The sequence below is a fragment of the Porphyromonas catoniae ATCC 51270 genome (assembly GCF_000565015.1).
Classification (GTDB): Bacteria; Bacteroidota; Bacteroidia; order Bacteroidales; family Porphyromonadaceae; genus Porphyromonas; species Porphyromonas catoniae.
Genome location: NZ_JDFF01000012.1, coordinates 57,672 through 115,342, shown reverse-complemented (window position 1 = coordinate 115,342; position 57,671 = coordinate 57,672). Strand labels below are relative to the sequence as shown.

Here is a 57,671-nt window from a genome sequence, read left to right as displayed (position 1 = left end):
GAGGTGTCTGCCCCTTCACTCCGAGCTCTAGGTACTCACGGAGCAGAGGCTTGTAATCGGGGTGTACGCACTTCTCGATGATTTCCTCAGCTCTCTGGCGTGGACTCTTACCACGAAGGTCAGCGATACCATACTCCGTGATGATAATCTTCACTGAGTGCTCACTGTGGTCGAGGTGAGAAACCATCGGTACAAAGGCAGAAATCTTTCCATCCTTAGCAGTCGAAGGTGTGGTGAAGATCGAGAGGTAGCCGTTACGTGCAAAGTCTCCTGAGCCACCAATCCCATTCATCATACGTGTGCCATTGACGTGCGTGGAGTTGATATTACCGAAGATATCGGCCTCTAGGGCAGTATTGATTGTAATGATACCGAGACGGCGGACAATCTCTGGGTTGTTGGAGTACTCCTGTGGACGGAGAAGGAGCTTATCCTTGAAGAAGTCAAGGTTGGCATAGATGTCTTGGATCACGGGGCGAGAGACAGAGAGTGAGCAGCCACTGGCGAACTTAACACGCCCCTTCTTCATCAGCGCAATCACAGCGTCTTGGATGACCTCAGTGTAGACATTAAAGGCTGGAATCTTCTCATTATCTCCTAGCGCACCAAGTACAGCATTCGCTACATTACCCACACCACTCTGTAGAGGGAGGAATTCCTTAGGCAGGCGACCAGCCTCCATCTCAGAGACGAGGAACTGAGCAACGTTATTCCCAATAGCCTGTGTCACCTCATCTAGAGGAGCGAAGCCACCCTCGTCATTAGGCTCACTGGTACGTACTACACCGACGATCTTAGCAGGATCGACCTTGATGCAAGTATCACCGACACGGTCACTAGGGCTGTAGATAGCTATATCTCTGCGGTGAGGAGGGTCGAGCGGCTCTGCAAGGTCATGCATACCTCGTATTTCCTTAGGATGCTTATCATTCAGCTCGACTATAATCTTGTCTGCTAGACGGCAGATGGTAGGTAGGATACCCACACCACAGGTAGGCACGATTTCTCCATCTTCGGTCACGTCAGCAGCCTCTACAATAGCTACGTTCACCTTCCCAAGGAAGCCGTAGCGGAGCTCCTGAGCTACCATCGAGAGGTGCATGTCGAAATAGGGGTTGCTCGCAGCATTGATCCCCGCACGCATGTCCTTGTTGGATTGATACGGAGTACGGAACTTCACTGCCTCGGCACGTGCCAGAGCACCATCGAGACGGTCGCCCGTGCTTGCACCCGTAAACATCCCAATCTTGAATGGACGACCAGCGGCATGCTCCGCCTCTGCTCTACGAGCGATAGCCCCTGGGACTACCTTCGGACAGCCAGCAGGCGTAAAGCCACTGAAACCAACATTGTCGTTGTGCTGCACCAGCGCAGCAGCCTCATCTGCTGTGATAAACTTCAAAGCCATGATTCGTTATTTATATGGATATTTTATGTTCCTTGTTTGTTCTCTCCGTATAAAAGACTTACTGAGAAGCAAAAGTAACAAATACCTTGCTATTTCCCTGCATTCTTATGTCGCTCCCAGAGGTCAGGTCTCAGACGCTTGGTACGCTCTGTGGCCTGATTCATCTTCCACTCCTCTATCTTCGCAGCATGGCCACTGAGTAGAATCTCTGGCACACACCATCCTTTGTACTCAGCTGGACGTGTGTAAATCGGTGGAGCAAGGAGATCGTCTTGGAAGGTATCTGAGAGCGCACTCTCAGCATCACCGATTACCCCGGGCAGCAGACGCACGATAGCGTCCGTCATAATCGCAGCTGGCAGCTCTCCCCCCGTCAAGACATAGTCCCCCACGGAGATCTCTCGTGTGATGAGGTGCTCACGGATGCGGTGGTCGATGCCCTTGTAGTGTCCACAGAGGATAATAAGGTTCTCTCTTAGGCTCAGCTCATTGGCTATCCCTTGGCTGAAGGTCTCCCCATCGGGAGAGGTATAAATCACTTCGTCATACGCACGCTGCGATTTCAGATCACTGATAGCTCTGTCAATGGGTTCAATCTGTAAGATCATACCTGCTTCGCCCCCAAAGGGATAGTCATCTACCCGTCGCCATTTATTCGTCGAATAGTCTCGGATGTTATGCACCTCCAGCTCCAGGTATCCAGCTTGCTGTGCTCGCCCGATGATGGAGTGCTTCAGCGGGCTCTCCAGTAGCTCGGGAACGACGGTCAGTATATCTATGCGCACGTATTTTGTCTGTATCCAAATATTATTTCCTAGGGCAAAGGTACTCACTCTTGGGCAGTCCCTCCCCATGCTGTATAAATTCAGACCAGGTCAAGGGTACAGATCGGGTGAGAACACCTGTGCAGAGTTAAAAATCATACCCGCCTAAGGCTCGGAACTGCCCCCTCGAAACTCCTCTATCTAGGGACGCTTGCAGTGCCTACCAACAAGTTACCATAACTCGTCGCAACGAGTTACGGTAACTCGTCTAAACGACTTATGGTAACTCTTAATCGAGAGTTATGGTAAGTCGTTCGAGCGACTTACCATAACTCATTAGAGGCTAATTTTGGAGGAAGTATAGCACACTGATAATCTGCGCCTTACTAAGAATATAGAGCTAGACTTATCTCGAAGGCTAGAAACCCCGGTTCCCCTTCCACAAAGAGTGTTTACGTTTTCTCCATCGCCCCCGAAAGAAAATCCCTAGCCTATTTACCCAAGCACATAAAAAGGACGGTCGTGCGCTATACATAACACACGACCGTCCTAAACGATGGCTTCTAGCCAGAGGCTAGTGTAAGGGCCTAGAGTCGCTCAATATCCTTGAAGTAATTATACGTACCCACCTTGAGTTCGATACATGCCGCTTCATCACAAACGATGATGCCCTTGGGATGAAGTTGCAGTGCCGTAATCGTCCACATCTGGTTCACAGCACCCTCGACAGCCTGTTGTAGAGCTCTGGCCTTGCCATGTCCATTGGCTAGGATGAGCACTTCACGTGCAGCCATCACCGTACCTACCCCTACGGTAAGCGCAGTCTTAGGCACCTTATTGACGTCGCCCTCGAAGAAACGGCTATTGGCAATAATCGTATCGGTCGTAAGCGTCTTGATACGAGTACGAGAGGAGAGGGATGAGCCTGGCTCGTTGAAGGCAATATGACCATCTGGGCCGATACCACCGAGGAAGAGGTCGATACCTCCCACAGCCTCAATTTTAGCTTCGTAGGCAGCACACTCCGCCTCGAGGTCAGAGGCATTACCATTGAGGATATGCACGTTCTCCTTCTTGATATCTATATGGCTGAAGAAGTTCGTCCACATGAAGCTATGATAGCTCTGTGGGTGATCCTCTGGGATGCCTACGTACTCGTCCATGTTGAAGGTAACGACGTGCTCGAAAGAGACACGCCCTGCCTTGTGAGCCTCCACTAGGGCTTTGTACATCCCTAGAGGCGAAGAGCCTGTAGGAAGACCTAGCACAAAGGGTTTCTCTGCCGTAGGGCGAGCTGTTTGGATACGAGCAATGACGTAGTCAGCAGCCCAGCGAGCGATGCCTGAGGAGTCGGGTTGGATAATAAGACGCATGAGGTTAGTTGATGATTAGTTATGCTTATTCGTAAACTTTATGAGGAGTAGCTAAGCCTTCAGCCGCTCAGCCATTGCTTGTCCGAGTGCCCACCCAGCATCTAGGACAGAGGGTAGATCCGACATCTTCATCTCGACCGATTCGCCAATGAGCTCCCACTTCATTTCGTCAGCAAAGGGAACAAGTCGCTTCACCGCACCAGGAGCCCACGTATAGGAGCCAAAAACCGAGTAGAGGCGATTTTTCACATCTCGTATACGGATGAGCTGCAGGAGATTTTGGATGGGTGAGAAGAGTTCGCCACAGTACGTTGGGCAACCAATGATGAGCCCTTGGTAACGGAAGATATCACAGAGGATTTCCGAGGGGTCTGATTTCGTCACATTATGACAAACGATATGCTGCACCCCCGAGGCTGATAGACTCTGCGCGATGACGTCTGCTAGTTGCTCGGTATTGCCATACATAGAGCCGTAGAGGATGACTACGCCAGGAGTCGAGGCAAACTGTGCGAGACGATCATAGATAGCTCGTGCCTCTTCGTATCCCTCTCTTCCCCAAACGACACCATGCGCAGGACAAACAAAGTCTATATCGAGTCCCTGCTTGTCGATGCTGGCAAGTGCCTTTTGGACAAAGCCTCCATACTTGCCAATGACCGTAGCGTAGTATCGTTGCATTTCTCTAAAGTAGGCCGTACGATCTGGCAGCTGGCTATCGAAAAGGTAACCATCAAGCGCCCCAAATGAGCCAAAGGCATCTGCCGTGAAGAGGATCTTGTTGGTCTGCTCATAGGTGAACATGACCTCTGGCCAATGTACCATCGGAGCCATGAGGAATGAGAATTCATGCCTACCGATCCGAAGGGCATCCCCATTCTTCACTTCGTGTAACCCCTCTGTGATGCCATGGAAGCCACTTAGCATATCAAAGGTCTTCTTGTTCCCCACGATCTTCATCTCGGGGTACCGTTGCCTCAGCAGACCAATTGAGCCGCCATGGTCTGGCTCCATATGGTTTATGATGAGGTAGTCTATCGGTCTCCCCTGAAGGACAAGCTCCAGCTTATGCATGAAGATGTCAGAGTAACATATATCCACCGTATCTATGAGGGTCGTTTGTTCATCTACAATCAGGTAGGAGTTATATGCCACACCATTGGGAAGGCTCCACATGTTCTCAAAGAGAGCCTTCATGCGGTCATTCACACCGACGTAGTATATGGAGTCAGTGATTTGAGGTACTTGATACATAGTGCGTAGTATTTCTATTAGAGAAAAGGTGCTGAGGGCATCTCTCCCCAGCACCTTCTGTTATTTCTTCGTGATGGGCTCTGGTTGGAGCGGGTGGCGTAATGAGTAGACAATCAGGAACACCCCTGCGATAACAAAGGGGATACTCAATAGCTGTCCCATATTGATCCCATAGTTAAGCACCATATCGACCTCCCAAGACTCCTGGACATTCTTTATGCTCTCGACAAAGAAACGGAAGCCAAAGACTCCAGTCAAGAACCAGCCAAGTATCAGCCCCGAGTACCTACGAGCAGCATCACGCACCCAATAGAGGTACATGCACCAAGCAAAGACAACGAGGTACGCCAACGCCTCATAAATCTGTGTCGGGTGACAAGCAGGTATCGAGAGACCTCGCTCAGCGAAGCCAGCAAACTCTGAGGCACGAGGGAAGACGAAACCCCAAGGAAGCTCCGTAGGTCTACCGAAGATCTCGCTATTCATCAGATTACCTAGGCGTATGAGTGCTGCCGCAAGACCCGTTGGCACAGCTAGGCGGTCAAGCGTCCAAAGCATCGAACGCTTAGTCACACGCCTAGAGTAAAACCATACAGCGATGATGATACCAATCGTCCCTCCATGGCTCGCCAATCCGCCCTCCCACACTGCGAAAATCTTCGTTGGGTTGGCTAGGTAATAAGCTGGATCGTAAAAGAGCACATGCCCTAGACGAGCTCCCACAACTGTCCCCACCACGACATAGATAAAGAGCGAATTGATCCACTCGGGCTTCAACTTCTCCCTCTTCCACATCCTATCTTCGATCAGTGGGCCAAGGATTAAGAGTCCAAGGGCAAAGAGCAATCCATACCAGCGGATACCTCGCCCAAAAACCTCAAAAATCACGGGATCTACATCCCACACGATAGATGCTAGCGTCATATCTATACTTGTATCTTAGTGTAGTCGTATCAGCAGAGTTTGCGTATCCACTCCTCCCGATCACCAGGCAGCAGGTCGATTACAGGGATTTCCTGCATCGTATAGCAGCCAGGCGCAAGGCGCATCGAGGCTCGTGCCACAGAGACGAGAATCTGTGCTGTCAGAGCAGGGTTATTGATTTTCATATTAAACTCCAAGAGCTGATTCTGCGTCACACCAGAGACGCCCTTACGAGTCATGTGTACGCCATGCCCCATATCAATAAGTGCCTCCACGTCATCGACGATGGAGACATGCGTCTCATCATGAGCAAAGTATTCATCGGACTTGATAGCAGAAATAACGTCTTCTGCACGGAAGCCCTGCTCCAGCTCGATGTACACCATACGGCGGTGGATGCCCGTCCCTGTGGGGATAGTCATCGAGAGTGCCTTCCGTACGCCCTTGATGGCTTTGACGGCAACAGTATGCCCCATGCTCATACCAGGACCAAAGTTCGTGTAGGTAATCCCCTTAGGCACAATAGCCTCCATGAGGGTACGCACCACGGAGTCACTACCCGGATCCCAACCCGAGGCAATCACAGAGACCACGCCATGTTGCCGTGCTACCTCGCCGAGCGAACGACGAAGAGACACTATATCCGTATGAATATCGAAGCTATCAACCGTGCGAATACCCTCGGCTAAAATCTCCCTTGCCGTCTCCTCTACGAGCCGTGTCGGGGTACAAAGTAAGGCCACATCGACCTGCCCCAGCTCACGAATAGAGCTTACCACATGGTAGGGACGAAGTTCGTAGGGAATGTTCGTTGCGTCTCTACGCACGACACCAACCAGCTCAAAGTCTGGCGATGCAAGGAGAGCCTCCACGGCATATCGGCCAATATTCCCATAGCCTACGATAGCAGCTTTGATTTTCTTTGTTGCAGACATTATATATCTCTTTCTTCCGTTAATCTAAGTATTCTTAAATCCTTATTATATGCGCAACAAAGATAAGAAATATCGGTCTAGAGGGGGCACTATAAAACCACCGATATGAAGGAATACCTGACTAGACAATCTTAGATTACCACAAGGCGTATGTCGTAGGCCAAGCAAGTAAGACAGCATCCCCACGCGAAGCATAGAAGACTATGGAAGAGGCACTTACAATCGTATCAAAATAAACCAACAGCGAGTTACCACAACTCGTCCTAACAAGTTATGGTAACTCGTTCAAACGAGTTATGGTAAGTCTCGAAGACGAGTTACCACAACTCTTCTTTGCGACTTACCATAACTCACCTACACCCCATCCGAAACCCTTTAGAATAGGGCTATTGCGAGGCGTATTTTTCCCTCTTCATCCTCCATCCTATTAGGTTGGGAGCGCACATGTCACCCATGTCCCCTCATTAGTTTTGCCTTAGACACCTTGTAATCCTCCCATCATTGCTTGTCCCTACTGACTTCTTTGAGGTGCATCTACAACACGAAAGCCCAAGGCGGTACGCTCACCTACTGAGCATACCACCTTGGGCTTTTCGGAACAGGCTCTTTAGACTATTTCGTCTTCTTTATCCCATCGAGATAGTAGCTCATGAGCTTATTCAGTGCGAGGTGACAGGCTGGACAGAAGTCAGGGTTGGCATTCGACCGCATACGACAGTCGAAGCTCGGGCGATACATCCCCTTCTTGCTGTAGGCTGCACCTTCGTATAGCCCCACAGGGTATTTCTTGGCCTGGGCAGGTGGTGTGGGGACGGGAGTCCCCTTGCGAATCAGGTGTGACCACTTCTTGCCCTCGAAGTCCTTGAGGTTCGTGACGTTCTGCTCCCAGGGCTCAACATCCCTAGAGTAACTCTCCGATACCGCATCATCTTCGTAGAAGTATTCGTCGGTCAAGCCCCCGAAGCTGTGCCCGAACTCATGTACGATCACAGGGAGGTAATACTTGTGGTGTGTCGAGCTGATGAGGTAGGAGTTGTAGATACCGCCACCACCATACACATCGCTATTGACGAGGATAATTAAGTGTTCATAGGGGATGCCTACGAGGGCATCATTGATGGCCTTGACCCGGCGGGTGGTCAGATAGCGATCGCTATAGAAGGTATCGAAGTGGGAGCTAAAGGGCGTGCGGGGCCAGAAGTGCTCACGGGGGACAGCGACACCCGAGTCCTTGGATGTCGAGCGGACGGCAACGACATTGAAGTGCTCTCGATAGCTCTTGAAGGGCTCGTAGGAGAAGATGGCATCCACGGCAGCCCGAGCATCCTTGAGGAAGAGTGGCATCTCGGCCTCGGTGTAGCCTTCGGCAAGGATGGCTAGGTCGATGCAGTCCTTCGCCGTACCCGACTTGATGAGGTACTCGTGGGGCAGAGCGGGCTCCTTTGTACGGTCGTGGATCAAGATGTCTGTAGGGTCAATGCGCTGCACCTGTGTGGCAATGACCTCTGCATGCGCACCGCTTAGCTCCATCGTCACCGTGATAGGTGCCTTAGGGTAAGGGATGAGGAAGACATTCTCGTAGGCACGCTGTACCCGCTTGGCCTCATCGGTCAGTCGCCACTCTTGGTAAAGGGAGTTGAAGGACGTGCAGTAGATGACCTTCCCCGAGGCTTCGTCCCGTACATAGAGACGAGCGTTGCCCCGTAGAGCGAGGGTATCGAGGTGATGCCTGCGACCCGCCCAGCCCGTGAGCAGATGATGCTCCTCTGGGTAGATGGTCGTGTGCTCAGAGTCCCCCGAGAAGATGTAGTCCAGGCGCAGCGTGCTGTCTCTGAAGAAGGTGTCGAAGTGCTGTGCCGCAGCTCGCTCTGCCCATCCCATGAGGAGGCAGAGGGCGACGAGGAGAAGGGAGGTAGTCTTTCTTCGCATGATCATGAAGCGTTAATGAGTTAAAGTAGCAGAGTAGTACGTCACACACGGCTGTGTGGAGGGTAGGGTTCGTCTCTGAGGGCACGGTACATACGATCATAGGTGGGCAGGATGAGCCCATGGTGATGCGCCGTACGTACGACATAGCCCGTGAGGTTCTCCAGCTCCGTCTTTCCCCCAGCGAGGAAGTCCACGTGCATAGAGCTGGTGCTGGTAGGGATCATGAAGGTCTGTCGCTCGATCGTTCGCTCTACCGCATCCTCCCCTAGGTCGTGCCCTAGGGCAGTGTAGAGCTGGCAGAGCTCCTCGATGAGCGCACGCATCCCTCTAGGGTGCTGAGCAAGCGCTTCGCCCACGGTGAGGTTGTAGTAGGAGGTCCCCGTAGCAGTGGCAGAGATCATGAGGTACTTCTTACGGATATGATCCTCTATGTCGTCTGGGTTGATCGCCTTCACACCCACAGAGGTAAGTAGGTCGGCTAGCTCCCGCTCCTCCTCGGTGCGTGTGGTCTCACGGCTACCGAAGATGAAAATCTCACGCTCCGCCTCTAGTAGAATCTCTCCTGCCTCGGGCTTTCGCCCCGAGATATAGACACAGCCATCCCACACCCTATTATTAGGTAGGATGCGCTTCACCTGCTCGGTGATGTCGGCACCATTCAGCAGGGGCAGGATGATGGTCTCAGGGGTGATGATGGGTAGGAGCTGACGAAGATTAGCCTCTAGGTCATAGCTCTTGGTAGCGAGAATGACGAGGTCAGACTTGGGGAGCTCGTGGGGGTCTTCCGCTACGAAGTTAGGCTCGACAGTGAAGTCTCGTTCTGGGGTATGGACATGTAGCCCACGAGAGCGAATAGCCTCGAGGTGCGCACCTCTTGCGAGGAAGGCTATCTGACGTCCCTTACTCTCTCTACGGGCAGCCTGGACGAGCATCGCCCCGTAGTAGCCCCCGACACCGCCTAGGCCCGAGATGGTAATATGATGTAGTAGCATAGAGATTGATTCGTTTGAGTTTGTGCTGACGACTATTATCGATGCTTACGAAGCCGTCCCTTGCGATATTCCCTGCGTCGCCAATAGCGCATGAAGGCCTCGGTGAAATGGAGGAAGAGGAGGTGACGGCGATAGTGCTTCAGCCTCGTAAAGCAGTTTAGGTAGCGACGTTTACGTGCCCTCACGAGGAAAGGCTTATAGAGCCTGGTGTAGAGGTTATAGGCCTCTTCATCATGCAGGTGGAGCATGTAGTAGTTCCAAAGGTAGTTTACAAGCAGGGTATTCCCATAAGCAGTAAAGCTACAGTTATGCTGTCCCTCCAGAATGAGACCCTCGAGGTCTTCGAAGAGCGTCAAGGCATTCTTCTGAGTAATTTTCTCCGTGATCGCCCCAGGTCTCCCTACTCGATAGTGAAGCCCTACAAAGGGTAAGATCCGATAGACAGAGCATCGCCAAAAGACCTGAAACGTATAGCACACATCCTCTAGGCTATGCCCCTCCACGAAGCGCAACCCTTCGATAAGCTCCCTCCTATATACCCGTTGCCATACGGCAGGAGATATACTCACGTTCTCCCCAGAGACATATCGGGTTAATGTTTCCTCCTTCGTATAGCGACCACTATGACTTGGAATGTCTTGTGATGCTACCCGATCAGGGTAAACCTCATCAAAGCCAAAGCCGACCAAGTCAAGATCAGACTCACGCTCTAGGGCATCTACACAACGCTCATACGTATCCAGCTCTAGCCAGTCATCACTATCAAGGTAGGTCACATAGCGGCAGTCCCCAACGTACTCTAGCCCAAGATTACGAGCAGAGCTTAGTCCTCCGTTCTCCTTATGTAGCACGAGGATACGATCATCCTGCCGAGCATACTCCTCACAGATCGCCCCGCAGGAGTCGGGGGAGCCATCATCGACAAGTATGATACGTAGCGCCCTGAAGGTCTGATGCTGGACAGACTCAATGCACTGTCGCAGATAAGGCTCTACCTTGTAGACAGGGATAATGACAGCTAGACGAGGACTGGACGGGGACGTGATCGACATAGAGCTTGGAAGCTAATAGTAGTGAGACAGAGGCAGGCTTGATAATTAGTGGTGAGCAATGCGATAGAGCAAGGATTGAACCCCGAGGAAGGCTCTTGGCATCCGATGGAACAAACGATACTTCCACCACCTAGAGCGTGAACGGAAGGTGTTGAGGTAGGGACGCTGGCTTAGTCGCTGAGCGATCTTGAGGTACTTCCTCCCATGCTCTGCATAGGCTCCGGGGGACTTGACCAAGAGCTTCATGTGTCGCCAAAGGCAATTCACTGCCAAGGTATTGGCAAGAGCTGTGAAGGTCGTGTCGTTATACCGCTGGATAAGCACCTCTAGATCCTCAAAGAGCGTCTCCCGATCAGGTATGGTCACATCCGTGATGGCACCTGGACGCTGGATGCGATAGTTCACCCCCACACGTGGTAGGAGGGCATAGGCTCTACTTCGCCAAAGAACCTCAAGGGTGTAGGGGACATCCTCCCACTTATGTCCCTTAAAGAACGTCAAGCCCTCTACGAGCTCTCTTCGATAGACCTTTGCCCAAACAGGAGGCGCGACGATCGGCGAAGTCATAGAGACATAGTGCTGGAGAGCCTCCTCGTGGCTATAGGTACGAGCCTCTGGGATGACCTCCTCTACCTGCTCTGGAGATACCCTGCGATGCCCATAGCCGACTAAGTCAAGCTCGGGATGACGCTCTAGGGTGGAGATACAAGCCTCATAAATGCCTTCCTCTAACCAGTCATCGCTGTCTACGAAGGTCACGTAGGGGCAGTCCCCTACAAGCGCTAGCCCTGAATTTCGAGCATCGCTAAGCCCACCATTCTCCTTGTGGATGACGTGTACCCGTGGGTCTACTGCTGCGTATTCCTCACAGATAGCACCACAGCTATCGGGGGAGCCGTCATCGACCAAAATAACCCGAAGAGCCCTGTAGCTCTGTGTCAAGATCGACTCAATACATGCCCTAAGGTAGGGCTCGACCTTGTAGACAGCTACAATGACTGCCAGAGTGGCATCTGTGGGGTGAAGGTTAGAGACCAAGAGCAATCCTATTTATGACGATGAAACAGCTCCCGCACCAAGAGCCTTAGCCGAAGTAGGCTAAGGGGATGGCGATAAAGCCAGTAATGACGAAGTCGCTCCCACCGAGAGCTAAAGACGCTAATGTAGGGGCGGGACTGTACCTTCCTTAGGAAGGCTAGATAGTCAGAGCTAAGGGTGTCAAAGAGCACCCTCTCCCTCGTGATGCGCTTGAACTGAAGCCAAAGATAGCTCAGCTCTAGTGTATTGGCATAAGTAAGAAAAACCTGATCCTCTCCCCGACGATCGATGAGACTCTCTAGGGAAAGGAAGAGGTCACGTTGGTCTAGCAGTCTACTCTCGGTAGCTGCACCTGGTCTCTGGACTCGGTAGTTCAACCCAGCGATAGGGAGAAGGGCATAGCTACCCGAGCTTTGCCAGAGCACCTCTAGGGTGTAGCTCACATCCTCCCACAGCCTTCCCTCGGGGAAGCTAAGCCCTACTAAGGCAGAGAGGCGATAGACTCGGCTCCATACCAACGCTCCGACGATAGGCGATTTGCAAGAGAGGAGGAGGCGCAGAGCCTGCTCCCTCGTCAGCGTCTCCTGCGATGGGATCAAGGGGTGGACATGATCGGGGTAGACCATATTGTACCCGTAGCCTACAATGCTCACCTCGGGATGCTCCTCGAGGTGACGAATGCACTGCTCATAGGTATTCCCCTCCAGCCAATCATCCGAATCTAAGAAGGTGACATAGTCACAGCCGTCGATGTGCTTTAGTCCAAGGTTGCGTGCCGAACTCTGGCCTCCATTCTCCTTGTGTAGCACGATCACTCGCTCATCTCGCTGGGCATACTCCTCACAGATCACCCCCGAAGCATCAGGCGAGCCATCATCGACGAGTATGACTCGGAGATCTCGGTAGCTCTGGTTCAGGATAGACTCTATGCACTGACGGAGATAAGGTTCGACCCTATAGACGGGTACGATGACGGCTAGCTTCATCTTCGCTCTAATAGTGTGGTGTAAAGGTCCTGATACCCCCGAGCCATTGCCCGATAGTCAAAGAGAAGGGCACGCTCACGAAGTCTCTGCCCTCGCTCTGCCTCTCGCTCATGGAGCTCCAGCCCCTCTAGGACAAGGCTTGCCATAGCCTCGGGCTCGACGTCTCGGAAGTAATACGCTTCCGCTCCCCCTACCTCCGGCAAGCTAGTCATCGGGCGAAGGAAGAGAGGCTTACCGAGGGACATGGCCTCTACGACTGGGAGCCCAAAGCCCTCCGCCATCGAGGGATGTACGAGTGCACGACAATGGTAGAGGAGCTGAGCCTTCTCCTCATCCCTCACCGCCTTCATCAGGTGTACTCGCCCCTGTAGCCCATAGCGAGCCACGAGCGAGGTAATGCGCTCTAGGTAATCGGCTTTGGCCTCCGAATAGATCAGCACGAGCTGTAGCTCCTCGGGCAGGGCTGCGAGCATGGGGATGAGTAGGTGCTGTTGCTTCTTCTCATGCAGTACCCCTAGGGCTAGTAGATAGGGAGCCTTAGGTATCAGTCTAGGTTTAGGGAGGGACGCTAGATGGGCTTCGTCGGGAAGGAAGATTCCGTTGTGGATCACCCGCACAGGCAGATCCTCCGCCAGTTCAAAGAGCTCTCTATGCCTCATGAGATCCTCCTTCACATAGTGCGATATGCAGGCAATGCCCGTAGCCCGACGGAGGTTAGAGGCGACTAGTCGCAGTAGCTTCTCCCGCTTCTTCGGGGCAAGAGGCTCAGTGAGGAAGTTTAGGTCATGAAGGGTCACGAGACAGGGCTTCCCCCACAGCTGTGGGAAGTAATGCTGTCTCTGATGGGTCAAGTGTATGAGGTCAAAGCCTCGGGGGCTTGGGTTGAAGAAGGCATGAAGCGGCGAGAAAGCCACCCTACCCTCTCCTCCTGCTCCTCGGGGGGCATAGAAGTGGTACTCCAGCCCACTATCCCCTACCTCCCGGAGCCCCATCTCTAGGGCACGACAGTAATAGCCCAAACCAGAGTATGGGTAACGTCTACGCTCTAAGTCGATGAGCAGGCGAGGGCTACTTACGGGCTTCATGAGAGTAAAGATACTCAGAGTTGGTCAAAGATCCCCTGCCAGCGTGGTATGTTTCGCTCGGGGAAGTATTCCTCGACACGTCGCATAGAGGCCTCGGCAAGGCTTTGGCGTAGCTCCTCCCGAAGGCATAGCTCACGTAGCTTCGTCGCGTATTCGTCTAAATCAAAGGGAGTAACGAGGCGTCCATACTGCTCCCCTGTGCCTATGATCTCCTTGACCCCATCGGAGCATCCGAAGGCAATGGGTACGACTCCGTAGCTCTGAGCCTCGGTCAGTACAAGTCCCCAGCCCTCGTAGGTAGAGGTCATAGCTAGGACGGAGGACTGAGGATAAATAAGGCTAGGATCAGGGGCATAGCCTCGGAGGCTGATGCGGGGAAGTTGCTTATCCTCGATCAGTGCCCTTAGGTACTTCTCTTCTTTGCCCTGACCATAGATCTCTACCGACCACTCGGGGAGCTCTCGGTGTATCTGCTCCCAGATGTAGATGAGTCGATCAGCCCGCTTGTCGGCATAGCTTAGCCGCCCCATGAAGATAATCTTCTTCGGACGATCGAGGAGGGTTACCTCGCCCTTTGGGGGGCGCACCATGTTGGGCAGAGAGACAAACTTCTTCTGCTCCTCCTCGCTTAGTCCGAGGGAGTCCGCAAAGATCTTGATGTAACCTGGTGCGAGGGTGATGAAGCAGTCTACCTCGCTCACCAGATGTTGGTACCACTTGATGAGCCGTGCACGATCGGGGACAAGGAGCCTTCGGGTGCGCCGTATAAGTAGGCTGTAGATGTTCTTATGCCAGGGGTGATGAGGCTTATAGCCTGCACGCTCCCTGCGGTCAATCAGCTCCCAGAGTGGCGAGCTATGGCACCAATAGATGAGCCGTAGACCTGCCGAGCGCAGGTAGGCCAGCTGGTCATTAGGCAGTGCTATAGGGATGATCACGACTTGTATCCCTCGTGCCTTGGACTCTCTGAGGATAACGTCTGCACTCTCCCGAGTCCAAAGCCTTACCCCCTCTGGGAAGAGTGTCAGACTGATCTCAGGGCAAGTGGGCAGTACCCATTCCTCGGCACGATGCTCCTCGGCAAAGAAGTGCGTACAGATACCCATCTGGCGAAAGATAAGGCTCGTCTCTCTAGAGACTTCCTCTGCTCCCCCCAGCGCAAGCCGGCGGTGTACAATCGCTACATGCAAACCCTTTGTATCCATTCTAAAACAAGCTAAAAAGAAGCCCCTCATGGGGGCAAAGCTAGAGACCTCAAGAGAGGTATCGGGGGAACCTCGTGGGAAGTACCCTCGGTACCTCTTCGCAGTTTCCCTCGGTACCTCTGGAGGGGTTTCCTCGGTACCTTCGTGAGGTCATAGACTCCCCCCTCAATCTCTCAACGGGAAAAAGGGTGGATCATGTACGAACTAAAGTCCATCGAGTGCCAAGGCGAAGGGCTCTACCTCCTGCCTCAGCAGTCAGATCACATTCTGACTAGAGACGCTGGAAGATCTCCTCCCATGCCTCACGGCTTCGCTCGGGGCTATACTCCAAGCGTTTGCTTAGACACCCCTGCTGTAGCTTCGCTCGATAGTCTGTGTCACGACAGAGCCTAATCAATCGCTGTGCATACTGGCTCAAGCTGAAGGGGCGAACCAGCACCCCAGCACGCTCATCCTCGCCAAGTACGGCACGTACCCCCGAGGAGCAGGCAAAAGCCATCGGAACAACACCATGGTTCTGTGCCTCGGCAAGTACCATCCCCCATCCCTCATGTGTGGAGGTCAGTAGCAGTACAGAGGCTCTTCGGTAGACCTCGCTTGGCTCGGCGGTATAGCCACAGAAACGTATGCGAGGGAGTCCCTTCTGCTCCAGGTATGCCTTCAGTCGCTCCTCATCAGGACCTGTGCCGTGTATCTCGACATGCCAATCTGGCAAAGCCTCGTGAGCCCTTGCCCAGATGTCGATGACACGATCCACCCGCTTGTCCGCATAGCTCAGACGCCCAACGAAGACGATGAGCTTCTCCTTCTCCAGTGTTGGATGTGGCTCTACCTGTAGTGTATTGATGAGGGGAACGAGTTTGGAGGCTTGCTCGGCGGGTAAGTGAAGTCGCTCGGCAAGCTCCCGAGCATACGCAGGGCAAAGTGTGAGGTAGAGATCCGTACCCTCTATGATACGTCGGTAATAGTCCTCCCATTGCCGTCTATAGGCACCCGTCCAGAGCTTGAAGGGGACACGTAGGAAGATCCACTCTAGGCGCCGACTAAGATTCTTCTTTACCAAGAAACGACGATCGTCAATAGCAGCCCGATATTCCCATAGGGGCATCCCGTGGTTCCAAAAGATTAGCTTTACCCCAGTGCTTCTGAGGGCATCTAGGTAAGGGAATGGGGAGATATTGGGGATAAGGAGCACCGAAATCTGATGTAGACGTAGCTCTTGAATAAGAAAGTCTACTGCCTGCTGATTCCATAGCTTTGCCCCCTTAGGAAATAGCGAGAGAGAACAGTATGTAGGGTCAGGTATCTGCCACTCCGCCTCACGCCACTCTACTGTATAGTAATGTAGGTGGACGCCCATAGAGGCAAAGAGCTTGCCCGTATCATGCACAATGACATCCAGCCCTCCACGGAAGAGGATCGGATGAACACTAGCGACATGTAGGCCTTCTATTTTCATCTGTGAAATGGGTTAGCTTTCCTAAGGGCTGTATGGCTCACAGCTATTATCCCTAGGGCGAAGGGGCATTAAAGGCTCGAGGAAGCCTCCCGATGGGGAGCATGGGTGAGACTCTCTTGGAGGCGAACTAAGATTGGTGCCGTCGATGGGGTCAGTCGATCCCCATATCTACGCTCTGCCTCGTGAAGAATCTGGGTGGCCTCACTTACCTGACGCTCCTCTAGTGCGAAGTACATACGGACGCTCGCTTCGTAGAGCGAGAGGGCTAGCTTTAGCTCCTCCTTACTCGCAAACCGTTGCTCGGGTAGGAAGAAACGCTCTAGCTGGAGCACCAGCTCCTCTCCATAAATATCCCGATCGAAGTCCAAGAGATGAGCCTCGATACTGCGAAGCATGGTCCCTTGGTCGATGCTCGGACGTGTACCGATATAGAGCATTGCCTTGTACTCTGCCTCCCTACCCCCTTCTCGGAGGTAGGCACGAACAAGGTAGACGCCATCCTGAGGGAGGACTTGGGTAGCATAGCCGAGGTCGATATTGGCTGTCGGGTAGCCCAGTTTCCGTCCTAGCTGCTGTCCCTGCACGACTTTCCCCTTCAGAGAGTAGCGACGGCCAAGGAGCAGAGCCGCACGAGAGATGTCACCCGACTTGATGCACTCTCGGATACGTGTTGAGCTCACAACCTCGCCATCGACTTGGTAGCTTCGTCCTCGGTGGATAGCAATACCGAGCCTTTGCCCTAGGCGTTCATAGTCTTCGATACTTAGGCTAGCTCCTTTACCAAAGTGGTGGTCATAGCCAATAACAAGATCCGTCACACCGATCTGTCGGCGCAAAACGTCCTCCATGAAGGCTTCTGCGGACATCGCAGCGAGAGCCTCAGTAAAAGACAGGTCATGCACCTCGACGCCACCTAGCTCACGGAGCAACTGATTACGCTCCTCTGGTGCTGTCAAGTGCTCGATCCTAAGATCGGGGCGAAGGACATCGGATGGGTAGGGGGAAAAGGTCACGACATGCAGCTCTGCTTCGTCATAGCCTTGAGCGATGCTATGCATCTGCTCTAAGAGCATCGCATGCCCACGATGTACGCCATCGAAGGAGCCAATGGTGGCGATTACCTTCTTACCCATGAAAGAGGATCTAACTTGGTTCGTTCGTGCCACAGCTGGAAGTGTAGTAGGCGTGAGCCACTTCCATCAGGCGCAGTAGCTATTGCCCCGAGGGCTTGACCTGTCTTCACCCTTGCTCCCTGCCCTACAGAGAGGGAAGCGAGGTTAGCGTAAACAGTGAGGTAGTTCCCATGCCTCAGGATCAATGCCGTACCATACCCAGGGACAACAAAAACACGGCTAACCACTCCAGAGAAGACAGCATAAGCATGACTATCGCCATGCACCCCATAGTCCACCCCACTGCTACTAACCTGTACGCGAGTGTGCTCGCTATGCTGGTGTACACCGAAGGTACGCAGGAGAGAATAAGAGCCTCTGATGGGGGCTGGGAGCTTACCCTTATTCTGAGCAAAGGAGGAAGCAAGAGCTCGCTCGCTGGCATCCATCGCATAGCCACCTGGAGTGGCTGCACGCCGTTCATCAGCAGGCTCCTCGGGGGGAGTTTTGGGTGTAGTAGGGGTAGTAGGAGTAGAGCCTTTGTGACCCTTAGGTGTAGGGGTAGGTTTGGTCTTTGCGCGAGCTGCAAGTTGCTTCTTACGTAGCTCTTCGGCACGTTTTTGGGCAGCAGCTATCTCAGCCTCTACCTGTCTCTGGATTTGCCTATCAAGAGCCTCGGCACGCTGTCTCTGTCGAGAGAGATCTTGGGCTACCTGCTTCTCTTGCCCCTTAAGGCTCTTCACCTCTGTAGCACGTACTGCCTCTTCCTTCTCGAGCTTGCGCTTTTCTTGTTCTCGCAGAGCAAGGAGTTGCTCCTTCTCAGAGTGCGTGCGCCCCACCTCCACCTTTGTGACCTCAATTTCGGATCGGGTATTTCGTAGGGCTTGAGAGGCCTGCTGGACAGCCTTCACGTACTTGCTAAGGAAACGTTGCCGTTCCCGTGCTTGGTTTGGTGAAGAGGAGGAAAGAATAAAGATCAGAGGATCAATGTGGGTATCTACACGCTGGAGCTGAAGGAGGGCAGCCTGATAACGAAGGAGCAAGGCACTCTCCTCTCGCCTAAGACGTCCAATGTGTCCCGAGAGGGTATCAATACGAGCCTGCAAGCCACTGACCTCATTACCTAAGAGCGAAATGACCTCACGGCGCTGAGCAACCTGTTGCTGCACGGCACGCAATGTCTGCTCAGAGCTTTTGGTTGAGACCCGAAGCTGTTGGAGCTTCTTATCTGAGGCTTCTATCTTCTTGAGTAGCTCTTTACGCTCCTGCTCAAGACGGCGAAGGGCCTTCGACTTCTTCGTCTGAGCTTCTCCCACAAGCGGAAACGCAAGAATGGAGCAAAGACCAAGGAATAAACAAAAGAAACGTATGGAGAGGAAGATTCGGGACTTCATCACTTTGCTAAGGTACGAAGTAGGTCACTGACAGCTATACGCTTGTAGCTGTCTTTTATATGAGGTGTAAGGCTCGGCACACTGCCCGTATAGGGCTGTACCCGTGTCCAGTCAATAATGAGCTTGGGGCTAGCGTTGAGATCTTTACCGAGGAAGAACTCCGTGAGAGCAGGTAATACACCCTCTGACTCCGTATTGGGACGATAGCGTAAGGCAAAGATGCGCCCCTTAGCAGCATCCTTATGCCACACATCGAATAGTTCAGGGAAACCCTCCTTGGAGAAGCTCCAGCGAAAGGTGTAGGCTGCCCCATCCCCAGGCGAAGTGGATTGGATATTTCCTGCGAGCTCTGCTCCCCCGCCCTCATGTACTCTATAAACCAGAGCCTTCACACTGCGCTCTCGGGCAGCCTCAGGCAGGAAGGGTTGACCAGTCAATAGAGCCTCAATCTCTGTATAACCGAGGGGAAAGCCTAGATAGTCCGATAGCTCTCTATTGGTTGCTTCAGCATAGCGCCCGTGGATACGATCCACAACAGTAACGCCCGATGGTGTGAACCATACACGCCCAGCCTCCACGAGGGGGAAGGGTACGACCGACCAATAAATACCCTCTCCCTGCACAATCGTGGTATTAACTCTTGAGGAGAAGTTCTCCTTACCAAGCTGTAAGTCCACAGTCATAGCTCCACGTAGAGTCTTCCGCTGCGATGGAGCACTGAGCAGGGAACGTAGTCGAGACTCTGAGTAAGCCTCTGCCCCAAGTTCCCCAGAGGAGCTGGCTCGAGAGCCTCTGTGCGAGACACCACAGCCTGCGAGGGAGAGGCAGAGGAAGATACCTATTATATATATCGCTGTTTGCTTCATCTTTGCTTATTTGGATCTGTCTTTATTGGTTTCGGGGAGTTACTCTCCCTCGTGGAAGACTTACTAAGGTCTCTCACTCGAAGGATCTTCACCTCGACCTTAGCCTTCTCGTCGCTCTTTCCTTGTGACTCGTACCCTATCGCTGCCTTAGCTAGATAGTTTAGAGCTTCCTCTTGATCACCTAGGGCAAGTAGGATGTCCCCCATATGCTCATACATATCCCCCGAAGCCTCTTCACCTGCTTCATCAAGCGCATTCTTTTGATACAACTTGGCAAGCGTATAGTTCCCCCGAAGGTAGAGGATGTAGGCGTATGTATCTAGGATATGTGCGGCCTTAGGGCGGAGCTTGATTGCTTGTCCTGCGTATCGCTCGGCTAAAGCTAGCTCACGTCCTGTCTTGGCAAGACGATAAGCATAATTATTCAGCACATCGGCATCCTGAGGATTAGCCTCAATGGCACGCTGATAGAGGCTATCGGCTTTCGGCTGTTCCTCAGCATTGCCCTTCTCGGCATAGAGATCAGCTAGGAGTCCGTAGAGCTTTGCGGCCCCAATCCCTGTTTGTGGAGAGATAGACTCCACACCCTTCTCTAGGATACGCTTAGCATCGTCATATTGCTCCTTAGCAAAATCACCCGAGGCAAGTGCTATGTAGTAACGCCAATCCTCGGGCACAAAGTGCAAGGCCTCACGAGCGACCTCTACAATAAGATCCTCATCCGATACCCCAATAGCATCCTGAAAGAGTTCATCCCACAACCCTGCGTCCTCTGGGTGAAGTTTGGTCTTTGGACGAAGGAGAGCTATGGCATCCGTGTATTGCTCTCTATAACGAAGCAGGCGTGCATAGCTACGAAGCACCTCTAGCTCGTCAGGGTAAAGATCAACAAGCTCCTTGATGTAGGGCATGTAACGCTCGGAGAGAAGTTTCTCCTCCCCTGAGACAGATTTAGAGAGTAGAGCCCAAAGCACGAACTTCTCTGAGGCACTAATCTGTCGGTCTTTATTTAGGTTAGAGAGCATCTGCTCAGCGCGATCGTATGCCCCCTGTGCTATGAGAGAATGCACACGCAGAGCGACAGCATCCCCCTCTCGGATGTTCTTCTTCCTGAGATCTTCACTCAGTTGTTTCTCCACCTCCTTATACCGCTTGCTCTGGATGAGGTACAGGATAAAGTCATAATACGGCTGACGTTCCTCGGGGAATAGCCTTGCCTGCTCCTTATACTCAGCCTCCACAGCTTTGGTGTCATGCTTCATCTTCAGGAGCTGGATCTTCATCTGGGTAAGGCGTGCGTAGGCTTCGGGGTGAGAGCGGAAACGGAGCTGTAGCTCGGAGGCAAGACGAATAGCCTTATCCAAATTACCCGTACGGGCGTAGAGCTGGACGAGACGATACTTAATGTCCACATCATCTGGACTGACTTTCCCTAGATACTCATTCACATGAAGGGCATCCTGCATACGCTCAAGAGCGACATAGGCAGACGACAACGCTTCGGCATAAGCTATATTGGTGCTATCGGATCGATAGGCCGTTTCTATGAGGGGAAGAGCCTCTGTCTGTCGCTCCATATTCATATAGAGCTGTCCCAAGGCAAAGGCAATAGCAGGGTCCTGTGGTGCCAACGTGTGGGCACGACGAAGTAGGTCCAATGCCTCCTGCGTCTTATCTACTCGCTGTGCAAGCGTTCCTTTGTAGAAAAACTCGGAGGCCTTAGCCCGAGCATCTAGGCTATCGGTAGGTGGAGTACCTGCGGAGATTCTTGGGGTCGCTCCCGCACAGAGAGGGGTGAACCCAAGCACCAAGCCTAGCGTACATAATATATATAGTCTCTGTTTCCTTCTGCTCATTTCTTACGCAATCGTAGCAAGAGTTTCCCTCACACATGCTCCCTACAGAAGCAAAACGCAAGAGAGGCCTAGAGCTACACATCCAACTATCTTTCAAAGATACCTAATTCCCCTCACATACAGCCTACTGCGCTCAGCAATCAGGTAAAAAAGGCTATCAGACATAGGGAGGATAATTCGATTTTTCATCCTCCTTCGTGCCGAAGTTTCTAGAATAAGGACAACGAGACAGCACCTGATCGCAACAAGAAGCTCGTCAGGTATATCTAAAGAAGGATGAGGGTCTCACCCCAAACGACAAGAGGGCAAACCTGAGTGGCTTGCCCTCCTATTGTATCATGTAGTATATGGGACAGCTAATACTACGCTCTCCGTCTAGCCGTCTACGATGTCTCGTTCAGCATACACATACGGATTCCAGCGTACTGCTGTGGATTTTACGTAGACTCTACTAAGGACGTAGCAGCTCTTGGCAGAGCTGATAGCCCTTGATCATCATACGGGGGATATGGAAGGGACCCTTAAATAGATTTCCCTTGGCTGGCTGAGCCACCGTACCATCTCGGTGGAGGTAACCATACCACTCCCCATAGGTTGGATCGGGGAAGTGTGCGTGTGTCCAGTCACTTATCCTCTGATGAAGCTGCAGGTACCGCTCCTCGCCCGTCATCTGGTAGGCATAGAGGGTCGCTATGATAGCCTCTGTCTGAGGCCACCAGAACTTCATATCCTGAGCATAATCCTGTGATGGGAATCCCTTACAGTCACGGAAGTTGATGATGCCTCCATACTGCTCATCCCAGCCCCACGCCCAAGACCAATCCAGGATCTTACAGCCAAGCTCCACTAGGTGCTTGTCACCCCCTCGTGCCTTTGCCTCCTCTAGGAGGAACCAAGCAGTCTCGATGCAGTGACCAGGGTTGATGAGCCTCCCCTGAAGCGTATCTATGAACTCCCCGTTAGGGCCTACCATCTCAAGTAACGCCTTGTACTCGGGATGAATAAAGTGCGTCTCTAGGGTACGTATCGATCGCTCTATCTGCTCATCCAGCAGAGGGTCTTGGATTGCCTCACGGATACGACTAGCGGTATTGATGAGGATCATCACGATGGAGTGCCCCTCAGCCTTTAGGTGCTCCGTATACTTTGCAGGCAGGAAACCTGGGGTGGAGAGGAAGTACTGGATGTCTCGGAAGAGCCCCAGTGCCTTCGCTGCGTATGCCTGATTGCCCGTGGCAAGAGCATACTCACTGAAGGCAATGGCGGCGAAGGTCTCACTGAAGACATAGCGGCGTTTCCTTAGGGGAAGCCCCTCCTCCGTCACCTCGAAGTACATACGCCCATCGCTGTCGAAGCAGTGACGCTCAATGAACTCAATGGTCAGGCGTGCCGCCTCCAACCACTCGGGGCGACGCTCGATCTGGTTGTAGGCAAACGAAGCAATGAAGGCAAAGCGTCCCTGAAACCACACACTCTTCGTCGTGTCCATCAGCTTGCCCTCTCTGTCGAGGCAAGTATAAATACCCCCATGCTTGTGGTCTAACCCATGCTTCAACCAGAAGGGCAGGATGTACTCGGTGAGATCATCCCGATAGCGATCCCGCCAGTAGGCTAGGTAGTTCCCTACGTCCTTCATGCTAAAATGTATTACCCTTAGCGAAGAAGTTGATCGCCTCCAGCTCCTTCTTCATCTGTGCTTCTTCCTCAGCGGTCATGTTGCGGAAGGGGGTGCGGTTCTCACCCAGATCCAGCCCCATGAGCTTCATGATGCGCTTGCCACCTACGATATTACCACGGTAGCGACAGATGACATTGATTACCTCTTGGTTGTAGTTCTGTAGCTCACGAGCCTTGTCGAGGTTGCCCGCACGGAAGGCCTCGATGACCCCCACGAGCACATTACCGCAGTAGTTGGCAGTACCGCTGATGCCTCCCTGCACGTCGCAGGCAGCTAGCCCTGCTAGTAGGGTCTCGTCTTGCCCATGGAGGAGGTCATACTTCCCACCCTTGTAGAGCTTACATTGATTGTATTCGTATAGGCTCTCATAGGTGTACTTGATCCCAGCGAAGTTAGGGATACGTCCATCGACAGCCTCTAGGAACTCGACCATGGAGAGGTAAGCGCCGTTGAAGACGGGGATGTGATAGTAGTAGAAGGGCAGCGAGGGAGCCCCTGCAGCGATCTCCTCGCAGTACTTCACGAGTTCCTCCACACGCCCTACCTTGGGGAAGGGGGAAGCCATAGCACCGATACCCCAAGCCCCAATCTTAGCTGCGTGCTCAGCTAGCTGGCGAGAAGAGCGTACACAGGTACTACCTACATGCACAATAATCTTGAAATCCTTAGGGGCAACCTCCACCCATTTCTCCGCTAGGCGCATGCGCTCTTCGTCGCTGAGCATGTAGCCCTCACCCGAGGAGCCGTTGATGAAGACGCCCTTCAGTCCGTTCTTGTGAAGCATCGCAGCATAGCGAGCAATTGGCTCATAGTTCACCTCGCCGTTCTTGTGGAAGGGGGTGAAAGGGGCCACGAGTAGCCCTTGAATCTTTTCCATCGAGAATTGGTATATCTATATATGTAACATCTCTGTCGTGTACTCGCCCAAGGAAAGGTAAGAATCGAAGCCCCTCAAGCGAGAAGTATAGGGCAAAGATAGAGGATATTTTGGTTTGAAGTCTCGGGACAGAGACTGCCTAGATAAGAAGACGATCAGGAGGTATCCTCAGCTAGGGAAACGTGACTCCCCTAGGGTAGCAAACACTGCCTCTCCCGAGAGCTATCCAGCGATACATCCCGCCCGTCAGCAGATTGCCGTCAGCATGCTTTAGGGAGTGTCTCTACCGCATGACACCATATTCCTCTTTCAGTCTCCTACCCGTCGTCCTCTAGACACCTCCCCGCACGTGACCAATAGGTATCGGGGGAAACTATCTCGAGGTATCGAGGGAAACCCTAAAGAGGTTACGGGGATACCTCTAGAGGGTTTCCCCCGATACCTATTTTCACCCTCTGCATGGCACCTGACAAAAGATGCACTTCCCCCTCTTGAGGAGAAGCCCCACCCCCTCGATTTGCCCGAAATCGTACCTTCTCAAAGCAGAAAACGGCTACCTCGTACTAATATCCAGCGAAAAACAAGGATAACCCTCCCTTTTTTGTCTCATGGGGTATCCTGCCTCTACCTTTGCGACTCCAAAAGAGAAATTTCTCACGATTAAATCAGAGATATATTATAATGAAACAGCATAGTAAGTCGACCCTTCGCCTTACCCTTATTTGGGGCATTACTGCCCTACTCTCCCCTACCCTCGCCTCAGCCGAAGGGCAGGATAGCCTAGCTCAGCACCTGCTGGATGAGGTAGTCATCAGTGGCTATGTCCCCCAGCGTATGACGGCGCCTTCAGGGCAGGCTCCCGTGAGCCTAACCTGGATTAACAGCAAGGAACTTCAGCTCTACCGCATCCAGAGTGTAACGGATTTGACGAGCCGCGTGCCCAGCCTCTTCATCCCCGACTACGGCTCTAAGCGCAGTGCAGCTATATACCTCCGTGGTAGCGGTGCCCGTAGTACCGGACAGACGATAGGACTATACCTAGATGGAGTGCCTGTACTCAATAAGTCGGGCTTCAACCTTGACCTCCCCGGCATCTCCGGTATCGAGGTACTCCGAGGTCCCCAAGGGACGCTCTATGGGCGCAACGCTATGTCGGGGATCATCAACTACTATACCCGCTCAGCCTTTGACCGTGCAGGTGGGGAGGCTAGGCTCTCGGCAGGGACTCATGGTTACCTGCGTGCCTCGGTAGAGCAAGCCCTACGCCTCAGTGAGACCCTCGGGCTAAGCTATGGGCTCTCAGGCTCGATGCGTCAAGGGTACTTCTACAACGAGACAACGAAGGCTAAGCAGGATAGCCTACGTATGGTAGCGGGCTTTGTCAAGCTGGAGCTTCGCCCTAACGATCGCCTCGATATGGCACTAAGTCTCCAGGGTGACTACGTAAATCAGGGAGGCTTCCCTTATAGACTGCTGGACATCCAGACCCGCAAGCCCCTTGCCCTATCCGCCGATTCCCCCGAAACCTACGAACGGCATACTGCTACGGCTCGCTTCCTCATCGGCTACCGACTAAGCGAAGGTATCCAGCTCCAGTCTGCCTCGAGCTATCAGTATCTGTATGACCGTGCCCAGCTCGACATGGACGCCTCTAGTATGCGCCTCTTCATGGCGGATCAGCGACTGAGGGAGCACGGCTTCACACAGGAGTTTATCCTCAAAGGTCTGCCAAGTGAGGAGGCAAAATATCGCTGGAGTGCAGGGATCTTCGGCTACTACGATGCGAAGAAGATCGACGTCCCCGTGACCTATTCCCCCCGAGGAGCGAGCCTGCTGATCACCCAAGGGATCGCCCAGATGAAGCGACAGATCGCAGCCCGTAACCCTCAGGCTGCTGCCCGTATCCCCGCCTACCAGTACGTACCTCGTCCAGGGGGAGCGGATGCGGTGAATCTCAACGCCTTCTCTATGCCTGACTGGGGGCTAGCTCTGTATCACGAGAGCGCACTTGCCCTAGGTAAGGCCTTTACCCTCACGGCGGGTCTTCGCCTAGACTACGAGCGTCACGATCTCGACTATGATGTGCGCGGGCTGGAGGACTTTGCCCTAAAGAACCCTACAGATAATAGCGTCATCGCAGGACAGGCTGTCTCACTACGTGGAGCGCAGAAGAGCGAGTACTGGCACCTCATCCCAAAGCTAGCTCTGCAATGGAAGCCCCTGGACCACCTTGCCCTTCATGCTACTATCACTAGAGGGCACAAGGCAGGAGGCTTCAACGAACAGTCCTTCTCCGACCTCGTGGTACAGGTACAGACTCAGAATACACTCAGTGCTGGAGCCGGATTAGGTCGCCCCTTTGACACGACGACCCTTCCCGAGCGAACTTCCTACCGCCCCGAGCACAGTTGGAGCTACGAGATCGGGGGGCACTACGATGACCCTACACTAGGGCTTCGACTGGAGGGTTCGGTCTACCTCATGCAGGTTCGTGATCTACAGCTTACCCGCTTCGTGAGCACAGGTGCAGGACGTATTGTGGGCAACGCTGGGGGATCACGCTCGCTGGGGGTGGAGTTCTCTGCCAGTAAGCGTCTCCTTGGCTCCCTCTCTGCCCAAGCAACCTATAGCCTGACAGACACTCGGTTTACCGAGGAAACGGGTCGGGCGAAGAAGGGGAATGTCGTCCCCTTCATCCCCCAGCACACCTTCAGCGGTATGCTTTCCTTCAATGAGCATGTCGGGGGGAAGTTCCGTCTCTTTGGCGAGGCAGAGTGCATGGGCTTTGGACGTATCTATTGGACCGAGGACAATAGCACCTCTGAGCCCCTACAAACGAACCTTCGGGCACGTCTCGGGGTGGCCTACGACCGACTAAGCCTAGCCCTCTGGGGTAACAATCTGGCAGACCGCTCCTACATCGTCTTCTCTGCCGCCTCACCGATGCCTGGTGGAGCTATGGTGCAGACCTCTGCCCCCCGTTCACTAGGAATTGACCTCAGTGTACGCTTATAGATAAGGAAAGGTAAAAATAGTTTGCAAGTCAAATAGTTTACTATCTTTGCGGAAGTAGACTCCGATTATCAATAACTAAATAGATGACACCTATGATGAATCAGATTACACGTCGATGGGGCATGGCTCTTGCCACTATCCTCTGCCTCTCGACTAGCCTACCGGTACTAGCACAGCGCTCTACGGCCTCTAGCCATGCTGCATATTCCTCGGGGTCGTCCTATGGGGATTCAAGGCGTTTCGTTATTGGAGGTAACTTCTCCTTCTGGCGTAATGAGGATGCTAAGACTACGGCCTTTGCCCTTTCTCCAGGGGCGATGTATCTTCTTAACGATGATCTGGGCTTCGGTGCTAACCTATCCATACAGAACCAATCACAAGAAGGAGGTAACTCCCAAACCCACTTCCTAATTCGTCCTTTTGCTCGCTACTACCTCGCTAATGTAAATCCGCTACACTTCTACCTCGAAGGAGGGCTAGGAGTCAGTACTGGTGGAGGAACGACAGGCTTTGAGATTGGGGTGCGCCCTGGGATGAGCCTAGAGCTATCTCGCCTTATTCACCTGAATATGTACTGGGGCTTCATTGGCTACCGTACCAAGTTTGCCTTCTCAGGTGGAGAGGGTACGAGTGCCTCGGGCTTTGGCCTAGCCTTCACTCCAGCTAACCTCCTGCTCGGGATCGAGTTTCACCTCTAGCAAACTCCCGTACAGAGTCTACACCTATTCGACAGCCCTACCGCAGAGACCCTCCTGCGGTAGGGCTGTCTTCTTTATATATTATAGGTATGGTGTGGCATGGGGGAGCGGGGGGATAAATGACAGTTTGTCACATGAAGAGGCTATTCGTCCTTTGGCATAGGCTTTGACCCTAGTAGGGCGTAAGTCAAACTAAAAATAGAACAACAACGAAATAAACATTATGGGAAAGATCATTGGAATAGACTTAGGGACGACGAACTCTTGTGTCGCAGTCCTCGAAGGTAACGAGCCTATCGTTATCACAAATAGTGAAGGTAAGCGCACGACCCCCTCGGTCGTAGCCTTCATCGACGGTGGTGAGCGTAAGGTCGGTGACCCTGCTAAGCGTCAGGCTATCACGAACCCTACGAAGACCATCTACTCGATCAAGCGCTTCATGGGTGAGACCTTCGACCAGGTCAAGGACGAGATAACTCGTGTCCCCTACAAGGTCGTACGAGGCGACAACAATACACCTCGTGTAGATATCGATGGACGACTCTACACACCACAGGAGATCTCGGCTATCATTCTACAGAAGATGAAGAAGACCGCCGAAGACTACCTCGGACAAGAAGTAACCGATGCGGTCATCACCGTACCAGCTTACTTCAACGATGCCCAGCGTCAGGCTACAAAGGAAGCAGGTGAGATCGCAGGGCTTAACGTACGACGTATCATCAATGAGCCCACTGCCGCTTCTCTGGCTTACGGCCTAGATAAGGCAAATAAGGATATGAAGATCGCCGTCTTTGACCTCGGTGGCGGTACATTCGATATCTCGATCCTTGAGCTAGGGGATGGGGTCTTCGAGGTACGCTCTACCAACGGTGACACCCACCTAGGTGGTGATGACTTCGACCACGTGATTATCGACTGGCTTGCCGATGAGTTCAAGGCGGACGAAGGTGTGGATCTACGTCAAGATCCGATGGCTATGCAGCGTCTCAAGGAGGCAGCTGAAAAGGCAAAGATCGAGCTATCTAGCACGACAAGTACGGAGATTAACCTCCCCTACATCATGCCTGTGGGCGGTATCCCCAAGCACCTAGTACGCACGCTGACTCGTGCTAAGTTTGAGCAGCTCGCCGATCGCCTGATCCAGGCTTGTGTCGCTCCATGTGAACAGGCACTTCGTGATGCTGGCCTCTCAAGAACTGACATTGATGAAGTGATCCTCGTCGGTGGCTCTACCCGCATACCTGCTATTCAGGAAATAGTAGAAAAGATCTTCGGGAAGGCCCCATCAAAGGGTGTAAATCCTGATGAAGTCGTTGCCGTAGGTGCTGCTATTCAGGGTGGTGTACTGACGGGGGAAATCAAGGACGTACTCCTGCTAGACGTCACTCCCCTCTCCCTCGGTATCGAGACCATGGGTGGTGTGATGACCCGTCTCATCGATGCCAATACAACGATTCCAACGAAAAAGAGCGAAATCTTCACCACCGCTGTTGATAACCAGCCCGAGGTAGAGATCCATGTCCTACAGGGGGAGCGCTCTCTCGCTAAGGATAATAAGAGTATCGGTCGTTTCAAGCTCGAGGTAGCACCTGCTCCACGCCAGACCCCACAGATCGAGGTAACCTTCGATATAGATGCTAATGGTATCCTCAACGTAACCGCTCTGGACAAGGCTACAGGTAAGCAGCAGAAGATCCGTATCGAAGCCTCCAGCGGTCTCTCCGATGACGAGATCAAGCGTATGAAGGATGAGGCTGCGGCTAATGCCGAGGCAGACAAGCGTGAAAGCGAGCGTATCACTAAGCTCAATCAGGCAGATAGTCTGATCTTCCAGACGGAGAAGCAGCTGAAGGAATTCGGCGATAAGCTCTCTGCGGATAAGAAGGCAGCTGTCGAGAGTGCTCTCGCTAAGCTCAAGGAAGCTTACTCGGCACAGAATATCGAAGGTATCGACGCAGCTACGGCTGAGGTACAGTCGGCATTCCAAGCAGCGAGCGAGGAGATGTACCACCACGCTAACGCTGGTGCTACCGATCCTGCTGCAGGGCAGTCTGCTTCCTCTTCGCAGGCCTCTGGTGACAACATCACCGATGCTGACTTCGAGGAAGTGAAGTAACTGACCTCTGCACACCCTTACAATAAAAAGCCTTGCCGTAAGAGATGCTTACGGCAAGGCTTTTCGTCTTATTCTCCACCCAAGAACACCCTTCATCTTCCCCATGTCACACCTTATACCACAATAAAAGAAAGGTCCAACATAAAAGATGTTTACCTTAGGTAAAAAGTGGTAATTTTGTCGGTGCTGAGACTTTGCTTACCTACCTCAGCATATGCAGATAGTAGACAAAAAATGGATGTAATACATACGTGGCTACGTGAAGTCTTCGTCACGCCCTCTGTCCTGCAGACCCTCGTAATGCTTACGCTGGTCTCCGCAGTAGGCTTGGTCATGGGCAAGCTACGCATTGGGAAGCTATCATTAGGGATCACATTTGTCTTCTTTGTCGGAATCCTAGCTGCACACTTCGGAGTGAAGGTCAACGTAGAGATGAATAGCTTTGCACAGACCCTCGGGCTTACCCTCTTTGTCTATGCCCTTGGGGTCGAGGTGGGCCCTTCATTCTTCCCTTCGCTCAAGAAGCAAGGCCTGCTCTACAATGCACTTGGGCTGATGCTCATAGCAATAGGTCTGTTACTCGTCGTCATCCTGCACTATACCTGTGGAGTATCTATGCCCAATATGCTGGGAATCATGTCGGGTGCCGTCACCAATACCCCCATGCTCGCCGCTGTGCAAAGTACCCTACAGGATATACTCGGAGCAAGTGGTACTCGAGAGGTAGCAGATCTAGCACTCGCATGCGCCTTAACTTATCCTCTCGGTGTCGTAGGTGTTATCTTAGCTATCATGGTCTTGCACTACATTGACCCCAATAGAGGGAAATCCCCCAATGAGCTAGAGGCAAAGACAACCTATATTACCGAGCTAGAGCTCACTAACCCCGCGCTCTTTGGCAAGACCGTACTAGATACCGTAGGGCTCATCAAAAAGAAATTCATCATCTCACGTATCTGGCGAGGAGAGACCCTTATTATCCCTTCATCACACACAGTCCTTGAGGCAGGAGATCATCTACTCATTCTCATTCACAAGGATGACCTACCTATCCTAGAGACATTCTTTGGTCATCGAGCAGAGTCTCGAGACTGGAATAGACCCGACATCGACTGGGATGCCATCGATGCCCAGTTGATCTCCAAGCGCATCATCATTACTAACTCTAAGGTAAATGGCGTGAAGCTCGGGGCTCTACGCCTACGCAACCAGTATGGCATCAATATCACACGCATTGATCGTGCAGGGATTGAGATCCTAGCCACTCCTGAGCTGAGGCTTCAGCTGGGAGACCGTCTGACAGTCGTCGGAGAGCTACAGCAGCTCACCAAGGTATCTGCCTATCTGGGGGACTCCATTAATACGCTAGACAAACCTAAGCTCGTGAGTTTCTTCGTTGGGCTTGCCTTTGGTTGCATCCTCGGCTCTATCCCAATTGCTATCCCTGGACTTAGCATGCCGATCAAGCTCGGTCTGGCAGGTGGACCCATCGTCATGGGGATACTCATGGGAGCCTTTGGCGCACGCTTCCGTCTGGCCACTTACATGAGCAATAGTGCCACTCAGCTCATCAAGCAACTGGGTATTATTATCTATCTAGCTGGTCTCGGTCTGGCCAGTGGAGCACATTTCTTTGAAACTATTATCCACGGGGATGGGTTACTCTGGATAAGTCTTGGCTTTCTCATCACAGTACTTCCTACGCTACTTGTTGGACTCACATCCCTCTTTGGGTATAAGAAGACGCATGCTGAGACGGTCGGACTTCTTTGCGGGGCGATGGCCAACTCTATGGCACTGGAGTACGCCATGAGTATCAATGAATCTCGCTCCAGCAGTGTAGCATACGCCATCGTGTATCCCGTGGCCATGTTCGTACGCATCATCTCAGCACAGATACTGCTTAGCTTCTTTGTCTAAGCACCGACAACGATCAAGAATGACAAATAAACGTGGACTCATCGTCCTCTCGGGAGGCATGGATAGCGTCACCCTGCTCTATGAGCACCAAGCAGACATTGCCCTTGCTCTCTCATTCGACTATGGCTCGAAGCACAATGCTCGTGAGCTACCCTATGCTCGCTTGCACTGTGAGCGTCTCGGTATCGAGCATCTGACCATTCCCCTCTCCTTCATCAGTCAATATTTCCAAAGTGCCCTCCTCCAGGGTGGAGGAGACATCCCCAAGGGGAGCTATGATGAGCAGAACATGGCATCGACCGTCGTCCCCTTCCGCAACGGCATTATGCTCTCCATCGCAGCAGGTCTCGCCGAATCACGGAGGCTTGATCGGGTCTACATCGCTAATCACTTCGGTGACCATGCCATCTATCCTGACTGCCGAGCCTCGTTCATCCAACCCATGCATAGCGCAGTCTACGAAGGGACGAACAACCATGTCTCTATCGAAGCTCCCTACACCGACATCTCTAAGGGTGATATAGCAACTCATGGCAAGCGACTGGGTATCGATTATTCAGAGACCTGGAGTTGCTATGAGGGAGGTGACGTGCAGTGTGGCACATGCGCCACATGCATCGAACGCCGTGAAGCAATGCAAGAGGCCAGGATTATCGACCCCACTATTTATAAAGAGAATGCCTAGGGTATATTAGACGAAGTCCTGAGCATCTCAGCACAAAAAGCCAAAGAAATCAATGAAATTTATATCGTGGAATGTGAATGGTCTCCGGGCAGTCTTCGGGAAGGGTTTCCCAGAGATTATCCAAGAGCTAGACGCAGACTTTGTTTGTCTGCAAGAGACCAAGATGCAGGCTGGCCAACTAGAGGCTGACCTACCCTCTTACCATACGTACTGGAACTATGCCGAGAAGAAGGGCTACTCTGGTACAGCAATCTATACCCGCCATGAGCCACTCAGCGTCTCCTATGGCATAGGCATCGACCACCACGATACCGAGGGGCGTGTGATAACGCTCGAGTACACGGATTTCTACCTCGTCACAGTGTATGTCCCTAATTCGCAGGACGACCTTCGTCGCCTCGGTTACCGCATGACTTGGGAAGATGATTTTCGGGTCTACCTCGTTGAGCTCGATAAGAAGAAGCCTGTCATCGTCTGTGGGGATTTAAATGTTGCTCACCAAGAGATTGATTTGAAGAACCCGAAAAGCAACAGACGCAATGCGGGCTTCACCGATGAGGAGCGAGGGAAGTTTCAGGAACTTCTTGACGCAGGCTTCATTGACACCTTCCGATACTTCCATCCCGACCAGCGTGACATCTACTCTTGGTGGTCTTACCGCTTCAGGGCACGTGAGCGCAACTCAGGCTGGCGTATCGACTACTTCGTCACCTCACAGCGCCTTGCACCACAGCTTGCCTCAGCGAAGATCCACACCGAGATCTTTGGCTCCGACCACTGTCCTGTCGAGCTGGTACTGAAGTAATACTTACTCACACCTCATCCCTCCACTTTCCTCTATGATACTTTGCCTAGAGACCTCCACGACACGCTGTAGTGCAGCTATCGGATGGGGGCAACAAGTCCTTGCCTCACGAGCCCTAGATGCTCCTGAGGGAGGGCATGCAGCAGCCCTTGCCCCCCTCACTGACGAACTGCTCAAAGAGCTACACGCCTCGGGCCAAGAGCTTCGAGCTATCGCTGTGAGTGCTGGCCCGGGGAGCTATACGGGGCTACGTATCAGCACCTCACTCGCTAAAGGTCTTTGCCTCGGTCTACAGCTCCCACTCATCGCTATCGACACTCTGGAGCTGATCGCAGCCGGAGCTATTGCCCACCTTCATGAGGGCGGAATAACCATCCATCCTATGCTTGATGCTCGACGTATGGAGGTCTATACAGCGAGCTTCTTGAGCGACCGGACACGTCTCAGCGAAGACCGCCCTGTCGTTCTCTCTGCCGAAGCTCCTCTCTTCTCCGAGGGCAAACATCTCCTCGTAGGTGATGGAGCGACCAAGGCTAGTGACCTATGGCCTGAGCTAAACTACGAGGTTTGGGATGAGGGCTTTGCACCTGATGCCAAGCAGATGGTTTCCCTTGCTACGGAGGCCTTCGAGGCTGGTTCTTTTGTAGATACAGCCTATTGGACTCCAAACTATCTGAAGGAGTACGTGGCAGTGGTAGCCAAGAACAAAGTCCTCGGCCGCTAACCCCAACCCTATGCCTAGCCCTACCCCACCCATCAATCAAGTGATCCTCACAGGCGAGGTGACAGATGAGCCTGTCACCCGTTACCTCGCCCCCGAATATCCCGAGGTGCGCCTACGCCTAAGGACCACCGAGATCCTGCAGCAACGTATCGAGGGGAAAACCCACACGCAAAGCTACTGGCATCGGGTCGTCTTGCGTGGTGAGGCAGGGATGTTTGTGGAGCGTCATGTCCATGCAGGTGACACCATTTCCGTGGCAGGGCGCATCGAATACGCTACGCAGGTTGATCGCACAGGGCAGGTCACTCATCTGACAGAGATTATCTGTCAGCACGTACAGCTCCAGCACAAGGCAGAGCATAGCACCACCACAAAGCCAACCTCAAATACCCAAGGCAAAACACCCAGCACCGCAGAGGTCAATTACAGTGACTACGCTGCATCCCCCGATGAAGACCCACTAGCCTAGCTCTTCCCCCACACCACAAAAGCCTTATTTCGCAACACTACCCTCCTTAGGGCAAGACGCAACACGCCTCGTCTAGACACGCTAGGGGTAGTACCTTCCCACCTCCATACAGTATTTAATAGGGGATACATTACAGAATAGCAAAGGTTGATACCTCTCCCAAAAGCTCTAAACGGGAAGAGGTCTTTTCATTTTCACACCTCTTTTTATCGCCCCCTCCCAAACGACCTATCTAAAGGGCTTTCAAAAGGTGGGAAACGAGTTGCCATAACTCGCGAAAACGACTTATGGTAACTCGTCACGAAGAGTTGTGGTAACTCGCTTTAGAGAGTTATAGTAACTCGTTGCAACGACTTACCATAACTCGTCCAACCACCTTTTTACACCACCCATATCCCGCTCTACATAAACATCATAGATGAGGCCCTCTACACCAAGCCTCGAGGCTTCATATACCATCCTAGCCCTAGGCTCATATTTAGTCTGTAGTTCCTTGGGTACTTCCCCTCACACAGCTCCGATGATGGGAATGAGGATATATAATTACCAATACAGCACATTAGGGTAGGCTATCTCAGTGATTTACCTTACCTTTGCGCAATAAATAATCAATTCACTAAATTGAACTATTATGGCAACTGACAAAGAACGGTTACTGAGTGAATTTCCGGCCATTAGCACACAGGAATGGAAGGATAAGATCGTAGCCGACTTGAAGGGAGCAGACTTCGACAAAAGACTCGTTTGGCGTACGAACGAAGGATTTAACGTAAATCCCTACTACCGCCGTGAAGACCTCGAAGGCCTCTCCACACCTAATGTAATGCCTGGCGAGTACCCCTACGTGCGCTCCACACGCATGGACAATGAGTGGCTTATCCGCCAAGACATCCACGTCACCGACCCCAAGGAAGCAAATGCAAAGGCTCTGGACATCCTCAACAAGGGTGTTACCTCGCTCGGCTTCAAGCTTAGCCGTGACCAGGTAAACAAGGAGACCCTAGCCATCCTCCTGAAGGGCATCATGCCCGAGGCCATCGAGCTGAACTTCACCTGCTGTATCTCTGTCGCTAGCAAGCTCGCTGGCGCTCTAGTAGAGTACCTCACAGGAGCAGGTGCAAACGTCAAGGAGTGCAAGGGATCGATCAACTTTGACCCATTCAAGAAGCAACTCGTCAAGGGTATCTCTAACCCTCAGTGGGTGGCCATGTGCACCGAGCTACTCGAGGCTATCCGTCCTCTGCCTGGCTTCCGTGTCCTCACGGTGAACGCACTGAATATCAGCAACGCTGGTGCCTATATCTATCAGGAGCTTGGTTATGCCCTAGCTTGGGGTGCAGAGCTACTCGATAAGCTGGGGGATGCTGGCTACTCAATCGAGGAGCTTACCTCTCGTATCAAGTTCGTCTTCGGCGTCGGGTCCAACTACTTCATGGAGCTGGCTAAGTTCCGTGCAGCACGCTGGCTCTGGGCTGAGATCGTAGGTGCCTATGGTGACCAGTATAAGGGTGAAGCAGCTAAGATCCACATGCATGCTGTCACCTCCACTTGGAACAAAACCATCTATGATGCGCACGTGAACCTCCTTCGTACACAGACCGAAGCGATGTCCGCTACACTGGGTGGTGTTGATTCGCTTACCGTACAGCCCTTCGACGTTACCTATCAGGAGCCGGATAACTTCTCTGAGCGTATCGCACGCAATCAGCAACTCCTGCTCAAGGAAGAGTCTCACTTCGACAAGGTCATCGACCCTGCTGCAGGCTCCTACTACCTAGAGCACCTGACGAACGCGATTGCTGGTGAGGCTTGGAAGCTCTTCCTCGCAGTAGAGGAAGAAGGTGGCTTCGCTGCTGCTGCTGAGGCTGGTGCCGTGCAGAAGGCGGTCAATGCAAGCAACACCAAGCGTCACGCTGCTGTAGCTGCACGTAAGGAAATCTTCCTCGGTACAAACCAGTTCCCTAACTTCACCGAGACCGCCTCACAGAAGGTACACGCTGAAGAGAAGGGTGGTCACAGCTGTGGCTGTGGTACTCCAACCATCGAAGCCCTATGCTTCGATCGTGGTGCCTCTGAGTTCGAGGCTCTCCGTCTCTCTACCGAACGTAGTGGCAAGGAGGTTAAGGTCTTCATGCTCACCATCGGTAATCTCGCGATGCGTCTAGCTCGCTCTCAGTTCTCCAGTAACTTCTTCGCTTGCGCTGGCTACAAGATTCAGGATAACCTGGGCTTCGCTACCGTACAGGAGGGTATAGATGCAGGGCTGGCAGCTGGAGCCTCGATCATCGTCCTTTGCTCAAGTGATGACGAATATGCAGAGTATGCCCCCGAGGCCTACAAGTACCTCGCTGGTCGTGCAGAGTTCGTCGTAGCTGGTGCTCCTGCTTGCATGGAGGACCTCAAGGCCGTCGGCATCGAGAACTACATCAACGTCAAGAGCAACGTCCTCGAAACGCTCCGCCAGTTTAACCAAAAGCTCGGTATTAACTAATAGGTAAGGAGACGAAAGAAATGAAACCACAATTCAAGAACATAGATATTAAGTCTGCTGGCTTCGCTCATACCTGTCCCGTCAAGTGGGCTGAAGAGCAGAAGAACGACGCTGTATGGCGTACGGCTGAGCAGATCCTCGTCAAGCCCGTCTACACCGCTCATGACCTAGAGGGCATGGAGCACCTAGACTATGCTTCGGGTATTCCTCCTTACCTACGTGGCCCATATAGCGGTATGTACGCTATGCGCCCCTGGACGATTCGTCAGTACGCAGGCTTCTCAACGGCTGAGGAATCCAACGCCTTCTATCGCCGTAACCTTGCCTCTGGGCAGAAGGGGCTATCCGTGGCCTTTGACCTTGCTACCCACCGTGGTTACGACGCTGACCACCCACGTGTAGTCGGGGACGTCGGTAAGGCTGGGGTGTCTATCTGCTCCCTAGAGGACATGAAGGTGCTCTTCGATGGTATCCCCCTCAACAAGATGTCCGTCTCGATGACGATGAACGGAGCCGTACTTCCCGTAATGGCTTTCTACATCAACGCAGGGCTAGAGCAGGGTGCTCAACTCGATGAGATGGCAGGTACGATCCAGAACGACATCCTCAAGGAATTCATGGTGCGTAATACCTATATCTACCCACCCGAATTCTCGATGCGTATCATCGCCGACATCTTCGAGTACACGTCACAGAACATGCCTAAGTTCAACTCGATCTCTATCTCTGGCTACCACATGCAGGAGGCTGGGGCTACGGCTGACATCGAGATGGCTTACACGCTAGCAGACGGTCTCGAATACCTCAAGGCTGGTATCGCAGCTGGTATCCCTGTCGATAAGTTCGCACCACGTCTCTCCTTCTTCTGGGCGATTGGTATGAACCACTTCATGGAGATCGCTAAGATGCGTGCTGCTCGCTGTCTGTGGGCTAAGATTGTGAACCAGTTCCACCCCGAGAACCCTAAGAGCCTTGCTCTGCGTACGCACAGCCAGACCTCTGGATGGTCACTCACGGAGCAGGATCCCTTCAACAACGTCGGTCGTACGTGTATCGAAGCTATGGGTGCAGCCCTCGGGCACACGCAGTCGCTCCACACCAACGCCCTTGACGAAGCGATCGCTCTGCCTACGGACTTCTCCGCTCGTATTGCTCGTAACACACAGATCTACATCCAGGAGGAAACCCTCGTATGTAAGGAGATCGATCCATGGGCAGGTTCATACTACGTAGAGAGCCTGACCAACGAACTCATGCACAAGGCTTGGGAGCACATCAAGGAAGTAGAGAGCATGGGCGGTATGGCTAAGGCGATTGAAACGGGTCTACCTAAGATGCGTATCGAAGAGGCTGCAGCTCGTACTCAGGCTCGTATCGACTCTCGTCAGCAGGTCATCGTAGGGATCAATAAATATCGCCTCGAGAAGGAAGATCCTATTGATATCCTTGAGATCGACAACACCGCTGTACGTGAGCAGCAAATCGCACGACTCAACGACCTCCGTAAGAACCGTGATGAGGCTGCCGTCAAGAAGGCTCTTGAGGCGATCACTCACTGCGTAGAGACCAAGGAAGGTAACCTCCTCGACCTCGCTGTCAAGGCTGCTGCTCTCCGTGCTTCGCTCGGTGAAATCTCCGATGCTTGTGAGAAGATCGTAGGTCGTTATAAAGCAATCATTAGAACAATCTCAGGCGTGTACTCATCTGAATCAGGCGAAGACAAGGACTTCGTCCGTGCTAAGGCACTTGCGAAGAAGTTCGCAGAGCGTGAAGGTCGTCAGCCCCGTATCATGATCGCTAAGATGGGTCAGGACGGGCATGACCGTGGTGCGAAGGTCGTAGCTACGGGCTACGCAGACTGTGGCTTTGACGTTGATATGGGTCCTCTCTTCCAGACACCAGAGGAGTCTGCACGTCAGGCTGTAGAGAACGACGTACACGTCATGGGAGTTTCTTCCCTTGCTGCAGGGCACAAGACGCTCATTCCTCAGGTCATCGAGGAACTGAAGAAGCTTGGTCGTCCTGATATCCTGGTCACAGCAGGTGGTGTGATTCCCGCACAGGACTACGAGTACCTCTACAACGCTGGTGTAGCTGCTATCTTCGGCCCTGGTACACCAGTAGCTTACTCCGCTGCTAAGGTCCTTGAGATCCTCCTCGGTGAGGAAGCATAGCAAGGCTGTATCCCCTTTAACGAAGTCGCCCCTCTTAAGCATCGAGCTTAGGAGGGGTGACTTCTTTCAGTCTATACCTATTGACTTAACTACAGAGGGCTATTGAAAACAAGTATATAATCCACCTGTAGCAGAGAGTAACATAATCAGAGTAAGTGTTCGGCTCAAGATCCAGACCAAAGTAATCCTCTCTACTCCCCCGTATCTCTACCTCAGTAACCCACTGTATAGTATCCACTTTTAGCTATCTTTGTGGGGCTGTAGCTGGGGCATTCCACTTCGTAGTGTAGAGGTTACACTAGGCTCCTGACCTACGGCGTTATCCAAGCAGATGCTCAGACGTAGAGACTCCACTAGTAGACGGCTTGCCCTCGGGATCATCACCTTGATGGTCTTCGTTTCCTGTGCTACCCGATACAAGACCCCACGAGCGTCTACTAAGGTCACTAAGACCCTAGTAGGCGATACGACGCACCCCCAAGGTGCGGGCATCAGCACACTGGAGCAGCTCCGCTCAATCTTCTCCGACAGTACATCTTCTGACTCCTTAACCCTAGGAGACAAAGGAAGGGCTACCTTGAGAAATGAGAGCCTTACCCAAACCATTGACACCCTTCCTGACAGCCTTCAGCAGGGGAAAGTGCTGGATAGCCTCTCTCAAGCTAAGGCTAACGCCGACAGTCTAGAGAAGGTTCGTAAACGAAGAGCTGCGGAGACCTTCGACGACATCATCGCCTACAAAGCACAGGATTCAATGGTCCTCCTCGGACAGAACCTCACCTATCTCTTCGGACCAAGCACAGTAGACTATAAGGACAAAGGGCTAGAGGCTAACTTCATGCGCATGAATACCGATAGCTCCCTCGTCTATGCACACTACACGATTGATAGTGCAGGGAAGGCAACTGCTTACCCAAAGTTTAAGGACGGAGGGGAGAGCTACGAGGCCAAGAGCCTGAACTACAACTTCAAGACCAGTAAGGGGTTCATCACAGGAGCTGTCACCCAGCAGGGCGAAGGTTACATCACCGCTGAGCGTACTAAACTGATGGATAACAACTGTCTCTACATGGAGAACGGACGCTACAGCACATGTGATAACCACGAGCATCCTCACTTCTACTTCATGCTCACCAAGGGGAAGGCTCGTCCACAGAAGAACGTCGTGGCTGGTCCATCCTACCTTGTCATCGCCGATGTCCCTACACCGATTGGTCTACCTTTCGGCTTCTTCCCCTTCAATAAAAGCTACTCCTCAGGGATTATCATGCCTAAGTATGGAGAAGAGACTCAGCGAGGCTTCTATCTCAGAGAGGGGGGATATTACTTCGCCTTCAATGACTATATCGACATGGCGGTCACAGGGGATTGGTATTCTCTTGGCTCTTGGGGTGTAAATGCACGCTCCAACTATCGGAAGCGTTATCGCTACAATGGGAACTTCAATCTGAGCTACCTTGTCACCAAAACAGGGGAGAAGGACGTAGTAGGCTCTTTCTCCCGGAGTTCAGACTTCCGCATCAACTGGACTCATAGCCAAGATGCTAAAGCTAACCCGAATGAGACCTTCTCAGCGAGCGTAAACTACTCGACGAGCAGCTTTAATCATAACTCCCTAAGCACCCTCTACAACCCGATGGTATCGGGGCAGAATACGAAAAACTCCTCCATTAACTACAGTCGCACCTTCGCTGGCACCCCTTTCCGCCTCTCTGCTTCGATCGATGCCACACAGACCTCTGCAGACTCAATGGTCTCTATGAGCCTCCCCAACGTATCGATCAGCATGAATCGTATCTACCCCTTCAAGCGCAAGAAGCGTGTCGGAGCCGAACGTTGGTATGAGAAGATCAGCCTAAGCTACTCTGGACAGTTCCGCAACAGCATCTCCACAAAAGAGTACCGACTCTTCAAGTCTAACCTTATCCGTGACTGGCAGAATGCCTTCTCGCACAATATCCCCATCTCAGCATCGTACAAGCTCTTTGACTACATTGATCTGACTCTGAGTGCGAACTACAACGAACGATGGTACACCTACAAGTCCGTCAAGCACTACGATGCGACAAAGAATGCAACAGTCTACGAGCGTAAGTACGGCTTCAACCGCGTCTTTGACTTCTCTACCTCAGCCAGCTTAAACACTACACTCTATGGCTTCTATAAGCCATGGCGGCTTTTCGGTGACAAGGTACAGATGATACGCCACCGCATGACGCCACGTATCGGTATCAGCTACACACCCGACTTCGGCGCACCCATGTGGGGCTACTATGAGACGCTGGACTATATAGATAAAGATGGACGGGCACGTCAAGAGATTTACTCACGCTACGGTGATGGGCATATCTTCGGAGCTCCGGGGCGAGGTAAGTCCGCTTCGATTAACTTCGGCATTGATAACAACCTTGAGATGAAGGTACGTAGCAAGACGGATAGCACAGAGAGCTACAAGAAGATTAGCCTCATTGACAACTTCTCCGTAAGCTCCAGCTACAACCTCGCAGCCGACTCCTTCCAACTAGCAGATATCAATGCGAGCATCTCCATTAGGCTCTCCCAGTCACTGAATATCAACCTCAGTGGCTCTTTCGACCCTTACCTCTATGGGCATACGACCGATGGCAGTGGGTACGTCACCCCACACCGAGTGAATAAGCTTCGTATCTTCAATGGTAAGGGCTTCGGTAGCCTACGTGGCACAGGAACCTCCTTTAGCTACACACTGAATAACCAAACCTTTGAGAAGCTGAAGAACTTCCTCACAGGCAAGGGGAACAAAGAGAAAGATAAGCGTAAGGACAACGATGCCGATAGTCTGAATACAGACCCCAATAATCCCCCCCCCGATGGTAAGGATACCTCTCTGGCGGACATCGCAGCAAAAAAGCAGGAGAAGAAGTCTCTCTACGGGAACAATAATAATGAAGGGGAATACGATGAGGATGGCTATCTGAAGACCAGCATTCCTTGGAATATCTCCTTCTCGTATGGTGTGAACCTCAACCGGACAACCTTTGACCCTCGTCGGGATGAGTACAACTATGGCCTAACGCATAGTCTTATGTTCTCTGGGAGTATCCAACCAACGAAGAACTGGTCTTTTAACTTCAATGCCAGCTATGACTTCCTAGCCAAGCGGATTGCTAATATGACCGTTGGCATTAGTCGTGACCTACACTGTTGGACGCTATCAGCCAATGCTATTCCCTTTGGCCCTTATCGTAGCTACAGCATCTCCATCGGCGTCAAGAGCAGTATGCTGCACGATGTCAAGTGGGATAAACATGGCTATAGTTCGGGGCAAAGCTGGTAATCAGCACGGAAATTCCCTTACCCTCCACATCCAACGTATTCTACTTGTTCCTAGACCTTTACACCACAGATCGGGAGGAGATCTACTCGTAGGGTTGCACGATTTTGTGAGAAATGTGTATTTTTGCCCGTATTTATAAACTTGGGTAACGACCCTAGAATGGTCCTCGGATCATGTCGTGACCCATTATCTCATTTGTATGAGGTGAGCGATCTTTATCCCCGTAGCAAGCAATGCAACGGAATAGGTCTTATCACCTGCTCTGAGCTCCACCCAAAGATGAGTTCATGAGTTGCCCAAGGGAGGGCATCTCATGCATCTCACCTCGGAGTCTCTAGGCCACAAGATAGAACAGAATGAACTTACTCGAGCAGAAATTAGCGTGCTATACAGAGCCTCAGCGCGCTCAAGCCGCAGGCATCTATCCTTACTTTAGAAAGATAGAGAGTGACCAGGACACAGAGGTCCTGATCGACGGCAAAAAGGTATTGATGTTTGGCTCTAATGCATACCTTGGTCTAACGAATCATCCAGAAGTCAAAGCGGCTGCCATTGCAGCTGTTGAGAAGTATGGTACGGGTTGTGCCGGGAGCCGTTTCCTCAATGGTACGCTAGACTCTCACCTAGAGCTAGAGAAGCGTTTAGCAGCGTTCGCTGGGAAGGAAGATGCGATTATCTTCTCGACTGGCTTCCAAGTCAACCTAGGCGTTATCTCATGTCTACTGGGACGTGAGGACTATATCATCTGGGATGCACTCGATCATGCCTCCATCATCGAGGGTATCCGCCTCTCCCCTGCTAAGAGCCTTCGTTACAAGCACAATGATATGGAGGCGCTCGAGCGTCGTCTAAAGCAGTGCGAAGATGGTAAGATCAAGCTCATCGTCGTCGACGGGGTCTTCTCTATGGAAGGAGACCTCTGTAAGCTCCCCGAGATCATCAAGCTCGCAGAGAAGTATGGTGCTTCGGTGATGGTCGATGAGGCTCATGGCTTTGGCGTACTAGGCGACCATGGACGTGGTGTCTGTAACCACTTCGGCTTGACCGACAAGGTAGATCTCATCATGGGTACCTTCAGTAAGAGCTTTGCCTCAATTGGTGGTTTCATTGCTGGGAGCAAAACTACCATCAACTACATCCGACACCATGCACGCTCCTATATCTTCAGTGCTAGCTGTACGCCTGCCGCAACTGCTGCAGCAAGCAAGGCTCTAGATATAATGCTTCGTGAGCCAGAGCGTGTACAGGCTCTGCAGGAGAAGACACAATACTGCCTAGAGAGGTTCCGTAGTCTTGGCTTTGAGATTGGAAACACCTCCACCCCTATTATTCCGCTCTTCGTACGTGACAATGAGAAGACCTTCCGTGTGACAGCGGCACTATTCCACGAAGGGGTCTTTGTTAATCCTGTGGTGGCACCTGCGGTAGCTCCCGAGGATACACTGATACGCTTCTCACTCATGGCCACACATACCTATGAGCAGCTCGATCGTGCAATTGATACGCTGCACAAAGTATTCATAGAGCTGAATATTCCCCTACATGCCAAGGCTTAGGCAACTAGGGATACTGGATAACCTAAGCATCGGGTGCTTTGCTCTCTAGAGTGGAGCACCCGATGCTCCTTTATATACACGTCACTTCACACTATCTACACCCACTTTCTCCATCCTCCACACGCTTACCCCTATACTCATGACGGTTACTCGTTTTATCCGTGTTGCCTCTCGCTCCATCCTCTATGGGCTGATGCTTCTCCTCCTCTGGGGCTGTCGCGCCTCTAGAGAAGCACAGACCGAAGAGGCACAGCTCCCTAGCGAAGGGACGATGCTCACCTATGATGCCGAAGCTGTAGGTTTCCCCCCTCACACCTTTATCTTTACCCTTCCTCTTGTCCCCTCCATAGAGGAGTACCGCTTTGAGCTTACACCTATTCGGCTCAATACCACTCCAGGCACGGTATGTCGCATGAATGGACGCCTCGTCTCTACGGAGCAACGAGACTCGCTGAACTACTACGTCTATGATGGGGAGGCAGATCCAATAACCTCAAAAGTCTATACCCACGGAGCGCCACCGATCGAAACCCAGTTCTGCTACGGAGAACCACTTCTCCTACCCTTCCGAGGCAACCGCCGTGTGGCTGTGACCATGCGAGATAGCGTACGTTTGGGCTACCGCTATTGGCGTGCAGTAGGTGCGCCCCAAGAGGCATCCCCCTCCGAGACCTATACCCAGACGAAGGAAGGTTTCCTACCCTATCGCATCACAGCCCCCCAAGGCTCGGATGCTGCCGAGGATTACTACATCGAGCTGATCCCAAGTAAGCTCATGAAGGTAGACTGCAACATCCATACGCTGAATGGCCGCTTCGAGCTCCTACGAGAGTCTACCGCTACGCTGAGCTACACCTTCCACTCAGACGGCACGACACTCTCAACGAAGATGGGCTGTCCAGACGACACACTCGAGGAGAAGCTCATTCGCCACCCTGGTATCATCGTACGTCGCCCTCGGGGTGCAGCAGTAGAGGTACTCCTGCCCAAAGGCTTCACACTCCGCTACCGCCTCTATGCTCCTGAGGGTGCATTTGTCCTCTTAGCCTCCCCCGAATAGGGCAAGCAAGCCCGCTCTAGGAGCAAAACAAGGATAAGGAAAGCCCTCCCTTAGAGACTCGCTCTGACAGGTCTCTAGGGGAGGGTTCTTTTTCCTCATGAAGGTCTTCCCCTTGGCGGTCTCTAGAGGAGCAATGAAACCCTCTCGTGGGCTTCTGGCGAAATGCTTGCATGGGTCTCAAAGAAAATGCATGCATGGGTTCCGATTCAAACCCATGCATGCATTTCTTTTGGGAAGTTATAAGACAAGCGGAGGTATCCTTTTATGCTTATCTTGCTGGACGGTCTTGGGTAAAGTCAGGGATGGGTACGGGGCGATTTGTCTCCTCCGACCAAGCACTCAGCTCAATGATCGAAGACCACAGCGCGGCATCCTCTACGGAGATGGCAGGTGGGATGCCTCGCTTGAGGCAATCAATGAGGTGTGCATCCATCACGTAGTTCATTACATTCTCAACTCCCTTTGCCTGCCCTTCTTTGATCCAGCGATCCATCGGGGAGGGAGCTGATCGAGCAAGGAAGTCTGCCACAGCATCCCCTCTAAGAGCTTCAGGGAGAGAGCTAAGCTGGAGGTGGGGCGAGGGATATTTGCATAGGTAGCCCTCCGTCCCCATGACTGACTGCAGACGTGAGTAAGGGCGTGGCGTCGAGAGGTCTAGTTGGAGTAGAGCCGTACGCCCCCGTGCCGTGCGCAGGAGGATCGTGCTAAGACGTCTCGAGAGGGGTTGCTCGGGGAGCGCAGAGGTGGCATAGAGCTCCGTGAAGCGATCCCCCCGATGGATGCCTAAGAGCTGAGACATGGGGCCAATGCCATGCGTAGGATAGGCATTCCCCGAAGTAAATGGGTGCCCCTCATCCATCCATCTATAGAGTGGGACCTCAGAGGCATGCTCACGCTCCCACGTATGTAGGTCATGGAGATAGGCACCTTCACTGTGCTTGATTTCACCCAAATGCCCTGAGCCTACTAGCTCAAGCGTATGCAGATGGAAGGGGTCAAAACAACAATTCTCTAGGAGGAAGAAGCACCGCCCAGTACGCCGAGAGACCTCAACGATCTGCCAGCACTCCTCTAGCGTGACAGCAGCTGGGACCTCTACTGCGACATGCTTCCCTGCCTCCATAGCCTCTACTGCCAAATGAGCATGGCTAAACCAGTCCGTACACACAAGCACCAAATCCACATCCCCTCGCTGGAAGATATCCTGCACCTCCGTACTACTGCAGAGCGGAGCAGGCATGCCTTGGGCATGGAGGAGGGCTTGTGCTTCGGCGATTTGCTTGGGTTCTTTATCAGCGACTGCGACCACACTCACCCCATCTAAATGGCGGTAACGCTGGAGCGTACGTAGCCCACGACTGCCGAGGCCAATGAGTGCAACCCTAAGGATAGGAAGAGATGAATGGGAGGAAGAGGGAGTGCTTCGTTCGTTCACTTCGATCTGTATATGAGTATTTTGTACAAATATACAGTAAGTTCAAATGAGAATACGTACATTTGCCTCGTCGATAAGACATTTGTACGTCTTACCCTCATGGCACATACATCCATAGTACATAGCTTTCACACAAGTAACATTAAACTGACGAGAGTATGAAAAACATTCTCATCATTGGGTCTACGGGTCAGATCGGCACAGAGCTGGCACTGACACTCCGTAAGATCTATCCTACCGTCATCGCTGGCTATATCCCTGCTGCCCCACCTAAGGGCGAGCTACTGGAGAGTGGTCCATCGGAGATTGTAGACATTACGAACCCCGACCAAATAGCCGAGGTAGTACGCCGTCATAAGGTCGATACCATCTTCAACCTCGCAGCCTTGCTTAGCGCCGTAGCAGAAGCAAAGCCTCAGCTAGCATGGAAGATTGGACTCGGGGGGCTATTCAACGTGCTTGAGGTGGCAAGAGAAGAGGGCTGTGCTGTCTTTACCCCTAGCTCCATCGGCTCCTTTGGACCAGAGACACCACACGATAAGACCCCACAGGATACCATCCAGCGCCCCAAGACTATGTATGGTGTGACCAAAGTCTCTGGAGAGCTACTCAGTGACTACTATCACAAGCGATTTGGGGTGGATACACGCTCCGTACGTTTCCCCGGACTGATTTCAAACGTAGCACCTCCAGGAGGAGGGACGACAGACTATGCCGTAGATATCTATTACGCAGCTGTGCGCGAAGGGCATTTCCATTGCCCTCTAAAGCCTGGTACCTACATGGACATGATGTACATGCCTGATGCCCTGCGTGCTTGTATCGAACTGATGGAAGCAGACCCCACGAAGCTCATACACCGCAATTCGTTTAACGTCACTGCTATGAGCTTTGATCCCGAGGAGATCGCTAACTCAATCCGTGCCGTCATCCCTAGCTTCACGATGGAATACGAACTCGATCCGCTACGCCAAGGCATCGCGGATTCTTGGCCCAACTCCCTCGATGATAGCTGCGCACGTGCCGAATGGGGCTGGCAACCCAAGTATGACCTCCCCTCCATGACGGCCGATATGATTGAGACCATTCGACGTAGAGGCTAGAGGCCGCAACCTACTCTGGACAACCTAGGAAGCTCAATAACACCACAAACACCCTCCCTGTAAGCCCAGTCAAGATAACCTAACAGGATCTACCCACAGGGTCTCAGTGAGTTTGCTAGGATACCCTAGGCTCTCTAGCCAGACGAAGTAAAACAGCCCCCACCAGCATCTGCCGGTGGGGGCTGTTTGTTGCTTATTTAGAATAGGGGCGATTACTCTAGCTCTTCATTGTCCTCGAGGAGCTGCTGATGGAAGGCCTTGTCCTCAAGGATCTCAGCAAACACTGCTTCAGACTCCGCCTTGAAGGCTAGGAAGCTCTCTTGCTTGACAGCTCTCTTCAGTGCTTCTCGAGCCTCATCATTCTTCTTCTGTCGGGCGTAACATAGGGCCTTGAGGTACTCCACCTTACCCGTTGGATTCAGCTGGTTCAAAACAACGAGCGCACGCTCATCATCCCCAAGCCCTGCGAAAGCTACTGCAGCGTTGTAGTCAGGGTACTTACGGAAGATCTCCAGTGCACCGTGGTAGTCTCGTGCTGCCATACGCTCAAGCCCCTGCTTATATTCCTCAGCGGACTCTACCTTGTCACTCCAACGCTCGATGAGCGATGCATCAACGAGGTCGTTGATCCCTGATATAACAAAGCTCAGCGTATCCAAGCCTCTCTGTGACCACGTGCTCTTATCCATTGCAGTGACACGTGCACCTACGGCGACACGGATCTTCTTCTGGATCTGTGGCGTCACATCAATATCCCTGCTGTAGAGATAGACAAACTCTTGGTTAGGATTGATGGTCTGCTCTAGGTGAGCACTGTCAATGAGAGGGAAGCTCACCATGTGGCGACGATAGGCGTCTTGGTTTTGCTTCTTGTTCTCATTGCGTGCGATGGCTCGGAAGTCATAGGTGTGTCGAGAGAGCTCCAGAGAGTCACGCTCTGTGAGCGACTTATTCTCTAGCGAGTCAATCGTCAGCCCACGTAGGTAAATATTACGATATATCCGAGGGACGTTACGCACTGTTATCTGACGCTCCTTGCGAGCCAAGTACTTCGCTTCACGCTCAGGCGTGTAGACAGAGTCGAAGCGATGGCGTAGGCCTACACTATCCTTCCCAGCTAGGTCTTCACGATAGGTATTACGGAGCATGTTAAGTGCCCTATTATGGTAGGCCGCATCGTAGTTACCCTTGACCTCCACATTGTATTGGAAGTAGCGAGTCTCCATCTTACGTCGCCAGTTCTCGTAGCCCAATAGGCGGTTTAGCTGAGACTTATAGGCGTAGTAATAGTCACCTTGGAAGCGTTGCATCACCGTTTGGAAACGCTTCTGGTCAAAGAATACGCTATCGTACTTTGCTGAGTCTACAAGGCTCTCCTTAAACATCCCAAAGGCTTTCAGCTCCTTCGCCTGCACCTTAGCAAACTCCTTCCCCTTGAGCACAACGGGAGGCAGGACAAACGATGTATCACCGCTCATCACAGTCGGAGAAAGAACCATCTGATAGCGATCATCCATAAAACCACGAGGAATCTTAATCAGGAAGGTTAGGTTCACCTTCCCCTTACGTAGCGTAGAGATCTTCACACGAGGGCGTTCAGCCGTGATGGTGACTTCCTTGATCGAGAAGGTCTTGATGCCGTCATCCCCCTTCTGGACGCTATCTAAAGCCTTATTAGTACGCTTCAACGTATCGACCTTCTGCTGGTAGGTAACGATCTCAGAGAGCTGTCCCATACGACCCGCCTGCTCCTCCTTCTCTGTCGGGAGTAGGACCTGTGGGCGTTGAGACTGGAAGAAAAGTTTCTTGGTCATTGGCTCACCACACGAAGCAAGCATAACCACTGCTAGCAGACAAGCTGCGCGCTGTATCATTTGAGTTGGTTTCATCTTATAGGAAAGGAGGGTTAGAGCACGTAAACCAAGCTAAGCGAGACGCGTGTAGGGAGGATGAGCGTACGTGTCATATCCTTGCGTAGGACTACATCACGGGCATTCAGCAGATCATACTGTGTATAGACGACCGAAGCTCCTAGCTCAGCCTCAATGTTCCAGTGCGTGGAGAGTTCGTGCGAATATCCAGCAGAGAGTCCACCTCCATAGAGGAAGCCCTTAGAATAGTTACGATCAAACTTATCCAATCCATACTTATATATGGAGACAACCCCATGTAGACCAAAGAACAGCCCACGATTGTACGTCCCTTTCGCCCAGTAACGCAGGCTTGGCGTGAAGGTTGCGTTCTCGGTATGCTCCACAGTACTCCAGTCGAAGCGATCCTTAGAGTCCAGCTTAGCGTTGTGATAAGCTGTATGGATTAGTCCTGTGGGCAAAGGGATGCCGAACTTAAAGGGCTTTACCTGCAGGGAGAGCTGTAGCGATACTCGTGATCCAAGCCCGATAGAAGGCTCGACATTGATATTCCCAGTCAGCAAAGAGGGAATATTAGTACTGATGCTAAAGCTCTGAGCCCAACTAGAGGAAATACCGCACAGCAAGGCCACAATAGCACACAGAAATAGACGTCTTGTCATCGAATATGGGGTTTTAAATTATTCATAAACCAACACCCCGCTTTCACAAGCCAGAGTGTGACTAGGCGGACAAAGGTACAAATTCTTCCCATTATGAAGCCCCCTCCTACCTAAAATCTTCTGTGAATACATCGGCATATCGGGGCTATACGCCATCTAAACTTTTTATTACATTCCCATCTACCTTCCCCAGTCTAATATACTTCACCCTTCTCACTTCAAAAACAACACATACCCAAGAGGAATTTGAGCACTAAACTGAGGAAACAGAGAAGACTGACATACAACAAGATAGAAATCACAAAAATAGAATATCCATGAGTTACCATAAGTCGTTGCAACGAGTTACCATAAGTCGTTGGAGCGACTTACCACAACTCGCTCAGACGAGTTACCATAACTCCCTGAAACGAGTTATGGTAACTTGCTGAGAACTCATCACCAAACAGTCCTGCACACACTGGGCTACATCAATAAAAAGCTCCCCTAAACGGGGAGATAGCCCTCCAAAGAAGGGGAAAATACAGGAGCTATGCGAGAAAAAAAGGTGTATACAAAATAGAGTAAGACTTAATCGTAGTAGGTATAGGAAAATTTCTCGAGGTACTCTTTAGGTTTGCTACCCTTAGTCTCTTGGACGTGTAGTCGCTGTGTCACATTGCCTCGGTTATCATACCTCTGGTTTACATAATAGTCTTCATGCTCCGATTCGGTTCGTTGCATGGTATTTCTATCCTTACTCTTGCGACGAAGGTAGTAGAGGCGCGAAAGGAAGGTGTCCTGAGGGTCATACTCGTAAGTTGCATCTGTGTAGCTGTAGAACCAGCGATACCCCCCTCCACCGAAGATCTCTGGTGCTAGGGGGACCTCCGATGCTTCCTTGATGAGGCGTCCTTTACTATCATACTCCCTCGTTATAACAGTTGAGGGTCTAGTTCGCTCATATGTCCCGTTCCGCACCTCCCTCACCCTACGTTCTCCTTCATAGAAGAAATCACGATAGTAGGCCTTGGCAAATCGGGCGCCAGGTGCAGGGAAAGACTCTATACGCTGAAGACGGCCTGCTCTCCACGTATATTCTATAGTTTGTATCGGCGCATCTGCTTGGTCGTACTGCTTGATTGTAGTGAGTTGCCCCTTTAGATTGGCTTTGTAGTCATAGGTATAATAGGATGTCCTAGCCCCATCCTCCGAGTTTTCTCGACTAAGATTGCTCACTTGGATAAGGTTACCCTGAGCATCATAAGCCTTGACTATATGGGAAGTCTCTTCATAGACTCCACCATCCGAAAGGTACTCTGTGATGTCCTCCGTGAGCAGCCCCTCTTCACTATAGTGCATCGTCCTACGTCGCTTGCTACTTATGAACTCGTGGCCTTCCCATTCGATGATAAGCGTCTTGACTTTATGCACGTCCTTCTTGCCTTCCTTACCTTTCCCTCCTTGCTCGCCTCCTGCCCCTTGCCCTTTCTGCTCCTGCTTATGTGGCCTGGTCGGCGTAGGCTCCTCCCCCTTCCGGCTGTCTTTGCACGACAAGAGGGTGAGGACGAAACAAGCTACGAGACAGAGGGTGATATTTCGATATATTTTCATCGCTGTACAGTATAGGCAGTCCCACCCAAGGCCTATTAAAAGACCTTGGATAAGAGACTACATATAAAACGAATGCTACTTCCTGTTACGGCTTTGAGGACGTAGGCGAGTATTATCTACGTAGACGGAGTAGTTGACAGAGACATTCAGCTGGAGATCTGTTAGATCTAGTGACCTGGATATGGACTGGAAGGCGTTATACGAGTAAGGTGATGATGGAGCCACAGCTTCCCAACCTTCCTTTGTTTCGTACTCCAACTCTTGGATAAACTCAACAAATTGCTCACTTTCGCCTGTCCTACTTCCTCCTAGACCTGTACCCAAGACGCCATTGTGATAGGCCTCTGGACGGATAGCGAGCTTTACTCGAAGGAGGACACGGTCGTTACGGTCATCCTCTGCGAAACCACAGTCATTAGACTGAGCCTTGTACACATTAATGAAGGTAAGACTTCGTAACCCATAGAGTAGCTGTTTACCATCAGGCATAAGAGAGAACTCTCTCTGTGCAGGGCGTGTCTTTGGTTTCGTCTTTGCTACATACTCTACCTTCGCATCTACAAGGCGGACATGTGCATTGTTTGATATCTGGTATTTACCTTTAGCCGAAGCATGCACACTAATGTCTCGAAGTAGAACAGTCACCGTATTATACTTTGACTTCGGGATGAACTGCGTCTTTCTGTATGAGTATGATGTCGTATTAGACATACGGACAAGGCTAGCATCATAGAGATGCTTAACCGTAAAGGAGATGGGAGCTCCAACATTCTTCTCCGATGGGATAGCACCTTTAATGATGAAGTCTGCTACCTTATTGGGATTGATCGCCCCCTCAAGACCCAGCTGAGCATCTCCGCCACGCTGGATGAGGTGGACACGGCTATTCGAGACTACTTCATTCTTCTTTATGCTTCCATCAATATTAATGGAGGCAAATGAGGTCTTCAGAGAGGTCATCAAGACGTCTGACTTCTCTGAGCTCTCATAAAGAAGGTAATAGATACGTCCGTAGGATACAGAGGAGATGTAACAGATTGGGTTACCTGACCCAGTGTAAGGTGCGAGGTCACTCCTCTGGATATTGTCCGTGAAGACTCCCTTGAAGCCTTCGGGATCTTCGTAGCTCAGGGTATAGAAACGCTGGTAAAGCTTTACCAGTACATAGCTTTTCCTCTCGCTGAAGTCTGTCCTAAAAGCTGCTTGTATCTTGCCAAAGAACTTATCTATATCAAGCCCCGTAGCGATCGCAGTCTCCTTCAGACTATGGACCACCTCCATAGAGTACGAGGTACTAGCAGGGATGCCACTCTCTCGCCAGCGACGAAGTAGATTGTTCTGCGCTTGAAGCACACTACTCTCATTCATTGTCTTGACAGGCTCTGACCAAGAGCCTTCTTGGTCCTTCCCTGTAAGTCGAGAGTCAGCACCAGATACGATCTGTAGGAGGATCTTCCCAGGTTTACGCTTGCTCACTATGGGGATTGCCGTTGGGACATTATCCCCACGGATCGAGGCTCCTTGTATCAAGCAACCAGGCCATAGTATGGAAGCCCATGGGTCGAGGATAGCGAACTCTTCAGAGCGACCTATGTAGTCATAGTGTTCCTCGGTAGAGACCTTGTCACAGTCTCTATTCTCGCCTGTGTACTCCAACTTTTGGATACCAGCACTTTCTTTCTTTAGGGTATCGCACTTGGTTAGTTCGGTCTTAGGCTTTGCTCCTTCAGGGAGCTTACCAGCGGACTGTAGTAGTGCAGCTACTTCGCGGATGTTCTGAGGATCATTTGATCCACCCTTGTTGGGGTCTACGTCCTTTTGCTTACAGGAGGCAAAGAGACCAAGACCAACGAATGCCACGAGGGCAAGGAGATTCTGCTTCATTGCTTTTTATTAGTTAGATGTGTGAATAATGCTTCTATATCTAGACTACTCATTAAGGGAGCCTTTCAGCTGTGTACTTAGATGGTAGTGGAGCGTAAACTCAATCGGGCAGAACCGATGAGACCCCTTGTATCCGAGACGTTGGAAGGGGGCATCCACGGCACTTACCTTACCATCATCCTCTATGAACCAGCCTCGTGTAGGACTGTAACGAAATTCTATGCTCCGCACAATATCCTGGGGCGGATCGTACTCGTATCCGCCCGCATAGCGGACCGTCTTATACAACAGGTTAATACTCAATCTAATATGTCCGACAGGAGTCTTACCAAAGGCTGGAAGCTCGATGTTGGGGAAGTAATGCGTAAATCCATCCTGATAGCTCTGTGGGTAATCCCTAAGTCGAGCAGCCACGTCAATCACATTCTCCTCCTTGTTATCCGTGCTATACGACACTTGGATATGCTTAATGTGGACACTTGACCTATTGCTAATCTCATCATAGTTTGCTCCAGGCTCTGCGTATTTCCCCGCACCTTTTCCCTCGAGCCTTAGCCCAGAGATGATGATCTTGTTGTCGTCTTCCTCTGGCTCGTAGTCATCGAAGGAGTAACGTCCCTCCATCTTATGAGGTATGATAACGGTCTTCAGGTTCTTTAGATACTTGATGGTACAAGTAATCGGGATACCATAGCGAATATGTGCACCCGTTGCGGTAGAGATAAGGAACTTATTCAGCTCAGCCATTGAAGGAAGCATACTAACATCTGTCGTAAAGATATCTCGGCCTCCCTCTAGGTGAAGGTATATCCTCACATTCCGAAGGGTCTGCTTCGTATTCGGGAGTTTATCCAGCACTTTACGTCCAATGTTTTTAATCCGATCACCACTGGGGAGCTGTTTCTCTAGGATTTGCTTGAGCTCGGTGCTATCGCTGTAGGTACGGCGTGTCTCCTCAACGAGTGCTACGAAGCGACGCCCATAGGTCACAGAGGAGACATAGCCCAATGGATCACCTTTACCCGTGTAGCTACTGAGCTTCTCCGCAGTAAGGCTAGGTTTGAAAAGAGCTGAACCTGTCTCTGGAGTATCATAGACGAGCGTAAAGAACTTTTGTCTAAAGGTCAGGATAAACTTCAGCGTATTATCCGTCCAGCGTACGGCACGAAACTCTTTGTATTTCTTACCATTCTCTAGCTCACTCTGTGGCACACGTAGGTAGTAGGCAGCCTCACCCAGCGTACGTACCGTGTGGATGCTATACTCAAGATTGGCGGGTAGCTCACCCTCATTTGCTGCAACGAGTGAGTTAATCTGCTTTGTCACCTCAGAGAAGCGAAAGTCGGTCAACTCACGAGTAAGATCCCTCGAGCCATTGACAACGGCCATCGTCACACGCCCTGGACATCGGTATTCATTTAATTCTCTAAGACTCTCGATTTGAGAGCTCTTGAGAGACTTAACATGAATAATATTCCCCGGCCAGATAGCCTCTTCGCTCAGTTTAGGAATATAGTCGTCATCCGTACGGTAACCGTAGAAATCAAAGATTCTCCGTATCTTCCTATAGTAGCCTGGACGGACGACATCATAGCTATCGCTACCCTTATGCTCTACGACAGGCTTCCCTCCCTCAGTGATATCATACCTCGTCTCTTTGGGCTCGACGGCTCGGAGTTTTCCTTGGATAAGTTCACCACCAATAGATAGCACCGAGTCGATACTATTTCTCCAGTAGGTGTGCTCGGGACTCTCGGTAGGCTGGGGATCTATCTCTCGGCTCTTGCAACTTACCACAAGGCAAAGAGCTAAAGTCATCAGGAAGAGAAATAGGAAATTCGTTTGGTTTGTAAGTCTCATATCTTCACGTATTTTCTTCGGTGCTTACATGCTACAACTGCAGTAGTTTACTTTACATAGAGCGGAGGAGGGGCCATGGGACTTGCATGTACCTCACTACCTCTTTGAGGGTAGGATGGTGATCAGACTTGATCACAGAGCATAGAGTGGGGACTGATAGGAGCGGGATGGATGGTGCATTTATTAGGCACACAAAGAGACTGAAGGGAGTAGCCTCTCTTTCTATATCTTTGCTTATGTTTGCTCCTCTATGTACCATAGCAAGGAACGTTCTTCTCCCACAAAGGTAAGCAAATAATCTTCACTCTGAAATTCAAAACAGATACTTATTATCAACAAGTTAAACAAAGACAACCTTCCTAGAACACACATCATTCCACTTCTCATCCAGGAAAATCTCAGCTTAAATATCTACAAGACCTCTACCCGTCCGAGATGAGACATGAGAAGCCCCCAAAGCCAAAGTACGAAGTATACCAACTTCCTCCACCATACCCCAGAAGGGTAGGTAGAGAGTTACCATAAGTCATCAAAACGAGTTACCATAAGTCGTTGGAGCGACTTACCACAACTCGCTCAGACGAGTTACCATAACTCGCTCAGACGAGTTACCATAACTCTCTGAAACGAGTTATGGCAACTCATTAAAAGCAGATTCAACAAAAACATTTCCCTCTGGCACACAGTCGATTACCCATCTCACCTAAAGGCATAACGAATTTCCTCATATTATCCATGGCCACTTACATCAAAAAATAAAGCCCCCTACTCAGAGCCTCGATGAGGGGACGGAGAATAGGGGGCGCATCCGAAGCAATCAATAAGGATGCAGAGAGAATAAGACCAAAGCCTTATTAGGAGACTGAGACTTTAATCTAAGCAGGTTGCCAAATGTAGATGCTAGATAGCGGTATGCTCAACTCTAGCTCTCTGTGGACTCACCTCTGCACCTGGTGCTACAGAGGCTACCAACACTAGTGCTTATGTTGCTCAAAAAAACGACGAGCAAAAGCCCGGCAAACATGGGGCAGACGAACAGCCTTCTGTACCGGGAGGACAGTACGGCAACGTAGATAGTAGGCCTTCTCAAGCTCAGCTTCCTTGATGCGAGCCGAGAGGGATTGCTCAAGGAAGGCGTTTAGTTCTTCTTCGGTGAGCGTCTTGTCAGACTTGCGGACACGACCACCGAGGGCTTCGCCTTCACGCCAGAGCTGGAAACGTTTCTCGTCTAGCTCGTTGAGGATGGACATGACTCCATCGGCTTCCTTTTCCGTCAGCTCGAGGTGTTGGATGAGATAGGCTCGCTTCTCTGCTCGGATACGCTCACGCATCGAGGCCATACGCTCCTGCTTATTGCCACGAGGGCGTTCACGTTTCGCTGTGGATTGCTCTTGCTTCTGAGCCAAAAGACGCTCGTGCCTTGCCCTAGCTCGCTCGTGCCTTTGCTCTTGCAGTCGCTCATGAAGCAGGGCAAGACGCTGTCGCTGGTGGTCAAGACGCTGCTCATACCTCGCCCTATCTCGCCTCCAGTGAGAGCCTGTCTGCTGGGCCTCGGCAGTAAGACCTACCCCCAGAGCAATCGTGAGGAGGCCATAGACAATCTTCTTCATCATAAACAATAGAGTTAATAGTAACTAGAATACGAAGTCGAAGCAAAGCCTGCTTCACCCAAGAAGAGAGATTTATCAGCATCATACGCAGCGACCTGCCCTCCATATTCGGCATAATAGGCACTGTAGTCTTCGTCCTGCACCTCAGCAGTCGTAGTAGCGACCCGCTGAGTGCCTTCCTTATGTGCTGGGCTGAAAAAGGTGCGGAAGATGAGGTTCATCGAGACGAAGACAGCCGCCAGATAAACGATCGGACGTACACGTATCCATAGTGAAGGACGTGCATGCTCGGGGTTATCCTCCTGCGGGGTCTCGGGTAGACGAGCGAGGATACGCTCCTCGAGCCTATCAAAATAGCCCTCAGGGACGGAGTAGTGCTGACGACTCTCTTCAGGGGTCGGAAGTTTGGTTTGCTTATCCATATATAACTGTGA

At 51.8% G+C, this 57,671-nt stretch carries 42 protein-coding genes (1 of these 42 only partly in view); 14 read left to right on the top strand and 28 right to left on the bottom strand.

What is annotated here, in order from left to right; genetic code table 11:
- The 20 genes from HMPREF0636_RS03990 to HMPREF0636_RS03895 all read right to left on the bottom strand — a co-directional run.
- Positions 1–1,408 carry the 5' portion of a butyryl-CoA:acetate CoA transferase gene (locus HMPREF0636_RS03990; RefSeq protein WP_005467511.1) on the bottom strand. It extends 92 nt beyond the left edge of the window, so 1,408 of the gene's 1,500 nt are visible here — the first part of the coding sequence; the start codon lies at positions 1,406–1,408; the stop codon falls past the left edge of the window.
- A gap of 89 nt (positions 1,409–1,497) precedes the next feature.
- Complete coding sequence (gene trmD / locus HMPREF0636_RS03985; protein ID WP_044168679.1) at positions 1,498–2,193, bottom strand: tRNA (guanosine(37)-N1)-methyltransferase TrmD; 696 nt, start codon at positions 2,191–2,193, stop codon at positions 1,498–1,500.
- 566 nt (positions 2,194–2,759) lie between these two features.
- On the bottom strand, positions 2,760–3,545 hold the full coding sequence (gene nagB, locus HMPREF0636_RS03980) for a glucosamine-6-phosphate deaminase (RefSeq protein ID WP_044168647.1): 786 nt from the start codon (positions 3,543–3,545) through the stop codon (positions 2,760–2,762).
- Between the two features lie 51 nt (positions 3,546–3,596).
- Complete coding sequence (locus HMPREF0636_RS03975) at positions 3,597–4,799, bottom strand: FprA family A-type flavoprotein (RefSeq protein WP_044168645.1); 1,203 nt, start codon at positions 4,797–4,799, stop codon at positions 3,597–3,599.
- A gap of 60 nt (positions 4,800–4,859) precedes the next feature.
- Complete coding sequence (gene lgt / locus HMPREF0636_RS03970) at positions 4,860–5,723, bottom strand: prolipoprotein diacylglyceryl transferase (RefSeq protein ID WP_044168644.1); 864 nt, start codon at positions 5,721–5,723, stop codon at positions 4,860–4,862.
- 29 nt (positions 5,724–5,752) lie between these two features.
- Positions 5,753–6,658, bottom strand: coding sequence for a diaminopimelate dehydrogenase (locus HMPREF0636_RS03965; protein WP_044168643.1), 906 nt, complete (start codon positions 6,656–6,658; stop codon positions 5,753–5,755).
- Between the two features lie 612 nt (positions 6,659–7,270).
- Positions 7,271–8,539, bottom strand: coding sequence for a M64 family metallopeptidase (locus tag HMPREF0636_RS03960; protein ID WP_162147891.1), 1,269 nt, complete (start codon positions 8,537–8,539; stop codon positions 7,271–7,273).
- A gap of 89 nt (positions 8,540–8,628) precedes the next feature.
- Positions 8,629–9,579 (bottom strand): ketopantoate reductase family protein, encoded by a 951-nt coding sequence (locus tag HMPREF0636_RS03955; RefSeq protein WP_044168642.1) that lies wholly within the window; start codon positions 9,577–9,579, stop codon positions 8,629–8,631.
- Between the two features lie 35 nt (positions 9,580–9,614).
- Positions 9,615–10,631: a glycosyltransferase family 2 protein gene (locus tag HMPREF0636_RS08220; protein WP_052328738.1), complete on the bottom strand. Its 1,017-nt coding sequence runs from the start codon at positions 10,629–10,631 to the stop codon at positions 9,615–9,617.
- Positions 10,632–10,676: 45 nt separating this feature from the next.
- A complete protein-coding gene (locus HMPREF0636_RS03945) occupies positions 10,677–11,669 on the bottom strand; it encodes a glycosyltransferase family 2 protein (protein ID WP_044168674.1) in 993 nt (330 codons plus the stop codon).
- An 8-nt stretch (positions 11,670–11,677) separates the two neighbouring features.
- Positions 11,678–12,655, bottom strand: coding sequence for a glycosyltransferase family 2 protein (locus HMPREF0636_RS03940; RefSeq protein ID WP_044168640.1), 978 nt, complete (start codon positions 12,653–12,655; stop codon positions 11,678–11,680).
- The gene (locus tag HMPREF0636_RS03935) at positions 12,652–13,740 is read right to left on the bottom strand and encodes a glycosyltransferase family 4 protein (RefSeq protein ID WP_044168639.1); all 1,089 of its coding nucleotides are present in this window, start codon (positions 13,738–13,740) and stop codon (positions 12,652–12,654) included. The genes HMPREF0636_RS03940 and HMPREF0636_RS03935 overlap by 4 nt, the downstream gene beginning before the upstream one ends.
- Positions 13,741–13,754: 14 nt before the next feature.
- Positions 13,755–14,945, bottom strand: coding sequence for a glycosyltransferase (locus HMPREF0636_RS03930; RefSeq protein ID WP_248616868.1), 1,191 nt, complete (start codon positions 14,943–14,945; stop codon positions 13,755–13,757).
- A 271-nt stretch (positions 14,946–15,216) separates the two neighbouring features.
- Positions 15,217–16,404: a glycosyltransferase gene (locus HMPREF0636_RS03925; protein ID WP_044168636.1), complete on the bottom strand. Its 1,188-nt coding sequence runs from the start codon at positions 16,402–16,404 to the stop codon at positions 15,217–15,219.
- Positions 16,405–16,472: 68 nt separating this feature from the next.
- Positions 16,473–17,537, bottom strand: a complete 1,065-nt coding sequence (gene ribF / locus HMPREF0636_RS03920) for a riboflavin biosynthesis protein RibF (protein ID WP_052328737.1) — start codon at positions 17,535–17,537, stop codon at positions 16,473–16,475.
- Positions 17,522–18,910 (bottom strand): murein hydrolase activator EnvC family protein, encoded by a 1,389-nt coding sequence (locus tag HMPREF0636_RS03915; protein WP_044168634.1) that lies wholly within the window; start codon positions 18,908–18,910, stop codon positions 17,522–17,524. Before HMPREF0636_RS03915 ends, ribF begins: the two co-directional genes overlap by 16 nt.
- Positions 18,910–19,776: a lipoprotein insertase outer membrane protein LolB1 gene (locus HMPREF0636_RS03910; protein ID WP_044168633.1), complete on the bottom strand. Its 867-nt coding sequence runs from the start codon at positions 19,774–19,776 to the stop codon at positions 18,910–18,912. The genes HMPREF0636_RS03915 and HMPREF0636_RS03910 overlap by 1 nt, the downstream gene beginning before the upstream one ends.
- On the bottom strand, positions 19,773–21,632 hold the full coding sequence (locus HMPREF0636_RS03905; RefSeq protein WP_044168632.1) for a tetratricopeptide repeat protein: 1,860 nt from the start codon (positions 21,630–21,632) through the stop codon (positions 19,773–19,775). The genes HMPREF0636_RS03910 and HMPREF0636_RS03905 overlap by 4 nt, the downstream gene beginning before the upstream one ends.
- Positions 21,633–22,083: 451 nt before the next feature.
- The gene (locus HMPREF0636_RS03900; protein WP_044168631.1) at positions 22,084–23,268 is read right to left on the bottom strand and encodes an AGE family epimerase/isomerase; all 1,185 of its coding nucleotides are present in this window, start codon (positions 23,266–23,268) and stop codon (positions 22,084–22,086) included.
- A 1-nt stretch (position 23,269) separates the two neighbouring features.
- Positions 23,270–24,187: a dihydrodipicolinate synthase family protein gene (locus HMPREF0636_RS03895; protein WP_044168629.1), complete on the bottom strand. Its 918-nt coding sequence runs from the start codon at positions 24,185–24,187 to the stop codon at positions 23,270–23,272.
- Positions 24,188–24,868: 681 nt separating this feature from the next.
- On the opposite strand from HMPREF0636_RS03895, the gene HMPREF0636_RS03890 reads away from it, so the two are divergent.
- From HMPREF0636_RS03890 to HMPREF0636_RS03830, 13 genes are all read left to right on the top strand, one after another.
- Positions 24,869–27,202: a TonB-dependent receptor gene (locus HMPREF0636_RS03890; protein WP_044168628.1), complete on the top strand. Its 2,334-nt coding sequence runs from the start codon at positions 24,869–24,871 to the stop codon at positions 27,200–27,202.
- A 92-nt stretch (positions 27,203–27,294) separates the two neighbouring features.
- Entirely contained in the window at positions 27,295–27,900 is a 606-nt protein-coding gene (locus HMPREF0636_RS03885; RefSeq protein WP_155807281.1) for a hypothetical protein, read from the top strand.
- Between the two features lie 223 nt (positions 27,901–28,123).
- On the top strand, positions 28,124–30,019 hold the full coding sequence (dnaK, locus tag HMPREF0636_RS03880; protein ID WP_044168627.1) for a molecular chaperone DnaK: 1,896 nt from the start codon (positions 28,124–28,126) through the stop codon (positions 30,017–30,019).
- A 234-nt stretch (positions 30,020–30,253) separates the two neighbouring features.
- Entirely contained in the window at positions 30,254–31,939 is a 1,686-nt protein-coding gene (locus tag HMPREF0636_RS03875; protein WP_044168625.1) for a putative transporter, read from the top strand.
- Positions 31,940–31,958: 19 nt separating this feature from the next.
- Entirely contained in the window at positions 31,959–32,624 is a 666-nt protein-coding gene (gene queC, locus HMPREF0636_RS03870) for a 7-cyano-7-deazaguanine synthase QueC (protein ID WP_044168622.1), read from the top strand.
- 52 nt (positions 32,625–32,676) lie between these two features.
- Positions 32,677–33,429 (top strand): exodeoxyribonuclease III, encoded by a 753-nt coding sequence (locus HMPREF0636_RS03865; protein ID WP_044168621.1) that lies wholly within the window; start codon positions 32,677–32,679, stop codon positions 33,427–33,429.
- Positions 33,430–33,463: 34 nt separating this feature from the next.
- Complete coding sequence (tsaB, locus tag HMPREF0636_RS03860; RefSeq protein WP_044168620.1) at positions 33,464–34,153, top strand: tRNA (adenosine(37)-N6)-threonylcarbamoyltransferase complex dimerization subunit type 1 TsaB; 690 nt, start codon at positions 33,464–33,466, stop codon at positions 34,151–34,153.
- A 10-nt stretch (positions 34,154–34,163) separates the two neighbouring features.
- Positions 34,164–34,622: a single-stranded DNA-binding protein gene (ssb, locus tag HMPREF0636_RS03855; protein ID WP_044168618.1), complete on the top strand. Its 459-nt coding sequence runs from the start codon at positions 34,164–34,166 to the stop codon at positions 34,620–34,622.
- A gap of 631 nt (positions 34,623–35,253) precedes the next feature.
- The gene (mutA, locus tag HMPREF0636_RS03850; protein ID WP_044168617.1) at positions 35,254–37,113 is read left to right on the top strand and encodes a methylmalonyl-CoA mutase small subunit; all 1,860 of its coding nucleotides are present in this window, start codon (positions 35,254–35,256) and stop codon (positions 37,111–37,113) included.
- 20 nt (positions 37,114–37,133) lie between these two features.
- Positions 37,134–39,287: a methylmalonyl-CoA mutase gene (gene scpA, locus HMPREF0636_RS03845; RefSeq protein ID WP_005467474.1), complete on the top strand. Its 2,154-nt coding sequence runs from the start codon at positions 37,134–37,136 to the stop codon at positions 39,285–39,287.
- A 331-nt stretch (positions 39,288–39,618) separates the two neighbouring features.
- Positions 39,619–42,603: a putative LPS assembly protein LptD gene (locus HMPREF0636_RS03840; protein WP_044168616.1), complete on the top strand. Its 2,985-nt coding sequence runs from the start codon at positions 39,619–39,621 to the stop codon at positions 42,601–42,603.
- A 356-nt stretch (positions 42,604–42,959) separates the two neighbouring features.
- On the top strand, positions 42,960–44,159 hold the full coding sequence (spt, locus tag HMPREF0636_RS03835; protein ID WP_044168614.1) for a serine palmitoyltransferase: 1,200 nt from the start codon (positions 42,960–42,962) through the stop codon (positions 44,157–44,159).
- 139 nt (positions 44,160–44,298) lie between these two features.
- Positions 44,299–45,219 carry an ecotin family protein gene (locus tag HMPREF0636_RS03830; RefSeq protein ID WP_044168612.1) on the top strand — a complete coding sequence of 307 codons (921 nt, stop codon included), beginning with the start codon at positions 44,299–44,301 and terminating at the stop codon, positions 45,217–45,219.
- Positions 45,220–45,487: 268 nt separating this feature from the next.
- Here HMPREF0636_RS03830 and HMPREF0636_RS03825 read toward each other — a convergent pair whose 3' ends face one another.
- The gene (locus HMPREF0636_RS03825; protein WP_052328735.1) at positions 45,488–46,654 is read right to left on the bottom strand and encodes a Gfo/Idh/MocA family protein; all 1,167 of its coding nucleotides are present in this window, start codon (positions 46,652–46,654) and stop codon (positions 45,488–45,490) included.
- Between the two features lie 158 nt (positions 46,655–46,812).
- Here HMPREF0636_RS03825 and HMPREF0636_RS03820 point away from each other — a divergent pair, with 158 nt between their 5' ends.
- A complete protein-coding gene (locus HMPREF0636_RS03820) occupies positions 46,813–47,757 on the top strand; it encodes an NAD-dependent epimerase/dehydratase family protein (RefSeq protein WP_044168608.1) in 945 nt (314 codons plus the stop codon).
- 212 nt (positions 47,758–47,969) lie between these two features.
- Here HMPREF0636_RS03820 and HMPREF0636_RS03815 read toward each other — a convergent pair whose 3' ends face one another.
- The 7 genes from HMPREF0636_RS03815 to HMPREF0636_RS08210 form a co-directional block, all read right to left on the bottom strand.
- Positions 47,970–49,646: a tetratricopeptide repeat protein gene (locus HMPREF0636_RS03815; protein ID WP_044168607.1), complete on the bottom strand. Its 1,677-nt coding sequence runs from the start codon at positions 49,644–49,646 to the stop codon at positions 47,970–47,972.
- Positions 49,647–49,663: 17 nt separating this feature from the next.
- Positions 49,664–50,290, bottom strand: coding sequence for a DUF3575 domain-containing protein (locus tag HMPREF0636_RS08215; RefSeq protein ID WP_005467466.1), 627 nt, complete (start codon positions 50,288–50,290; stop codon positions 49,664–49,666).
- A 570-nt stretch (positions 50,291–50,860) separates the two neighbouring features.
- Positions 50,861–51,883 carry a hypothetical protein gene (locus HMPREF0636_RS03805; RefSeq protein WP_044168605.1) on the bottom strand — a complete coding sequence of 341 codons (1,023 nt, stop codon included), beginning with the start codon at positions 51,881–51,883 and terminating at the stop codon, positions 50,861–50,863.
- A gap of 75 nt (positions 51,884–51,958) precedes the next feature.
- Complete coding sequence (locus HMPREF0636_RS03800) at positions 51,959–53,767, bottom strand: thiol-activated cytolysin family protein (protein ID WP_044168604.1); 1,809 nt, start codon at positions 53,765–53,767, stop codon at positions 51,959–51,961.
- Positions 53,768–53,812: 45 nt separating this feature from the next.
- A complete protein-coding gene (locus HMPREF0636_RS03795; RefSeq protein WP_081748394.1) occupies positions 53,813–55,627 on the bottom strand; it encodes a thiol-activated cytolysin family protein in 1,815 nt (604 codons plus the stop codon).
- 974 nt (positions 55,628–56,601) lie between these two features.
- Positions 56,602–57,240, bottom strand: a complete 639-nt coding sequence (locus HMPREF0636_RS03785; protein ID WP_044168600.1) for a hypothetical protein — start codon at positions 57,238–57,240, stop codon at positions 56,602–56,604.
- 11 nt (positions 57,241–57,251) lie between these two features.
- The gene (locus tag HMPREF0636_RS08210; RefSeq protein WP_052328733.1) at positions 57,252–57,659 is read right to left on the bottom strand and encodes a hypothetical protein; all 408 of its coding nucleotides are present in this window, start codon (positions 57,657–57,659) and stop codon (positions 57,252–57,254) included.
- Positions 57,660–57,671 lie beyond the last annotated feature (12 nt).

What these genes read in the sequence shown, in the direction of transcription:
- nagB (WP_044168647.1), bottom strand. Translation starts at nt 3,545, where the DNA reads ATGCGTCTTATTATCCAACCCGACTCCTCAGGCATCGCTCGCTGGGCT.
- HMPREF0636_RS03975 (WP_044168645.1), bottom strand. Translation starts at nt 4,799, where the DNA reads ATGTATCAAGTACCTCAAATCACTGACTCCATATACTACGTCGGTGTG.
- lgt (WP_044168644.1), bottom strand. Translation starts at nt 5,723, where the DNA reads ATGACGCTAGCATCTATCGTGTGGGATGTAGATCCCGTGATTTTTGAG.
- HMPREF0636_RS03965 (WP_044168643.1), bottom strand. Translation starts at nt 6,658, where the DNA reads ATGTCTGCAACAAAGAAAATCAAAGCTGCTATCGTAGGCTATGGGAAT.
- HMPREF0636_RS03960 (WP_162147891.1), bottom strand. Translation starts at nt 8,539, where the DNA reads ATGGGATGGGCAGAGCGAGCTGCGGCACAGCACTTCGACACCTTCTTC.
- HMPREF0636_RS03955 (WP_044168642.1), bottom strand. Translation starts at nt 9,579, where the DNA reads ATGCTACTACATCATATTACCATCTCGGGCCTAGGCGGTGTCGGGGGC.
- HMPREF0636_RS08220 (WP_052328738.1), bottom strand. Translation starts at nt 10,631, where the DNA reads ATGTCGATCACGTCCCCGTCCAGTCCTCGTCTAGCTGTCATTATCCCT.
- HMPREF0636_RS03940 (WP_044168640.1), bottom strand. Translation starts at nt 12,655, where the DNA reads ATGAAGCTAGCCGTCATCGTACCCGTCTATAGGGTCGAACCTTATCTC.
- HMPREF0636_RS03935 (WP_044168639.1), bottom strand. Translation starts at nt 13,740, where the DNA reads ATGAAGCCCGTAAGTAGCCCTCGCCTGCTCATCGACTTAGAGCGTAGA.
- HMPREF0636_RS03930 (WP_248616868.1), bottom strand. Translation starts at nt 14,945, where the DNA reads ATGGATACAAAGGGTTTGCATGTAGCGATTGTACACCGCCGGCTTGCG.
- HMPREF0636_RS03925 (WP_044168636.1), bottom strand. Translation starts at nt 16,404, where the DNA reads ATGAAAATAGAAGGCCTACATGTCGCTAGTGTTCATCCGATCCTCTTC.
- ribF (WP_052328737.1), bottom strand. Translation starts at nt 17,537, where the DNA reads ATGGGTAAGAAGGTAATCGCCACCATTGGCTCCTTCGATGGCGTACAT.
- HMPREF0636_RS03915 (WP_044168634.1), bottom strand. Translation starts at nt 18,910, where the DNA reads ATGAAGTCCCGAATCTTCCTCTCCATACGTTTCTTTTGTTTATTCCTT.
- HMPREF0636_RS03910 (WP_044168633.1), bottom strand. Translation starts at nt 19,776, where the DNA reads ATGAAGCAAACAGCGATATATATAATAGGTATCTTCCTCTGCCTCTCC.
- HMPREF0636_RS03905 (WP_044168632.1), bottom strand. Translation starts at nt 21,632, where the DNA reads ATGAGCAGAAGGAAACAGAGACTATATATATTATGTACGCTAGGCTTG.
- HMPREF0636_RS03900 (WP_044168631.1), bottom strand. Translation starts at nt 23,268, where the DNA reads ATGAAGGACGTAGGGAACTACCTAGCCTACTGGCGGGATCGCTATCGG.
- HMPREF0636_RS03895 (WP_044168629.1), bottom strand. Translation starts at nt 24,187, where the DNA reads ATGGAAAAGATTCAAGGGCTACTCGTGGCCCCTTTCACCCCCTTCCAC.
- HMPREF0636_RS03890 (WP_044168628.1), top strand. Translation starts at nt 24,869, where the DNA reads ATGAAACAGCATAGTAAGTCGACCCTTCGCCTTACCCTTATTTGGGGC.
- HMPREF0636_RS03885 (WP_155807281.1), top strand. Translation starts at nt 27,295, where the DNA reads ATGATGAATCAGATTACACGTCGATGGGGCATGGCTCTTGCCACTATC.
- dnaK (WP_044168627.1), top strand. Translation starts at nt 28,124, where the DNA reads ATGGGAAAGATCATTGGAATAGACTTAGGGACGACGAACTCTTGTGTC.
- HMPREF0636_RS03875 (WP_044168625.1), top strand. Translation starts at nt 30,254, where the DNA reads ATGGATGTAATACATACGTGGCTACGTGAAGTCTTCGTCACGCCCTCT.
- queC (WP_044168622.1), top strand. Translation starts at nt 31,959, where the DNA reads ATGACAAATAAACGTGGACTCATCGTCCTCTCGGGAGGCATGGATAGC.
- HMPREF0636_RS03865 (WP_044168621.1), top strand. Translation starts at nt 32,677, where the DNA reads ATGAAATTTATATCGTGGAATGTGAATGGTCTCCGGGCAGTCTTCGGG.
- tsaB (WP_044168620.1), top strand. Translation starts at nt 33,464, where the DNA reads ATGATACTTTGCCTAGAGACCTCCACGACACGCTGTAGTGCAGCTATC.
- ssb (WP_044168618.1), top strand. Translation starts at nt 34,164, where the DNA reads ATGCCTAGCCCTACCCCACCCATCAATCAAGTGATCCTCACAGGCGAG.
- mutA (WP_044168617.1), top strand. Translation starts at nt 35,254, where the DNA reads ATGGCAACTGACAAAGAACGGTTACTGAGTGAATTTCCGGCCATTAGC.
- scpA (WP_005467474.1), top strand. Translation starts at nt 37,134, where the DNA reads ATGAAACCACAATTCAAGAACATAGATATTAAGTCTGCTGGCTTCGCT.
- HMPREF0636_RS03840 (WP_044168616.1), top strand. Translation starts at nt 39,619, where the DNA reads ATGCTCAGACGTAGAGACTCCACTAGTAGACGGCTTGCCCTCGGGATC.
- spt (WP_044168614.1), top strand. Translation starts at nt 42,960, where the DNA reads ATGAACTTACTCGAGCAGAAATTAGCGTGCTATACAGAGCCTCAGCGC.
- HMPREF0636_RS03830 (WP_044168612.1), top strand. Translation starts at nt 44,299, where the DNA reads ATGACGGTTACTCGTTTTATCCGTGTTGCCTCTCGCTCCATCCTCTAT.
- HMPREF0636_RS03820 (WP_044168608.1), top strand. Translation starts at nt 46,813, where the DNA reads ATGAAAAACATTCTCATCATTGGGTCTACGGGTCAGATCGGCACAGAG.
- HMPREF0636_RS03815 (WP_044168607.1), bottom strand. Translation starts at nt 49,646, where the DNA reads ATGAAACCAACTCAAATGATACAGCGCGCAGCTTGTCTGCTAGCAGTG.
- HMPREF0636_RS08215 (WP_005467466.1), bottom strand. Translation starts at nt 50,290, where the DNA reads ATGACAAGACGTCTATTTCTGTGTGCTATTGTGGCCTTGCTGTGCGGT.
- HMPREF0636_RS03805 (WP_044168605.1), bottom strand. Translation starts at nt 51,883, where the DNA reads ATGAAAATATATCGAAATATCACCCTCTGTCTCGTAGCTTGTTTCGTC.
- HMPREF0636_RS03800 (WP_044168604.1), bottom strand. Translation starts at nt 53,767, where the DNA reads ATGAAGCAGAATCTCCTTGCCCTCGTGGCATTCGTTGGTCTTGGTCTC.
- HMPREF0636_RS03795 (WP_081748394.1), bottom strand. Translation starts at nt 55,627, where the DNA reads ATGAGACTTACAAACCAAACGAATTTCCTATTTCTCTTCCTGATGACT.
- HMPREF0636_RS03785 (WP_044168600.1), bottom strand. Translation starts at nt 57,240, where the DNA reads ATGATGAAGAAGATTGTCTATGGCCTCCTCACGATTGCTCTGGGGGTA.
- HMPREF0636_RS08210 (WP_052328733.1), bottom strand. Translation starts at nt 57,659, where the DNA reads ATGGATAAGCAAACCAAACTTCCGACCCCTGAAGAGAGTCGTCAGCAC.